Below are 57,671 nucleotides of genomic sequence, written 5' to 3' on the forward strand. Positions count from 1 at the left end.
AAACGGAAAACGGAAAACGGAAAACGGAAAACCCAAAACCCAAAACCGCACACTCCGGAAACTCAAATGCCCGCTTTTGCGTTACCCTAACACCTATACATTAGAAACTCCCAGCATTATGCTCCGACCGCAGGTACTTATTTATACGGAAACCACTCCGAACCCAAATTCAATGAAGTTTGTTATCAACTTCGAATTGGTACCCGAAGGTGTTTCATTTGATTTTGCTTCTCCTTCTGAGGCTATTTCACCGGAGAAAAATTCTCCATTGGCCGTTGAGCTGTTCGGATATGACTGGGTACAACGCGTGTTCATTTCCTACAATTTTGTTACCGTCACCAAGCACGACGAAACGGAATGGGAAGAAGTACTGTTCGATACCAAACAATTGATTAAACGGTACATGGATAGTGGTAAACCGGTGCTGACGAAGGCTGCTGCCGAGACGCAGCACGAAGCCATCAATGCTGAGCAGGACAGTGATACGATTATCAAGATTAAAGCGGTACTCGATCAATACGTGAAGCCTGCCGTAGAAATGGACGGTGGAGCCATTACGTTCTCTTCGTTTCAGGAAGATACCGGTATCGTTAAGCTTTTATTACAGGGCTCCTGTAGCGGATGTCCTTCTTCTACCATGACGCTGAAAGCAGGCATTGAAAATCTGCTGACCCGCATGGTTCCTGAAGTAAAACTGGTTGAAGCCGAAGGCGTATAATATCAATCAGTCTTTTCAGACTTTCCTTTTCCCCAAGAAAGCAAAAGCCCGAACGCTGTAAAGCATTCGGGCTTTTTATTGATTACACCGCTTACCAATTGATGGCGAGGGCTTCATTGCATTTTCGTACCGTAGCCGCGATTTCAGGTAATAAATCCGGATTCTTTTCGATTCCATTCCCCACCACAATCACATCGGCTCCGGCCTGTAAAGCCATTTTTGCTTTTTGCGTTGAATCAATACCGCCGCCTACAATAATCGGCGTATCTACGCTCTGGCGTACGGCGGCAATCATTTCGGGCGTGATACTTTTCAGTGCTCCACTACCCGCATCCAGATACGTCAGTCGCAAGCCCAGCATTTCTCCTGCCATCGCCGTACACGCCGCTACGGCTGGTTTATTGTTGGGAATAGGGGTGGTGTGCGACATGTACGAAGCCGTGGTTTGCTGCCCCGCATCGATCAGTAAATAGCCGGTCGGTAGAATTTCCAGACCTGATTTTTTCAGCATTGGAGCCGCGACTACCTGTTGTCCAATCAGATATTCTGGGTTTCTACCCGAAATCAGAGATAAAAACAGAACTGCATCCGCAGCCGGATGCACGTGCATATTGCTTCCTAAAAACAATACGACCGGAATCGTTGTGTATTCTCGAATGAGAGCAATGATGTCACCCATCTGAAATTGAGTGATCAGACTACCTCCGAGAAAGAAAAAATCCACTTGCTCCTGTTGAGCCCGCTGTAATAATAAAGGAAATTCATCCAAACGTACATCGTCCGGATCAATCAAAACCGCAAATGCCTTTCGACCTTGTTCCCGATACGTAATGAACTGATTAAGAATCGGTTTTATCATGAGAATTTTATTCGGTTAAAGCAGAAACGGCCCTTAAGATAGCCGGCTATTCCCCTTGCACATTCCATTGGTACGAACCACAAACATGGCAGTAGTGTTTGTTGATCCTATGCCAAAAGTACAAACTTTGAGTGGAAAAAGGGTTTTAGGTTTGAAAATGCTAGTATCCGGCCTTTCGTTCCAACAAAATACAGACCGAAGTAACCTATTTTTTCACCCGTTCGACGACTTGAGCTACGCGTGCCCAATCCGTATAGGCAATGTCGTATTCCGGTACGGCGGCTACGCCTCCCAAAGCAATCCCTTCTTTTCGGTACTCCATTCGGCTATCCCGGCTCACTTTGCCCGTCAGGTGCAACGCGTGTACGCCCGTTTCCAGTAAGGCATCGGCATTTGCCGCATTGACTCCACTACCCGCCATGATCTCGATCCGACGAGCAGCCTGCTGTACCATTCGCTTTAATTCTGCTGTACCGTCCGGAGCTTTATCGGCTCCGCCCGAGGTAAGAATAATCCGACAACCCGTCGCAATGACGTCTTCAACCGCCTCAGCAAGGTCCTGGGCAAAATCGATGGCCCGGTGAAACGTAACGGGCAGGGGGGCAGCCACTTGTACGAGTTCACGGGTACGCTCGACGTCTACGCGTCCATCAGGTAACAAAATACCCAGCACGATACCCTGTACGCCCGCTGCTTTGAATGTTTCAATTTCGGCTTTCATTACCTCAAACTCAAGATCATCGTAGCAAAAATCACCTCCTCGAGGCCGTACCATGACGTTAATCGGTAAGGAAACATGCTTCAAAGAAGCCTGTACTACGCCCAAAGATGGGGTCGTTCCGCCCTCAAAAGGGGAAGCACATAACTCAATTCGGTCAGCTCCGGCTTTTTCAGCCGCCAAACATGATTCCAGTGAATACGAACAAACTTCAACCTTTCTCAAAACACGTTCCATTCCACCTTCCAATACACTCATAGTCAGATTATTACGGGTAAAAATTAAAATCAGTTATATTTTTTTTCGAAAGAACGATCTTTTTTGGAACGTTTTTTATTTTATTCAAGCGAAAAATAGCGGTAAGTCTCCAAGCAATGCAAAAAAGACTTACTTTTGCAGTCATTTTTCTGAACCCATTATTCCATAGGAGGGAAAACGCATGTACTGGACCCTTGAACTTGCTTCCTATCTGGAGGATGCTCCGTGGCCTGCAACGAAAGACGAGCTTATTGACTATGCCATTCGGACGGGTGCTCCGCTGGAAGTAGTTGAGAACCTTCAAGAACTCGAAGACGACGGTCAACCTTACGAAAGCATTGAAGAAATCTGGCCGGATTATCCGACAAAAGATGATTTCTTCTTCAACGAAGACGAATATTGATGCTTTGTTGAACCATAGGTATTACTAGGCCCGATTGATTCGGGCCTTTTTTATTGCAATAACCGCTCGACCAATGGGTACACGCGTTGGGTAGCTTCCGCATCGATTAAACCAAGGCCCAGGCGACGGTACAACAGGTCTTCGGGCGTACAGGCCATTTCCTGTCTGCGGGCGAAGATTACCTCGGCCTGAATAAACGGGTGCGGAGCCGCCAGCGGTTGTTTCCAATCCGGATTTTCCTGCGTTAAGGCCAGTACATCCATTGCTTCCGTTCCGTAGGTACGGGCCAGATGCCGGGACACTTCTTCCGTTAAACCATACGTTTGCTGGAGTTTCAGAAATAAATCGGGTGTATAGGCTTCACCACCCGCCAGCCGGTACTGTTCGGTGGAACACTCCTTCTTCACCTTCAATTGCTCACAAACCGCGTCGATTGTATCGCTGGCCATAAGGCGATAGGTCGTCCATTTGCCGCCCAAAATACTGATGAGCTTGGTTTTATCATCTACCTCTACCTCATGATCGCGTACCAGCGATTTCGTATCCTTGGCAAAAATGGCTTCAATCAAGGGGCGTTGTCCCGTGAATCCCGCCCGAATATCCGCTTCCGTAATGGGTGTCTTCAGATACCGATTCACGTAACTCATCAGGTATTTCTCCTCCGCCAGTGTTGGACGTGGTGTATCGCTCAGTTCATCTTCCAGATCGGTAGTACCTACCAAAACCTGATCCTTCCAGGGAATGAGAAATAGTACCCGCCCATCGTCGGTTTTAGGTACCAGAATAGCCGTATTCCCCGGCAGATGGCTTTTTTCCAGTACAATATGGGAACCCCGACTCACGCGGATACGCGGTCGTGACTTCGCATTGGCCATGGTACGGATCTGATCCGAAAAAGGGCCCGTTGCATTCACGAATACCTTCGCCTGAATGTCGTAGGTATGGCCATTAAGGGTATCCTTGACTTCCAGCTTCCGCACTTTACCGGATTTTGAATAGCCAAAGGCCAGAGCTTCCGTATGGTTAAGTACGACCGCTCCTTCTTTTGCCGCCGATTTGATGAGAGCCAGTGCAAAACGGGCATCGTCCAGCTGACCATCGTAGTACAAGACGGCACTGTGTAAACGTTCGGTTTGAAGTTGGGGCACGTGTTCGAGTACCTGTGTTTTGGATAACCAGCGGCTCGGCTGAATATTTCGCGAGCCCGCCATCCAATCGTATATTTTCAGCCCGATGCTGTAATACATGCCTTCCAGCCAGCTTCGGCAGGGCGTTAGTAACGGCAGAGATCGGGTCAGGTGTGGAGCATTCTGCAGGAGGGTACGCCGCTCGTGCAGGGCTTTACGAACCATTCGAAACTGATCCGGACTCAATTGCTTGACGGCCTGTTCGAGATACCGAACGCCGCCGTGAATCAGCTTTGTAGATTTGGAAGACGTTTGAGCCGCGAAATCTTCTTTTTCAATCAGACACACGCTGAGGCCCCGTAAAGCAGCGTCAAGAGCACAGCCCGCTCCGGTGGCTCCTCCGCCAATGATACAAACATCAAAGGTTTGCGTAGTTAACTGATTGAAAAATGCGGTACGATTCATAACGGGCTAGAGCAAAGGAACCATTGGCGATATAGAAGTTTTTCCGCAGTAAACCGATTCTACATCAAAGATTTTTTAATTGCTTAACGTTTGATTCTAAAAAGTCTTGTACATCCTATGTGGTTCGCCTGCCATCGTCGCCCTGATCGTTCCTTTTTCTGGAAAGGTCGTCCTTTTCCCGTATGTGCCCGTTGTACAGGATTATATGTGGGTTACGGAATAGGCCTCCTCTTGAGCCTCTGGCTGGGACCGCTCGCTTCCTTCTGGTCGGTAGTACTGATCATTCCCCTGCTCATCGATAGCTTCACGCAATACTGGCAGTGGCGAGAGAGTACTAATCCGCTCCGACTGATTACGGGCATGCTGGCGGGTACGGGCATCGTACTGCTCACCATTGGCTTTGCGTATACGGCGGCCCTGGCCTTAACCGTTGTGGATGGGTACTAGCTGGCTACGCGTGATTCGTCGTTAACTCCAGCATGACGGGACAATGGTCGGAGTGTTTAATGTCTGACCAGATGGCTGCGTCTTTCAATCGTTCGCGTAACGATTCCGTAGCCAGTTGGTAGTCAATCCGCCAGCCCAGATTTTTGCTACGGGCTCCGGCCCGAAAGCTCCACCAGGTATACTGATGCGGCTCGGGATGAAAGTGCCGGAAGGTATCAATGAATCCACTTTCCAGAAAACGACCCATCCAAGCCCGCTCTTCGGGCAGAAAGCCGGACGAATTGGCGTTGGACTTCGGGTTATGAATATCAATCGGCTGGTGGCAAATGTTGTAATCCCCCGAAATAATCAGGTTAGGTACCACCTTTTTCAGGTCATCAATGTAATCCTGAAAATCAGACAAGAACTCCATTTTGAACGCCTGCCGCATGTCTCCACTTGATCCCGAAGGCAGGTACAGACTCATAAACGAGAAATCATCAAAATCCGCCCGCAGGATGCGGCCTTCGTCGTCATAGATCGCGTTTCCACAACCGTATGCCACGTGTTTGGGCGTGTGCTTGGATAGAATGGCAACGCCGGAGTACCCTTTTTTCACCGCCGGATACCAGTACAGCTGATAACCCAGGTCTTCGAAGATGGTGCGGTCAAACTGATGAATCTCCGATTTTACTTCCTGCAGAGCTACCACATCGGCGTTAGTACTCTGTAGCCATTCCGCAAAACCTTTCGTCAGGGCTGAACGAATGCCGTTGACGTTGTACGTAAGTAATTTCATAGGGGGAAAAATGGAAAACGGAAGAGATTTCTCTCTTCCGTAGCTATATAATGCCTTCGCGTTCGAAGTATTCCAGTACGTGCTGTTTGAGCAGGGTTTCCTGATTAAGCAAGTCGACAAAGGGCAGGGGTTGTACCAGCTTCCAGTGCGGCCAGCCATCCGCATCCAGCCCTTCGAGTTCGTAATAGCCACTGTAGCTCAATACCTTACAAACCGCGATGTGCATCAAATCCTGTTTTTGTTCTTTCGTAAAGAACTGATGGCCTTTGCCCAGTTCCTGTACGCCAATCAAAAACAGGACGCCATTCAAATCCGCCGGACGCTTGCCGATCATGCCTTCCAGCTGATCCAGCAACTGTTCCCAATCCTGATCTTCTAATTCTTGTTTCATACCCTTGCTAACAGTAAAAACGGCTCGAAACGTTCGGAAAAACGTTACTCGGTACCTTTCTGCAATTCGTCCCAATATTCAACGGCTCGCCGCAGGTGCGGAATGACGATCGTACCACCAATGATTGTAGCGATGGAGAATACTTCCTGCATTTCGGCCTCGGTAACTCCTAGTTCGTGACACTTGCCCAGGTGGTACTTTACGCAATCATCGCAACGCAGTACCATCGAGCAGGCCAGGCCAATCAGTTCTTTGGTCTTACTGTTTAAAGCTCCTTCGGCGTAAGTATTCGTATCGAGGTTGAATAAGCGTTTGATAATCAGATTGTCCGAGCCCAAAATGCGTTCGTTCATCCGGCTGCGGTATTCGTCGAATTGTTCAACTAATGCCATGTCTGTTGATTGATTGTGAAGCGTGATGGTCAGAAGGTTACCCGTTTCATTTACTGAACGGTACGGCTTCTCCTGATTTTCCCGGCGAAGTTAGCCGAAAAACTCACCCCAATTATGAAAAGCTACTGGCAGGCGTTCTGGACGCTGTTATTTCCACGCATTTGTCTGGGTTGCCAGCAAACGCTGGCCGAAGGTGAAGACCTGCTCTGTACCACCTGCCGCTTTGATTTGCCCGTTACCCGTAGCTGGCAAACGGGCGATTCGGTCGTAGCTGACAAGTTCGCCGGAAGAATCCCCGTGGCTAGTGCTCATGCCTACCTCAAGTTTCGCAAGGGAGGGAAAGTCCAGCATCTATTACACCAGCTCAAGTACAACAACGAACCCGAAGTTGGGGCCTTGCTGGGACGTCTGTTCGGTGTGGAATTGAAAGCAGCGGGCCTGACTGCGGACTTGTTACTGCCTGTTCCACTGCACGAAAGTCGCCAGCGACAACGGGGCTACAACCAGAGCGACAGCATTGCCGAAGGACTTTCCCAGGTACTGGAAATTCCCTGGTCGAATCAACTGTTGAAGAAAGAAACGGCTACGGCCAGCCAAACCCGAAAAACCCGCTGGGAACGCGTTCAGAACGTGGCCAATGTCTTTACCGTCACGCAGCCTGAATTCATACAAAATCAGCGAATCGCCCTGATTGATGATGTCGTGACGACGGGATCTACGCTGGAAGCCTGTGCTCAGGTTCTGCTTGAAAAGGGTTGCCGGGAAGTACACATCTGGACGCTGGCGACTGCTCTTTGAAACGGATTCAATCTAAAAAATTCGTAATTTTAAAAGCTAAATCCTTTGAATACCAATACCTATGCTTCGCTTCCTAGCCATTTTGCTCGCTACAACGTTCCTACTGTTCAGCAGCTTTTCAAGTGATGCCCAGCGTACGTACTGTAATCCGATGGACATTGGTTATCGCTACAATTTCGAACAGCTCAACGAACAGATTTCGTACCGCTCGGGAGCCGACCCGGTGATTGTCAATCATAAAGGTGAGTACTATCTGTTCGTAACCATTTCGGGCGGATACTGGCATTCCAAAGATTTGTCACACTGGGACTTTGTAACGCCCGACAAGTGGCCTTTTGAGGATATGTGTGCTCCGGCGGCCCTGTCGGTCCGGGATACGCTTTTTCTCTTTCAGTCTACGTTTGAACAACGGCCTATTCTGTATTCCGTAGCCCCCGAAAAAGGGAAACTCCAATTCTATAACCGCTGGTTACCGCGTTTACCCAAAGACATTGGTCCCTGGGACCCGGCCCTTTTTCACGATGAAGATACCGACAAGTGGTTCATGTACTGGGGTTCGTCGAATGTGTATCCCATTTTCGGAGCCGAACTCGATCCCAAGCGGCGGTTGACTTACGCAGGTCCCTACCAATCCATGTTCTGGCTTGATCCCTGGAAGCACGGCTGGGAACGTTTCGGTCCGAATCACGCCGATCTAATGAAGCCTTTTGTGGAAGGAGCCTGGATGACCAAGTATAATAAAAAGTATTATTTACAGTACGGAGCACCCGGCACCGAGTACAACGTATATGCTACCGGTACTTACGTGGGCAACGATCCGCTAGGCCCCTGGGAGTACGCTCCCTACAATCCGATTTCGTACAAGCCCGGCGGTTTCATGAACGGAGCGGGTCACGGAAATACGTTTCAGGATAACTACGGCAATTACTGGAATACCGGAACACCCTGGATTGGCGTAAACTGGCCCATGGAACGCCGGCTGGCTATGTTTCCGGCGGGCTTTGATGCCGACGACCAGATGTACGCCAATACACGTTTCGGCGATTTCCCTCACTATTTGCCTACCAGGAAATGGCAGCGTAAAGACGAGCTATTTACGGGCTGGATGCTGCTTTCGTACCGCAAACCCGTAACAGCCTCTTCGGTAAAGGATACGCTACGAGCCGAATACGTTACGGATGAAAACCCGCGTACCTACTGGGTGGCTCGCCAGAACCGGGCCGGTGAGTGGCTAACGATTGACTTACAGCAACCCTCGGAAGTACAGGCGGTACAGATCAATTATACTGACTATAAAAATAACGTCTATAACAGCGATTCGACCGTTTATACGCAGTTTAAATTGCTCCATTCACTCGACGGAAAGAACTGGCAGTTGCTCACGGATTTAGCAAAAGAAAAGAAACGGGATCGGGCTTGTGCGTACGTTGAATTGCCCCAGGCCATTCGCACACGGCACATTCGGTACGAACACGGCTATACGGCTGGCCCCAATCTGGCCATTAGCGATATGCGGGTGTTTGGAAAAGGAAGCGGAAAACAACCGGCTACTCCGGGAAACTTGCGGGTTGTACGGCAAAAAGATGAGCGAAATGCCGATATCCGCTGGGAAAAAGTACCCGGAGCCGTGGGATACAACATTCGCTGGGGCATTACACCAGACAAATTATACCAAACGTACCAGATCTGGCATGACCAACCGAATGCCCTGGAACTACGAGCTTTAAACGTGGGCGTATCGTATAGTTTTGCCATTGAGGCTTTTAATGAAACTGGAGTATCTTCCTTAAGTTCAGTAGTTTTAATTAAGTAGAATTTTATATCTTGCAGAGGCTTTCCTTCTATTTACTGGCCGCCACTCAGTTGTAGCATTCAGGGCCTTCAACGGGACGATCTTCGCCTCGTTCATCACATTGGTATCTTCATTTGGGGTTCGACGTTTCACGTAGCTTTTCCATTGGAAGGCGTTTTCTTACGTTTTCCGTGGAAAAATGGTGATTCATCGAAAGCAATTTTCGGTACCTGAAAAACGCTGTAACATTGATCTACGAAGCTGGTTTTCTCACGTTTTAACTTTGCTCTGCCATGGTAACGGCACCTACCTACATCGACCTTAAAAACAATCAATCGGTTAGTATTCCAATGAAAAAAGCAAGAAAAAAGCCTCGCCCGTACAATTGGCTTAATGTTGTTGTTTGGATCGTTGGTGTACCGCTGGTTACTTTCTTGTGGCTGGCCCTGATGACCTACCTGATTTACATTATTTTCTAATTTTCTGGATTAAAAAATCCTTTTTACATACGTTCTTTGAGGCTCAACTACACGGTGGTTATGAGCCTCTTTGCCTTTACAAACGTCCGTATCTTCACGGGCTCTGCCTTTATTGAGCATCAACATCTGCTGGTCGAAGACCAGACCATTCTTGGTTTAAGCGATTCCATTCCTGAAACGGCTACCGTAATCGACGGTCAGCAGGCTGTACTCGCTCCGGGTTTTGTCGAACTTCAGGTGTACGGCGGGCAAGGCACTTTATTCACAACCGAACCTACGCCTGAAGCCATTCAAAAGAACTATGAAGAACATCTGGCTGGCGGAACCACTCATTTCCAGATTACTTACCATACCGGCCCTTTAACGGGCATGCTGGCCGCCATTGCCGCCTGTCGTACGTATCGGCAACAGGGTGGTCAGGGCTTGATAGGGCTTCATCTCGAAGGCCCTTACTTCAATCCAGTCAAACGCGGGGCCCATTTACTTTCCTACATCCGGAAAGCGACCATTGCTGAACTCGAACAACTCGTCGAAGCGGCGGGTGATCTACCTCTCTTTCTGACGCTGGCTCCCGAAGAAGCAGACCCGGAAGTACTGGACTGGCTCTTGCAAAGTCCAATCATACTTTCCGCAGGGCATTCCAATGCTACGTATCCACAGGCAATGCAGGCTTTTCAACAGGGGATAGGACTTGTAACGCACCTGTTCAATGCGATGTCGCCCTTCAACAGTCGCGAACCCGGTCTACTCGGAGCGGCTTTCGATTCATCCGTACGGGCTAGTATCATTGTCGACGGTATTCACGTCGATTTTGCCAGCGTACGCATTGCTCATAAGCTCATGGGCGATCGGCTGTTTTTCATTACGGACGCGGTTACGGAAGATACACGGGGTGAGTACAAGTTTAGTTTCAACCCGGTTACGCAACGATTTGAGGATGAAAGCGGCACCCTTTCAGGCTCATCCCTTACCCTGATGCAGGCCGTTGCCAACGCCGTTGAACACGTGGGTATTCCGCTGGAGGAAGCCTTACGGATGGCCTCGCTGTATCCCGCCCAGATTATTGGGAAGGATCATCAGTTGGGGCGTATTGCGGCCGGGTACGAGGCCAGTTTTGTCTTGTTTGATCCGCATTTTGTTTTGCAGGGCGTATACACCCAAGGAGCATACCGGTCCTTCGTATAGCCTTATCCCTGGCTGAACGGACACGCACGAAAAAGATATTTTTACGTTTATGGAAAGAAACGGCAATAGTAATTCCCACACCCTTTGGGCCTTGCGAAAAGGTTCCCGAAAATGCATTTTTCTTCTTAAAAAAAAACCTTGTATCCCCCGCTGAAAGCCCTAATTTTGTTGACAGTTCAGCACCGGTGCTGAACCCTGACGGCCTCATTCAGGCCGTTTTTAATGGCTACAGTCCAACTCTGATTATCAGCGTTTTACTTGCCGCCATAATGTAATACGTCTGATAAAAACTTCTTAAACATTTAATTGAACTGCTATGGCTCAGGAGCATATTGGTAATGAACCGCTACTGGTAGAAGATCCCATGCGATTTGTACTGTTTCCCATCAAACATCATGACATCTGGGAGATGTACAAAAAGCACGAAGCCTCTTTCTGGACAGCCGAGGAAATTGACCTGGGCCAGGACCTGAAGGACTGGGAAAACCTGAACGACGGTGAACGTCACTTCATCTCACACGTGCTGGCCTTCTTCGCGGCTTCCGACGGGATTGTCAACGAAAACCTGGCCGTTAACTTCCTTAGCGAAGTGCAATACGCAGAAGCCAAGTGCTTCTACGGTTTTCAGGTCATGATGGAAAACATCCACTCAGAAACCTATTCGTTACTGATTGATACCTACATCAAGAACCCCACTGAAAAAGATAAGATGCTGCGGGCGATCGATACGATTGAATGCGTGCAGAAAAAAGCGGAATGGGCACTCAAGTGGATCAACAGTGACAATTTTACGGAACGTCTGATTGCCTTTGCGGCCGTAGAAGGGATTTTCTTCTCGGGTTCGTTCTGTTCCATTTTCTGGTTGAAGAAACGGGGCTTGATGCCGGGTCTTTCGTTCTCCAACGAGCTGATTTCCCGGGATGAGGGATTACATTGTGATTTCGCCTGTATGCTTTACACGAATCACATTATTAACAAGCTGCCGAAAGAACGCGTTTACGACATCATTCTGGACGCCGTAGCGATTGAAAAAGAGTTCGTAACCGACGCTCTGCCCGTATCGCTGATCGGTATGAACGCAGTCTTGATGAATCAATACATTGAGTTCGTAGCGGATCGTTTGCTGTTAGCCTTAGGACTTGAGAAGCAGTTTAACGCAACGAATCCCTTTGATTTCATGGAAATGATTTCACTGCAGGGAAAAACCAACTTCTTCGAAAAACGCGTAGGTGAGTACCAGAAGGCTGGCGTCATGGCCAACCAGCAGGAAAAAGATGCGAACAAATTCGCTCTGGACGAAGATTTCTAAGCGTATATCCTGTTTGATTGTATATAAAGACCCGCAGCCCAGCGTTGCGGGTTTTTTATGTCTGACCTTTGAAGCTTCGCTTCAAGAAATTTTTTTTGAAATGGACTTAGATTTTTATCAGGACGAAATTTTTGAAAAACGCAGCTTTTCGGGGCAGGAGATACGCAATAAAGAATTTGAAAATTGTGTTTTTCAGCAATGTGATTTCGCGGAAAGTAATTTTTCGGGTAATCGCTTTACGGATTGTACCTTTACAGGTTGTAATATGGCCTTAGTACCGCTGAATCGTTCGGTATTAAATGGGGTTACGTTTCGGGATTGTAAGCTGATTGGTATAAACTTTAGTGCCTGCGAAAGTAGTATGTTTAATGTAAGCTTTCAAGCGTGTAAACTAGACTTCGCTTTGTTCAGTAACAAAAAGATAATCAAGACGTTATTCAGCAGATGTTCTTTAAAAGGTGTTGATTTTTCGGGGAGTGTACTAACCGGTAGTCATTTTCAGGATTGCGATCTGGAGAATGCTATTTTTTCACAAACTAAACTCGATCAGGTCAATTTTGTAACGGCGTATAACTTCACGATTGATCCCGAACAGAACGTGGTTAAAAAAGCTAGATTTTCATCCGAAAGTTTAGCCGGATTGCTGCGTAAATATGACTTAAAGATTGAGTAAAATTCTTACGCTAAATCTCAAATTACTAGCGATCCGAACATCAATACTTTTAGTATATATAACACTTGTTATATAGCTAGTTTATTTCTTTTGCAATACCTGATTTTGCCGTTTGAATTTGGCTTATTTCCTTTTTGTTTATCAGAAATTTACCGGCTGGGGGACTAATGCTGTATACGGTTCGGGTTGTTCTGTAGTTGACCTTCCTTGGCTCGTTCTATCATATGAGTAAGGTGAGGACTGAAAAAACCGGTCTTTGCTATAAACAGAAACTAAGTTATGGCTTTCATACAAACCATGCGGTGGTTCGGGCCGCAGGATCCCGTTTCGCTCATGGACATCCGGCAGGCGGGTTGCACGGGCATTGTCACCGCTCTGCATCAGATTCCGGTAGGTGAAGTCTGGCCGGTGGAGGCGATTCTGGAACGGAAACAACGCATTGAAGCGGATAATGACCGATATACCCCGCTGCATTGGGCCGTTGTCGAAAGTTTGCCCGTACACGAAGACATCAAGAAAGGCTTACCTTCCCGTCATGCGTATCTTGAAAACTACAAGACTTCGTTGCGAAACCTGGCTACTTGTGGGATTTCGACCGTTTGTTACAACTTCATGCCCGTACTTGACTGGTCTCGAACGGATGTTGATTACCAGATGCCCGACGGCTCGCGAGCTTTACGCTTTGTATGGGAAGATTTTGCCTTGTTCGATCTGTATATTCTTCAACGACCGGGAGCCGAAAATCACTACGAGCCTGACGTCCGGCAACGTGCTTACGAACGATTCCAGCGTTTGTCGGTCGAAGAACGCACCCGATTGACCAATACGGTTTTGCTCGGTTTACCCGGTTCTGAAGAAGCCTTCGAACTGGCGACTTTTCAAAGTAAACTCGACGAATACAAAAACATTGGTGACCCCGAACTGCGGGCGAATCTCTACGAATTCATTCGGGAAGTAGCTCCGGTTGCTGAAGAAGTAGGCATCAGGCTTTGTATTCATCCCGATGATCCACCAAAGCCCCTGCTGGGTCTGCCGCGGGTAGTGAGTACCGAAGACGACCTGGTACAGCTTTGCCAGGCCTACGATTCCGTAGCCAATGGCATTACTTTCTGTACGGGTTCGCTGGGCGTACGCCCCGATAATGACCTGGCGGGAATCGCTCAGCGGCTGGGCTCACGGATTCATTTCGTGCATTTACGGGCCACGAAACGCGAAGATAATCCTTTGAATTTTCACGAAGCCGATCATTTGTCGGGTGATGTCGACATGGTAGCGGTCATTCGGGCCTTAACGCTGGAACAAAAGCGGCGTCAGAAAACGGGACAGGGAGAAACCGCTCTGCCCATGCGACCGGATCACGGCCATCAGATGCTGGATGATCTCAATAAACGAACGTATCCGGGCTATTCGGCCATTGGCCGATTACGTGGACTGGCTGAATTACGCGGCGTTGAGTACGCCATTCTCCAGTCGCTGCCCGCGTAAATGACTTTTATTTTATCCTCTAATTTCTATTCGTTCTGAAGTATGCAGGTTTTCTCATTAAGCAATAAAATTGCCCTCATTACGGGCGGCGGCAGTGGCATCGGACTGGAAATTACGCGTTGTCTGAAAGAAGCCGGGGCCACGGTAGTCATCACCGGACGGCGGGAAGAAGTACTCCGCCAGACCGTACAGGAGCTGGGCGAAGGAGCGTATTACTTCGTGAATGATGTAACCGACTTGAGCAACCTTCCCCAATTAGTAGAGAACATTGAGGCCCAGGTGGGTCCGATTGATATTCTGGTCAATAACGCGGGTATCAACATGAAAAAACCGGCGTTGGAGGTTACGGATGAGGAATTTCAGCGAATCATTCAAACCAACCTGAATGCCGTTTTTTCGCTTACCCGCGAATGTGCCCGCCGAATGATTGCCCGCGAAAGCGGTAGCATCATCATGATCACGTCGATGGCCGCGTATTACGGCATTGACCGTGTGGCGGCCTATGGAGCTTCCAAGACGGCCGTATCGGGACTGATTAAAATTCTGGCTTCGGAGTTTTCGCCGCATAACGTACGGATCAACGCCATTGCTCCCGGTTTCATTGAAACGGCCATGATGAAAACGGCCATGAGTGGCGATCCGGATCGGATGAACCGGGCTTTACGTCGTACCCCTATGAATCGTTTCGGTAAGCCCAGTGATATTGGTTACGCCGCCGTTTTTCTGGCCTCCGAAGCGGCTGCGTACATCACAGGTGTATCGCTCCCGGTAGATGGGGGAAATTCGATTGGGTTCTAAGTAGGTTGCGGGTGTTGTGATGCCTGTGGGATGGTAGATACAGGTTCGATTCTCCGTATTGCATACGGGGCTAAGTAGGTTGAACTCCTTCGGAGTTAGGATATACAATTAAACCCATGCATTACTGGTGCAGGTTTGGAAACCTGTACCAGTAATGCATGGGTTTAATTTTCTAATCCGGACGTGATCCTTTGCGTCCGGATCCGTTACGAAATGCTACTGATACACCCGCACGTAATCCACTTCAAAACGGGCGGGGAAGGGCGTTTGGGAAGGATCGCCGCCGTTTTGTCCTCCAATAGCTAAATTTAGCAGCAAGTAATGCGGTTGATCAAAGGGGTGAGAACCGTCAGGGTTAACGGTTTTCTGCGAATCGGACGTCAGTAGCAAGCGATCGTCTACGTACAGTTTGATCGTTTTCTCATCCCAGTCCATTCGCCAGATGTGAAACTGATTGGCCCAGTTTTTCTTGAAATCACTAAGCGGCACTTTCGTTGAATTCCAGTTGGCCTTGTACCGCGTCGGCGTAGCCCAGGCAACATTCGCCAGCAGCGTATTGCGGTAGTATTCCATAATATCGATTTCGCCGTTGGAGGGCCACTCGCCCTTGACGCCCAGTGTCCAGAACGCAGGCCACATCCCCGGCTCCACGTTAATTTTTCCCCGCATTTCAAAACGTCCGTACTGCCATTGATGCAGACCTTTAGTAATCAGGCAGGCGGCGGAATAGTCAATCGTCTTCCGACTTTTTCGCCAGTCGGTACTGCCTTCTTCGTAGTTCGGATTGGGCTTATTTTCTTTCCGGGCTTCAATAATCAGTAATCCTTTTTTGCAATAAGCATTATCGGGTTGATACCACTGCAACTCTTCATTCCGAACAAAGCCCTGTTCAAACGTCCAGTTTTTAGGGTTCGGGGCTCCGTCGGTATTAAATTCATCAGCCCATACCAGTTTTCGGGACGGCATAAAAGAGGTACTGATGATAACCAGTAGCAGAAAAGAAAGAATACGCTTCATCGGTTTAGCAGGAGTAAATGATCCACTCAAAAATAAAAACGGCCAGCGAAAAAGCTGACCGTTTCTAAAAGACTTTCTAACTTATTTAGCCAATAGCACCGCTCCCCGCTGGGTACTGATGCCTCGCTCGGGGTAGTAGGTACTGCGATATTGCACTACCCATGCATAACTCTGCGGCGGATAGGTGCGGCCTTTGTAGGTTCCGTCCCAGGTTTCATTCCGATCAGTCGTGCGGAATATCATCTCGCCCCATCGATCATAGACCCGGAATTCGTAATCCTGATCCGAAATATGATTGGTAATGACTTGCAGGCGATCATTCTGCCCATCGCCATTGGGAGAGAAGGCATCCGGTACCAGAATCTGCGGGTCGCACAGGTCGATGACTTCAATGTTATGTGCTTCACTACAGCCGTCCTGCGTACTCACTTCCACGGTATAAACTCCGATTCGATTAACGGAAATCACCCGCGTCGTTTCGTTACCCGGCGTCCATAGATAGCGGAACTGGTCGTTAGGTCCACCGGTAAGCGTAATGGTCTGGTTATTGGGCTGACATAACGACGTTTTGGGAATCACGCTCACATTCGGTAAGGGTAACAGGTCTACCCGCACGGTATCCGATACTTCACAACTAATCGCATTCGTTCGCGGGATCGTGACCACTACCGAATAATTGCCTGCCTGGTCAACTGTAATCTGCTGCGTATTGGCTCCGGTATTCCACAGGTACGACGTACCGCCCGGCAGAGCATCCAGTTGAAGCGTATTTCCGGTACAGAGCTTCTGATCCGGCCCCAGGCTGTAGTTGGGCGGCGTTTCCAGGGTTACCTGAATAGTATCGGAGCTAAAACAATCGCCCACGAGCACGATCACTACATACTGTCCTGAAGAATCCACCCGAATGCTGGAAGCAGTGCTATCTACGGTTAGAATCCGGCCATTGCGTTGCCAGATGTACTGACTGTTGGGGAAATTGTTTTTGGAATCCAGTACGACACTTTTAGCACACACATTCAAATCCTGTCCCAGATTAGCAATGGGCGTTGGATTTACCGTTACCTGCTGACTCATCGTCGTGTCTTTACAGGCGTTGTATTGCCGTAGCGTAATCGTATAAGTCCCCGCTGCGGCGTAGGTATACTGACCTGATTGCTGCGTCGATTTTCCTTTTCCATCGCCAAAATCCCATTCGTATTTATCTTCGAGCGGGTCGCAAATGGGACTGGTACCAAACTCAATAGGTTCGCCAAAGCAGACATCTGCCACGTTGATACCCGGCCCCGAAGGTGGTTCAATGATACTTTGCACGAAGTTGGGTAAACCCAGCTGACTTAATTTTCCACCCAGATTGAAGCCGTCCAATTCAAACTCCACTTCCGTTGAATCGGCCCCGGGCGGCGTGATTACCCCGAGGTATTCGCTGCCTTTGATGGCCATGTAAATTTTGCCGTCGGGGGCATATTGCAGGGCCCCGAATTCTTTTTCGGAACGTGCTACCTCAATACGGGTCGAAGCGATGATGGTTGAATCCGTATTGCTGATGTCGTATTGATACAGAATGGATTCGGTACTATCATTTCCCCGCAGGGAAATATAGACCTGTTTGCCATCGGGCGAAAATTCAATACCGTACGCGGAAGGTGGAGCAGGACCAAGGTCCAGCGTAATCGGCGGTGGCGTAATCGCTCCCGTAGAATCATTGAAAGTATAGATTTCAGCGTAGTTGCGGTGCTTTTCACCCCCTGGAATGACTACGCCCATTTTGCCGCCCGAGCTGGCAAATTTGATTTGGCCTTCTCCCTGATACTTTGATTCATGCGGAATACCAATTTCAGGTGAATCCGCATCTTCCAGACCGCTCTTGGTCAGACGTTTTAAAATGAATTTACTATTGCCCACCCCGTGGGAGAGTACCCAATACGTGGAATCCTTCGGATTTTCGATGGAGGTTAGGCGTTCACTTACGTTACAATCTCCCGTCTGTATATTCTTGTCCAGAATCACCCCTTTTCCACCATTGCCCCGCATATCGACTCGCGTGTATTCCAGACATCGGGTTGAATCGTTTACATCCCGGGTGGTGAAGACATAGTAGATCGTCTCGCAACCTCGACAACTCGGCTGCGGCACAATCAGTGCTGCCTGGGTCGAATTAGGGCTACCGCTTAAACTCGTGGTATCGCTGGCATTTCGGGACGTCATCACATTACCATCCTTATCGTAAATTTTTCGTCCGTCAGTATAAAACAGCAGATTACCTTTCCGGTCCGAAATCGATGAACTTCCCTCGGGCGTATTAATCTTTCCGTCCGTAATGACTGTCGGTTGTCCGCCTTCGAAGCTAATCCCGGCGTTCGAGCCAAAGTACCATTTGGAAGCCTGCTGGTCAGCTTCCCCACAAATCTTGACGTTAATGCGGTCGGTTACCGTACAGCTATCGCCATTCATTACTTCTACGGAGTAACAGCCCTTGTCAGTCACCGTTATTGTCCGGGTCGTATCACCGGTAGGATACCATAAATACTTGACGGTCCCTTCGGCCGGGGGTGTACCCTGAAAAAATCGTGAATCGTAAGGATCGAGTACTAACTCGCTGCCTTTACAAATGGTCGTATCTTCTTTGCCCTGAAAAAATTCAAATGCGGGGGGAAGGGTAGAGATTTTGATGGTTGTATCCGTTGCGTAGTCGGCTCCGGAAGCTAGTTTACCACTTACGGAAACCCGGTACGAACCTGGCTGTAAATACAGGTGGGCGGGTTTGGCTTTCGTTGAGCTCTTCGCCTGCGGATCGGAAGTGTTGGGATCTTCGAAAGTCCACTGCCAGCTGGTAGCCGTTACGCCCGTTATTTCAAAGCGAGTAGAGTCCCCGCCGCAGCCCTGTTCGGGCTCGCACTTGCGACCGGTTACCCGAATCGACGGCCTGACCGTCTGAGCCTGGGCGACCAGAAAGCAGGTAATCCATAGAAGCACCGTAAAATATATCTTTCGAATCATACCCGATGTGGCTTTATTTACGTTTTAAACGACGTAGATCGGGAAAAGTCTTTGCGGTGGCGGTAGCAAGAGACGAATCACGAGATGAGTACGTTGAAATTTTCGACGTTGGTTTCTTAACCTCCGATGAAGAAGACACGCTCGGTGAGAGGTTGGTTCGAACGGCTACTTTTTCGTGGATCAATTCCCTGGAAATTAACGGAAACTTCTGCTACAAATTTTGTGAAGGTTTATGCAACTTGCTGAACTTTTGAAATTTTTTCGCTAGATCGGATTTTTTAGGAAACCGATTTCCCGCACGCTCCAACTTTCTACCGAACCTGAATGACCCCTTAATCTGAGTGAGTCTGGTTTTTGGTTGTACGCCATGATAAAACATCTCCTTATAGTCGCCGTTGTGCTGTTGAGTATACTGCAAACGCAGGCCCAGGATCCGCAGCTGTCGCAGTTCTACGCGGCTCCGCTGTATCTGAATCCGGCATTTGCGGGCTCGGCCCTAGCTCCGCGTGCTACCCTCAATTACCGTAATCAGTGGCCTGCCCTCAACGCCAACTACGTAACGACCATTGCCAGTGTGGATACATATCTGGACAAGATCAATTCCGGCGTAGGTCTGATGGTCATGAACGACGCTCAGTTTAGTAACCTGCGTACCCTGGATGTAGGCTTACAATACGCGTACCAGGCTCGCCTGAGTGAATTTGTACGGTTACGGGCGGGTATTCAGGCTTCGTACGTGAACCGGAGCGTCAATTATTACAACCTGGTTTTTAACTACGATCTGAATGGTACCGGCGGTGTTACGCCCATCTACAATGATCCCGTAGCCGATACGGGTCCCCGGATCAACTACCTGGATTTTTCGGGTGGTTTACTAACCTATTCCGATCAGTTCTGGGCGGGTATATCGGTTCACCATCTTAACCGTCCGAATCAGTCCTTCTCGGCTTCACCCGAGCGGTTACCCATGAAAATCAGTTTGCAGGGTGGCTTTAAAATTCCGCTGATGGGCTGGGAGCTGGGTAATGGACTCGGAGCCGACATGGGACGTGAACGCAGCCTTTCCCCCGCCATTTTGTACAAAAAACAGGGTAAATTCGATCAGCTGGATTTAGGGTTGTATATGACCTACGATCCGCTGACGCTGGGTGTCTGGTACCGGGGTATTCCCATCAAGCAGTATGATCGCGGCCTGAACAATCACGATGCCCTGGTCTTTCTGGTAGGTTACCGACAAGACAATTTTTCCATTGGCTACAGTTACGACGCCACCATTTCTACTCTCAGTATGGCTTCGGGTGGAGCTCACGAGTTGTCCATTTCGTATACGCTCGACGCCTTCTTCGATCCCAAACCCTATCCGCGTAAACGCAAGCGGGAACTGGCCTGTCCCAAGTTCTAACGATTCTCCTAAGTCGATGGTTTTCAGCACGGATCGCCCTACCTTGTACGGGTGAGTGAAGGAAACCTTTTTACCTACTTTTGCTGTTAAAAGGAAAGGTATTTTCTAGGGGTTTATCTCCCAGAAAACGCCTTTATACCATATCTCTGATTTTCCTCTTCTGGGAAACTTCCAACAGGAAGTCTCTTTCCAGCGGGTTTTCTTCTATTTTTGTGTGGCTTCGGCCCAAACCTTTTAAAAAGATTTCGCAACAATGGCTCAACAGTATGATTTGATCGTAGTAGGAAGTGGCCCTGGCGGTTATCCTACTGCCATACGTGCTTCCCAACTGGGCATGAAAGTCGCAATTGTAGAGAAAGAAAGCCTCGGAGGGATCTGCCTCAACTGGGGTTGTATTCCGACAAAAGCTCTTTTAAAGTCTGCTCAGGTTTTTGAATATATTAAACACGCCAAAGATTACGGCATTACGATTCAGGACGGATCTTACAACGCTGATTTCAGTGCTGTTATTAGCCGTTCACGGGGTGTTGCTACTTCCATGAGCAAAGGCGTAGCTTTCCTGATGAAGAAGAATAAAATCGACGTCATCATGGGTTACGGCAAAGTAAAAGCCAACAAAACGGTTGAAGTAACGGCCGCTGACGGAGCAAAAACGGACTATACGGCTACGAAAGGCGTGGTAATCGCTACGGGTGGCCGGGCTCGTGAATTGCCTAACATCAAAATTGACGGCGAAAAGGTAATTGAATACCGCAAGGCCATGTCCCTCGAAAAGCAACCTAAATCAATGCTGGTTATTGGTTCAGGGGCTATCGGTGTGGAGTTTGCTTACGTATACGCCAGCATGGGTACGAAAGTAACCATCGTAGAGTTTCTGCCGAGCGTTGTTCCCGTGGAGGACGAAGACGTATCGAAAGAACTGGCCAAGCAATACAAAAAACTTGGTATCGACATTTACACCAACTCTGCCGTTGAATCAGTGGATACGAGCGGTGAAGGTTGCAAAGTGAAAGTAAAAACGCCGGACGGAGAGAAATCCTTCGACGTAGACGTGGTACTTTCTGCAGCTGGTGTCGTAGCTAATATTGAAAACATTGGTCTGGAAGACGTAGGTATCGCTACGGATAAAGGTAAAATCACGGTTAATCAGTGGTATGAAACCAACGTTCCGGGTTTCTTCGCGATTGGCGACTGTGTACCCGGTCAGGCTTTGGCTCACGTAGCTACTGCTGAAGGCATCATCTGTGCCGAGCACATTGCCGGTCACCATACCGAAGCGTTGGACTATGGTAACATTCCGGGCTGTACCTACTGCTCACCCGAGATTGCTTCCGTTGGTTTAACCGAGAAGAAAGCCCGTGAACTGGGTTACGACGTGAAAGTGGGTAAATTCCCCTTCGCAGCTTCTGGTAAGGCAACCGCAGCGGGTGCCCGCGATGGTTTCGTAAAAGTTATTTACGATGCCAAATACGGCGAGTGGCTGGGTGCTCACATGATCGGTACCAACGTTACGGAAATGATCGCTGAAGTAGTAGCGGCTCGTAAACTTGAAACAACGGCTCACGAAATCCTGCGTACGGTTCACCCGCACCCGACGATGTCAGAAGCGGTGAAAGGTGCTACCGAAGCAGCCTACGGCGAAGCCATCGACTTATAAGATTGGTTTTGCATTCCATACTGAACTCCCTTTCAAAGCGATTTGGAAGGGAGTTTTTTGTTTCAGGTTTAAATTCACCCTTGATCCCCGCATTGCATACGGGGCTAATCCTATTGAACCCCTTCGGGGTTGGGTAATACGATACAACTGAGCATGCTAACCCCAAAGGGGTTCAATATGATTAGCCATGGGTTACACCCATGGTACAATCGGTAAGCTCTGAACTAACCACTCAAACTCCTCTTTTTTTCCAGGGTTTCCCGGAACTTTCAACGTCTACAATTTGTGATAATCAGGTGCTTGTGGGTAAAGATCCTCGGGTACCAACAGGAAGCTGGTATGTATTTATTAGCGTTTTCGAAAACTCTTCCTTATCAAGGAAAGTTGAATACTTGGTTTTTCTTTTGACGCGTGTATACGTCTAATTTAAACCGTATTCAAGAAGGTCTACAAGCCTTTTTTCAGGAGAAACTATAACAAAATACCAACATCCTGCGGTAAAAGGATTAAAATTTTGTGGATAACCGATATTTTTGAAAGCCCATTTTAAGTGCTTTCTGCCGGAGGAGTAATTAGCAAGGATAAAACCTGGCACGAACTTCTTTACTTGATTGATTACAAACTTGTTAGCATAACGGAAAGGCTCCGATTCATTCCATTGAAAGTAACCGTATTTCCCTATGAATACCAGTAAAAAATCTGTAAATAATGACCCTGACGTCGTATTGATTGGTGCCGGGATTATGAGTGCCACCCTGGGGATGATGCTCAAAGAATTGCAACCCGACCTGACGATTGAAATCTTTGAACGCCTGGATGTAGTGACTGCGGAGAGTTCCGATGCCTGGAACAACGCGGGTACGGGTCACTCGGCCTTCTGCGAATTGAACTATACGCCGCAAAAACCCGACGGCTCCGTTGAAATTAATAAAGCCATTAAAATTGCCGAGTCGTTTGAATTATCACGCGAATTCTGGGCGTATTTGGTGGAAAAAAATATTGTCACTTCACCGCAGGACTTCATTGTCAACACACCGCACATGAGCTTTGTATGGGGCAATGACAATGTGGATTACCTGAAGAAACGGTATCAGGCCCTGACGAAGAATCACCTCTTCAAAGGCATGCTCTACTCCGAAGATCCAGCGGAGATCGGCGAGTGGGCCCCGCTCATCACTGAAGGGCGTGACCCGAATGAAAAAATCGCCGCTACCCGAATGGACATTGGTACCGATGTCAATTTCGGTGAACTTACCCGCCGTATCTTTAACTATTTGAAGGGTTTGCCCGGCGTATCGCTTTCACTCAATCATGAAGTTCGGGATATTGATCGCCAACGCGACGGTCGCTGGAAAATTGAAGTAAAAAATCGTAAGGGCGGTAAAAAGCGTGACTTACTAACGCCTTTCGTATTCATCGGAGCGGGTGGCGGTTCGCTGCATCTACTCGAAAAATCAGGAATCAAGGAGGGAAAAGGCTTCGGTGGATTCCCCGTAAGCGGTCAGTGGCTGGTTTGTACGGATCCGGCTATCATCGAACGTCACCAGGCTAAAGTATACGGCAAAGCAGCCGTAGGTTCGCCTCCGATGTCGGTGCCTCACCTGGATACGCGGGTAATTGATGGGAAGAAAGCACTGCTTTTCGGACCTTACGCCGGTTTCTCGACGAAGTTTTTGAAAAACGGGTCGTACCTCGATTTACCCAAATCAATCAAGCTGAATAACATTGGTCCTATGATGGCGGCAGGTATTCAGAATATTCCGCTGACCAAATATCTGATTGATCAGGTACGTCAGTCACCGGAAGATCGTCTGAACGCTCTCAAAGATTATATGCCCTCGGCCCGTCTGGAAGACTGGAAACTCGAAGTGGCTGGTCAACGGGTACAGGTGATCAAAAAAGACCCCAAGAAAGGCGGAATTCTGGAATTCGGCACGGAGGTCGTTAGTGCCGCTGATGGCTCCATTGCGGCCCTTTTGGGAGCTTCTCCGGGGGCTTCTACTTCCGTAGCCATTATGCTCGACTTGCTCAAGCGTTGTTTTGCGGAAAAATCAAACTCCGAAGCTTGGCAGAACAAGCTACAGGAAATGATTCCTTCTTACGGAAAATCACTAGCTAAAGATGCAGCTCTATTGGAAAAATCCCGCGATCGGACGGCTCGTGCTTTGGGATTAAATGGGGTAGAAGTATAGAAAGACGCTTCTAATGCAGTACATATACCAGGCTGTCAGCGAGAAGCTGACAGCTTTTTTATTGCACCCAGGAGAGGGGCCTAACAAACAAAAAGCCCGCTTGGAGCGGGCTTCTCGTAAAGTGGTACCGAAGGCGGGACTCGAACCCGCATGTCCGTAAAGACACACGCCCCTGAAACGTGCGTGTCTACCAATTCCACCACTTCGGTATCTTTGGCTTTGGGATTGCAAAAGTAGCACAAAGAGGTCCCCTCGTCAAGGTTTTGCTTACTTTTTTTGAAAATTTATTTTTGAGAATCCCGTTCAATCCTCTGTATAAGCTAGTTGTAATGTTTATTTTTGTTCATCCATGGAAGCAAACGAGCGAACTTTCCTATCCGCAAGCACGGTTTTTGTCACAAGCTTAATCTTATTCTTTAACGATTGAACGGTATACCCACAATGAAATCCCCTTTCTACCGCTACGCTTGGGTCGCAGTGGTGCTGGTTTGTCTGACATCAACCCTTATTCCTGATGAGCTTGGTAGTGTATTTAGTCGAATTAACACGGAAGTAGAAACCCGTTCTCAAGCGTACGAAAAACTAGGTGAGGCGACTCGCCTGATTGGACATCGTCTTACGGGTAGTTCCAACGGGCAAAAAGCGGAAACTTATGCGTACGATCTGCTCAGAAGTTACGGCTTTCGTGACGTATCGTACCAGCCTTTTGATCTCGAAGCCTGGAGTCGTGATACCGTAACCCTGGCCATTGCCCCCCGCAAAAGCGACAATTTTCAGGACATTCCCGTCGTAGCTCTGGCTCATTCACCCCTGGAGGCGAATGTAAGTGCGGATCTGGTTGACGTTGGCAATGGTCTGGAAGCCGATTTTGAAGCTCAGAAAGCCCGCATCTCGGGTCGGGTGGTACTGGCTAACCTTGGATTACTGGGAGCTGCTCCAGGAACGAAAAATCTGCACCGCTCGGAAAAAACGGCTCTGGCCAGCCGGTATGGGGCCGCGGGCATTGTAATGGTAAACACGGTTCCGGGAAATGTACTGCTAACGGGTACTGCTTCCGTAACCGGTTCGCTGATTACCATTCCTGCTGTTTGTATTTCACTGGAAAGCGGACAACGAATTCGGGAATGGATGGCGGAAGAAAAGCTTATGGCTCTGGTTGATATGCGAAACAACAGCCGGAAAGTACAGGCCCGAAACATTGTCGCGACGCTCAAGGGAAGAAGTAAAGATAAAATTGTGATCGGAGCCCACCTCGACAGCTGGGATCTGGCTACGGGAGCTATTGACAACGGCCTGGGATCGTTTGCGATTATGGACATTGCCCGTACGCTGAAAAAACTCAACCTGAAGCCTCGTCGAACGATTGAATTCGTCTTATTTATGGGTGAAGAACAGGGATTACTGGGTTCAAAAGCGTACGTGAAAGCTGCCAAACAGGCCAACACGCTGGACCGTATTCAGTACATGATTAATCTGGATATGACCAATCAGCCTTCCGGAATGAATATTTCTGGCTGGGATGCCATGGAAGCTTTTTGTAACCAGGTTGGCAGTCAGATTCAGGCTGTAGAGCCCAATTACAAAAATGAAATCATGAACCGGGCCGGTTTGCATTCCGATCATCAGCCCTTTATGCTGGAAGGTATTCCCACGCTAACACCGCTGGGTCATTTACCGCCAACGGTAGGTCGTACGTACCATACCAATCTGGATACGTTTGATAAAGTGGATAAAGAAGGCTTGCGGAATACGGTTCGCTACACGGCCATGATGTTGTACGCCCTGGCGAATGCTCCCGAACTTCCGACTCGTAAACTCACTTCCGAACAAACGAAAGCGTTTCTGGAAAAACAGGGTTTGAAGGACGAACTTATGCTCGGCAAAGAATGGCGTTGGTAAGCAATACAAAACCCGGAGCAAAGACTCCGGGCTTGTTCGCCTTAACACCAAATAAAAAGTCAACAGGAGCCGGTTTATGCCGGCTCTTTTTTATTCAAAAGCTCATCCCCATTCGCATCGAAAAGCGATTATAAGCATAGTCGTAATATACTCCTTCGCCGTAGCCGTTTTCAATACCGCTGGATAACAACTGACGTTTGTACCCTACACTCCAGCTCAAACTCGAACCGCCTCCGGTAGCAAAGCGTAAGCCCAGAGCCGGATTCAGGTGAAGACCGCCTCGCTTGTACGAAAGCGTATTGTTTTTGATCAGCCCGGTCATGCCTTTTCCCACGTCGAGTGCATAAAAAGGCGTTACTTTTTGATTTTTCAGGAAATCGCCCCGTAAGCCGAGCGATAGCGGCACAATCATTTGCGTTCGATACGCGTCAACGCCCACGGTAAGTCCTACGGCCAAAGCGGGAATAAATCGGTATCCGTTAAAAGTCAGTGCTGAAAAACTGGCCTTGCTTATGGCCGGCTGGTTGTTGAACGCTACCCGACCCAGCAATATACCCATCTCCGTATGGTTCGTATACCCTCGGCGTTGGTTCACCTGAGCATACACGGAGCTACTCAGCAGGATAAAGAATAGAATTTGCTTCATAAGGGTAGGTAGTAAAGGACAGAGGCCTGAAAGGATTCCATACGACCCCGTTGCTTTCCGGTCATGTTGGGACTAACCACGTTTAACAAACCAGTCTGGTACCGAATTTCCAAGCCCACCTGCTGACCAAACCATTCGCCCTGCGTACCCAGGCCCAGAAGGCCGCCAAAATCCGTCTGTCGGTAGGTTTCATTCCGGTTATACACGTATTCGTAAAATGTAGGCAGACTGGACCTCCAGGGTTCGTCAATTCTTCCTTTTTCCAAAGCCTTTAATTGATACGCTATTTGTAGTCCTGCGAATCCATACAGCCGCCAGCGGGAACTCAGGGGCTGATTGTATTCGGCCATTAGGGGTAGGCTGATGAGATCCCGCATGAAACGGATCGGTGGGCCGTAGGCGATCTGTTTCGTTGGCGTATTCCGCAATTGATCAATTCTTCCTCCGGCTTGTTCGTAATTCAGCTCCGTACGAAAGGCCCAGTGCGTACTCAACCGATGCCGCCAGCCCAGGCCGCCCGTAAATCCGGATTTAAACCTATTCCCTAAAAAGTTGCTTGCACGGGTCATTTGAGCAGGCCAAATACCGGGGTAATTTATTTCATTACTCGTCCAGAGTTGCGTTTTTGAAGAAGCACTTTCTCCCGTAAAGTGCGATCGGCTCAATCCGCCGCGTAGGTACAACTGATTCGTCTGCCCCTGAGCAAACCCAGTAGTTAGCAGTACTAGCCACACTAAATGTTTCATAAGGCTAATTAGAGGTCTTTACGTCGTACGGGAATTTTGCTTAACAGCCTGGGATTGTTTCGATTACTGTAATCGTACTGATAGAAACCATCCTTTCCAATCAGCATCAGCACTTTGGTATTGAGCGGAATCACATCGTACGCATCCATGCCCTTGAAGTGGTTGAGCAATTTTTTATCCAGTTGTAAAGGATCGCTCACATCATAGCTTTTCAGGCCGTACTTGCCTTCGCAAACGAACAGGGTTGGGTGATCCACGCCCAGCCCGTAAGGCTCCTGCATGGGAAAGCTTTTCAGTAGTTTCGGGCTATACATGTTCGAGACGTCGATCACATCCAGTTGGTTATTCTGGGCCGGTCCACACGTCGCACTGCCCTGTTGAGCCCGTAGAGTCACAAAAGCATACGTATCGTGTACTACCACCGGATCGCAGGCTCGTACGTGGCTTAGCGTAGATACGCGAACGGGATTATTCGGATCGGCATTGGAAAGAATGTGCATACCCGTCGTAGAACCTACGTACAGGCGGTCTTTATACGGATAAATGGTTTCAATGCCCCAGCCTAGCGTAACGACATTGCCTTTTTGCGGATTTTTAGGTTGCGTAATGTCGAAAAGCTGCATATTCTGGTTCGTAACGGCGTACAGAATATTATTCACAATGGCAAAACGAGCCATCGAGCCACCCGTACCGCTTCCCTGACCTCCTCCGGAACTTTTACTATCGGAATACATGGAAGACGAAGCGAAATTCATCCAGCCGCCCCAACCCCCTGGATTCGTTGTATTGCCTTCGCAGTCCGTTTCCGTCACCTGAGTGATGAGGTTAGGGGTGTAATCGATAATCGTCGTAGCCTCCTGCTGGCTATTTCCCCAATTCACTGCGTTTGTAGACCAGCTAATTCCTTCTACCATACCGCTCTGAAAAGCATTCGTAATCCGTTGCAATTGAAGCGGTTGCCGGGGGTTGGAAATATCAAAAACCAGGAAATCCGTATAACTATCGGCGTACAGCGTATTCCCTTTCACTGCCATATCGGCATTACCCAAAATACGAATAAAGGATACATTGACGGGGTTGGCCGGGTCCGTATTGTCAATGATGTGAATTCCCTTTTTTACTTCATTGATGAAGAGGAAGTTATCCTTGGCGTAAATTTTGCCAGGATTTTCTAAACCCGTAGCTTCCTGAATGGCTACCCCATTCTGGCGTAATTCACTCAAAGAAACCTGAAACGGGGAAAGCTGGCGGTATACACGGGTTTGCTGGCACTGGTCTTCACAGGAACTGAGTCCAAACGTAGCCAGAATGAATACGAGTAGAGGCTTTTTCATCGAGTGATCGTAGGATATAAGGTGAATGAAGGGTAAAAGACGCGACGATCTGGGTTGCTCCAGCAGGAACAGCCGATTACTACTTCTTTGTTGATGATTTCCGGTTTACCTTACCTACCTGTCAATCAGTCCTTTACTGTATATGGCAGGCATTGCCCATCGATGCAGTCTACCGTTACCGGAGTTACCTGTACGCAATCCGAGATTTTGCCTTCCCGGGTATTGACTTCCTTTTCTAACTGATTATAGCTCTGTACTTTCTCTTCCAGTCTGGCCACGTCGGCGGTTTTCAGGGAATACACCAGATATTTCCAGGGGCCACCGCAGGGTTTGCTACCAAAGGCAATACTACCGCACACTCGCTCGCTCTGACAGGCTTTGTCCTGAATGAAGGCCAGAATCTCCTGCTCCATTCCGCGAAGTCGCTCGCTGTCATCCCGGTAAATTTTCTCTTTTTCACAGGATACTAAAACCAGCAAGAGCCCTCCCAGAGCGAGTATGCGTTTCATAAACATTCATTTTAAAAATTGGCTTTTACAGGAAAGGTGTGGTAAAGACCCTCTTGAAGACCAGAAAGTTGGAAAGGCAAAAAAGTTTTTTCAAAAAAGTTTACTTAAAAAACGTTAAGGCTCCGGCTTTTCATGAGTACGCACAAAAAAAGAGCAGCTTAAGGCTGCTCTTTGAAAGAATATATGGAAAGCGAAGCTAGGCTAGCTCGGCAATTACCGTTTGACCAGACACGGGCTTATCACCCAGTTTAACCAGAATTTTGGCGTCCAGGGGGAGAAAAATATCCACCCGGCTCCCAAACTTGATGAAGCCAAATTCTTCGCCTTGTGTGACCGCGTCGCCTTCTTTCACGTACCAGCAAATGCGGCGGGCCAGAGCTCCGGCAATTTGACGAAACATGACTTCCACGCCGGATTCATGCCGTACCACGATGGTTGTACGTTCGTTTTCCGTAGAGGATTTCGGATGCCAGGCTACCAGATATTTGCCGGGATGATACTTGAAAAAGGATACAATACCCGAAAGCGGGCTGCGGTTTACGTGTACATTGACCGGCGACATGAAAATGCTAACCTGCCGACGAGGACCATTGAAGTACTCCGTTTCAACCGTTTCCTCAATCACTACCACTTTTCCGTCCGCTGGAGCGATGATATGCTTGGAATCCTGAACCGTTTTGCGGCGAGGATTTCTGAAAAACTGGAGAACGATCAGGTAAATGATGATACTCACCACAATCACCACCTGACGGGTCAGGGTCTGGGTAGGAAATAGGTAGGCAATCGTAGCATTAATGGCCAACAAGATGGCCAGAGCCAGGGACAACGTAGCAATACCTTCTCGGTGGATGGTCATAAGGCTAAATCTTGAGAAACTTTGACTGTCCGGGCTTTCGTACGCCCTTTAACAGCGAATCAGCTTTTTTTCTTAGGTGTACCCGAGCCAAAGCGGCTCGGTTGGGGCCGCAAGGTACGAAAAATAGCACGATTCCTTAGTGTACGGTAATCAGATAATGAACCGTACGGGCAGGCTTTTGCGTAGGATCGGGAGGAACGTAGGTGAGGATCCACAGGGTAGTTCCTTTTCGTAAGCCCTTGACCGTATAGATCTGTTCACCGCCAGCACCGGGGCGAGGCGGCTTATTGGCCTGATACTTACTGGTAATCTTCACTATGCTTGAGTCGCTCAACGCGTAGGTCCATTGATGGCCCATCTCAGGATTACTTCCCAGACGAATTTCACGGCTGTTTCCTACCCCCAACGTCAATCTACCCGGACCCTGAGCCCAGGCTCCTACACTCAGGAGCAGTAAGGCTCCCATCAGGCTCCATTGTTTCATCAGCTATAGCGGTCGTTACGCCAGGGATAAGCCGTATTGGAATACCCCCGCTCTTCCCAAAAACCTAATTTATTCTGCGGTAAAAACTGAATCCGTTTGATCCATTTCGATCCTTTCCAGGCGTACAGCTGGGGCGTAATCATCCGGACCGGACCGCCATGTTCGAGGGCGAGCGGTTCGTCGTATACGGTATGTGCCAGCAATACGTCGGGTTTCAGGGCTTCCTCCAACGAAACGTTCGTGGTGTAGGTGTCGTAGCCGTAGCACAACAGATGCGTAGCCGTTTCCCTGGGTTGTACCAGAGCCGCCAAATCCATGAGCCGAACGCCTTTCCAGACCATGTCCAGCTTCGACCAGGTCGTTACGCAGTGAAAATCGGAGGTATCTTCCGTTTGTGGCAACGCCATGAAATCATCCCATTTCAGTACGACGGGATGTTCCACTTCACCGTCGATGGTCAATCGCCAGCGATCCAGTGAAATATCGGGGTGGTAACCTAAATCCAGTACGGGCCACTTTTGCGTAATGGTTTGTCCAACAGGGACTTGCGGCATTCCGTGGCGATTCGTCGGGCCCTTTCCCTGCGGCCGTTCGTCAGCGATGGACGGTGTATTGTTCATGCGTTCTTCGAACCGGGTTTTAAGCTTCATCCGGGCTTCGATGATACGCTCCAGTTTTTCGTCGGGTGACTGTTCCATGGCAATTGAGCTTCTTCTACTTCAAATGTATTAAATACCAAGTAAAAAGCCCATTCCTAAGGAACGGGCTTTCACAGCATTCTACTAATTTCTTATCGATTAGATTAGACTAAAGTCAAAACCGCCAGTTCGCGTACGGCCCGGGCAATTCCTTCGGGATCAAAACCACATTCCCGGTGCAATTCAAGCTGCTCGCCGTGTTCAACGATGCGATCCGGAATACCCAGTCGTTTTACTTTAGCCGTATACCCATGTTCAGTCATAAATTCCACTACGGCTGAACCCATACCTCCCATCAGACAGCCATCTTCTACCGTAATGACTTTATCAAACTTCTGGAACACTTCGTGTAACAGAGCTTCGTCTAACGGCTTCACAAAACGCAGATCGTAATGAGCGGGGGTCAATCCCTCTTTTTCGAGCAGTTGGCAGGCATTAGGTACGTAATTACCAATCGGCCCGATGGTCAGAATCGCAACTTCTTCGCCATCCTGTACCTTACGACCTTTACCGATTTCGATCAGTTCGAAGGGCGTACGCCAGTCGGGCATCACACCTTCGCCCCGGGGATACCGGATTGTGATGGATTGAGTACCGGATTGTACGCTGTCACTTTGAGCGGTATACATCAGGTTCCGTAGCTCCTGTTCGTTCATCGGAGAGGCTACGATCATATTGGGAATGCAACGCATAAAAGCGATGTCGTACGCTCCGTGGTGCGTCGGTCCGTCGGCTCCGGCAAAACCAGCCCGGTCCAGACAGAAAACGACGGGTAACTCCTGAATACAAACGTCGTGTACGACCTGATCGTAGGCCCGTTGCATGAAGGTACTGTAGATGTTACAGAATACCGTTAGGCCCTGCGTGGCCATACCCGCTGAAAACGTAACCGCATGCTGTTCCGCAATGCCCACATCGAACGCCCGTTCCGGCATGGCCTTCATCATGATATTCATGGAAGAACCACTCGGCATGGCGGGGGTTACGCCTACGATTTTAGCATTCTGTTCCGCCAGTTCCACCAAAGTATTACCAAAGACTTCCTGATATTTCGGTGGTTGAGGTTTCTCGTATACTTTCTTGAAAATCTCTCCGGTAATCTTGTCGAATTTTCCGGGAGCGTGCCACTTGGTCTGATCCTTCTCCGCCGGACCGTATCCTTTGCCCTTGACAGTTACGCAGTGCAGAATTTTGGGCCCCGGAATGGCTTTCAGGTCCGAGAAGATTTCGGTCAGATGATCGACATCATGCCCGTCTACGGGACCAAAATACCGCAAATTCAGCGATTCAAACAGATTACTCTGATGCAGTAGCGTCGCTTTAAGACCATTTTCGATTTTCGAAACGATCTCCTGGGCTGTCCGTCCGAAGTTACTCATTTTACCGAGCAGGTTCCAGACTTCATCTTTGACCCGATTGTAGGTATGAGACGTAGTAATATCAGTCAGATAATCCTTTAAAGCTCCTACATTCGGATCGATACTCATGCAATTGTCATTAAGAACAATCAGCAAATTTGTATCCTTCAGCGAACCTGCGTGGTTCATGGCCTCGAAGGCCATACCTCCCGTCAGGGCTCCATCACCAATAATGGCTACATGCTGCTGTTGGGTATTGCCGTTGTGCAAGGCTCCTACCGACATGCCCAAGGCCGCTGAAATCGACGTAGAAGAGTGTCCCACACCAAAGGCATCATAGGGGCTTTCCTTGCGTTTGGGAAAACCCGAAAGCCCCCCGTAGAAACGGTTGGTATGAAAGCGATTGCGGCGACCGGTAAGAATTTTATGGCCGTAAGCCTGGTGCCCCACGTCAAAAACAATCTGATCTTCGGGCGTATGCAGGGCGTAGTGCAGGGCTACCGTGAGCTCTACGACTCCTAAGCTAGCTCCAAAGTGTCCGCCGTAGACGGAGACATTATCAACAATGAATTGACGTAACTCCTGGCAGACCTGAACCAACTGCGATTTATCCAACTTCCGCAATTCCTCAGGGGTGTCAATTTGAGCTAGCAAAGGACCAGGCGTAATAAGCATTGCATAAGGGGATTCAGGAACTGAATGAGTTACTCGTTAGCACTCGCTCATTCCATGATTCATAGATGAACTGTGAGTCTTAAACCCTTGAAAGTCACGAAATGTTTCGTAGGCTAACGTGGGTTTTGGTAAAAACGAGGACAAAGGTACGGTAAAAACCGGTTAGGTACCGTATAATCCTTCGTATCCCGCATTGAAAAACCCCTCGGTAGGCGAGGGGTGCTTCCTTTAATTCTTCTGACTGGCTTTGTAAAGCTTCTGCTTTTCTTCCCGCGTAAGACTTTCGTAGCCGGATTTCGAAATCTTGTCCAGAATCGCGTCTATTTCTTCATCGCCGGGATAATCCTCCGTAGTGGTGCTATACGTTGTGAAGCTCGTCCGCGTTTGTGATCGGTACTTGACCTGCATCGTGGGGCGAGGTTCGCGGGCAAACAGGCGTTTGAAAAAATCCAGTACGGCTTCGACAGGCTGGCCCAGATCAATGCCCCGACGTAGCATTCGGATGTACAAATAACCAAATAAAGCTCCGCTCAGGTGAGCAATGTTTCCGCCCGCATTCGTACCCGGAATCTGGGCAAACGAAACAATGACGCAGAAAGCTGCAATGTATTTGATCCGAACGGGACCAATAATCAATACGTGAAAGGTATAGTTTGGTAACAGTGTGGCCGCTCCGAGCATTACGGCGTATACCGCTCCCGAAGCTCCAATGTTCAGTTCTTCCAGATTGGCCTGAAAATAAGGAACTACATTGTATAAGGTCAGATAGATCAAGCCACCAAAAATGCCGCCCAGCAGGTAAATACTCACCAGCCGACGGCTTCCCAGATACTCCTGCACCAGTTGACCAAACCAGAAGAGAAACAGCATATTGAATAAAATATGCAGTACCTGCTGATGGACGAAGCAGTACGTCAGTAGGGTCCAGGGTTTATAGAGAATGTGGCCTAGATTAGGTTTCATCGCTATCTGGTCGAGAATCATCCCGTAGATACCCGGTTTTCCGGCCAGACTAAAGCTTACCTGAATTACTAACAAAACCAAGAATACAAAAACGTTGATCAGAATCAACTGAATCAACCCATTGTCTCTTCTGGAAAAAGCCTCCTTGATATCGTCGACAAAGCCGCTCATAGCTAAAAAATAGCGTTAATAGTTCCCATGGTTACCCTATACTTAGTTATGAAAGCTAACGCATACGGCTCCTGTAAATCTTGAAAAAAATAATGCCTGATCAATAGAAATTTTTCCGTTGCCCGGCCCAGTACCGAATTAAAATAAAAGCAAAAAGCATTCCGCCGATGTGAGCAAAGTGTGCCACGTTATCGCCGGGAGTGCGGTGTAAACCAGAGTATAACTCAAATATTCCATATAAAGCTACAAAATATTTAGCCTTGATTGGAAAGGGAATGAATAACAAAAACAACGTAGTATTTGGGAACAACATCCCAAAGGCCATTAGTAATCCGAAAATAGCTCCGGAAGCCCCCACCATTGGAGCATTTAACGCTAAGCTCACGTACTGCTTCGTCAAATAAATACACTGATTTTGGTACAGAGCTACGTCCGGATTTTCCAGGTACCGTCGTACTTCAGGTATTGAATTGAGCTGAGGAGCGTAATCGTTCACAAAACCTACGAAGTTTGTGGGATCGGGGTCTTGAATGAACAACAGAGCCGCTTCTTTCAACTGGCTTATCTCATAGTAGTTGATTCCCGAATACAGTAGGCCTGCTCCAATTCCCGTAAACAGATAAAAAAAGGTAAATCGTTTGGTACCCCACAATTGCTCCAGTCCTGGACCAAACATAATCAGGGCGAACATATTACTGAAAATATGCCCTAGATTGCCATGCAGGAACATGTGCGAAACCATCTGAATCGGATTGAAAAGCGGAGAACTGAAATTGTGCAGTCCCAGCAATTCATCCAGATTGGGTACTAACAGGTTCTGAGCAGCAAATACCGCTACATTAAGAATCAGGATAATTCGTACGGCCGGTGTAAGATTAAACATAGGATGTATGCGTACGCTTGTAGATAAATCGGACTTCGGCAAAAGTGCACAAAAAACCGTTCTCCTTCAGCAATTATTCGTTTAACTTCCTTCCGCCAGGTACCAGGAGATTTTTCTGAAAGTACTGACAAAATTCCGTCAGCGGGCATTCCAGGCACTTGGGCGAACGGGCTACGCAAACGTATCGCCCGTGCAAAATCAGCCAGTGATGAGCCCTCGGGACCAGCTCCTTGGCAATGTACTTCATCAGCTCTTTTTCAACGGCTAAAGGCGTCGTAGCCGTTTTGCTAACCAACCCTATCCGGTGCGATACCCGAAACACGTGGGTGTCGACCGCCATGGTTGGCTGGTTATAAATAACCGAGGCAATCACATTTGCTGTCTTCCGACCCACGCCCGGCATTTTCTGTAAATCTTCAATCCGGACGGGCACTTCCGCTCCAAACTCTTCGACCAGTATCCTTGCCATTCCAACCAAATGTTTGGCCTTATTGTTTGGATACGAAATGGATCGAATGTACGTAAAGACCTCATCGGCCGAAGCCAGAGCCAGCAATTCGGGCGTTGGAAACTGCTCGAACAGAGCAGGCGTCACCAAATTGACGCGTTTGTCGGTACACTGGGCTGACAAGATTACGGATACGAGCAGCTCGTAAGGATTTCGGTAATTCAGCTCGGTTTCGGGCTGGGGAAAATGTTCGGTAAAGTACGCCAGTACACCAGCGTAACGTTCTTTCTTGGTCATAAGCAAAAAAACCCCGACTCCCGAAGAGAGAGGGGGTACGCGAAGATAATAAAAAACCAATCCCGCTGAATCAGTACGATTGCTGACGGGATTGGTTCTTCTGGCGACTCACTCGCGAGTATTCCAGAATAGTATCAGTAACGCGGGTGGATGGCTGCAGCTCTACTTTATTTAAGCCGGCTTTCAGATCCATGATATCCAGATAGAAGAGCAGTAACTCATGGTCGTGCATGAGCAGTTCTTCGATCTGCTGGTTTTCTTCCGTGCTGGTTTCTTCGTATGCGTACCGAAGAATGTCATTTTGTGTAAAGGTTTGTATCATACGTCCGAACGTGTTTACTCATCATTTTCCGTAAGTTAATGAGAGCATAACGCATACGGCCTAAGGCGGTGTTAATACTAACGCCCGTGGCGTCAGCAATTTCCTGAAAACTCATGTCTTCGTAATGCCGCATCACCAGCACTTCACGTTGCGGCTCGGGAAGCCGCGTAATGAGTTCTTTCAGGTGTTCATACGTTTCTTTTCGAATCGTGGCCGACTCGATTGAATCGTCCGCAAATTCCAGCGTATTGAACACATTGCTGCCGTCCTCGAACACCACTTCAGGGTAGCGTTTCTCCCGGCGGAAGTAATCAATAGCGAGGTTATGGGCGATTCGGACGATCCAGGGAAGAAATTTACCTTCTTCGTTGTATTTACCCGATTGCAGCGTATCCACAGCCTTAATAAAGGTATCCTGTGTCAGATCTTCTGCAACGAATGAATCCTTAACGATGAGGTAAATAGTCGTGTAAACCTTCGATTTATAGCGATTGACTAAATGCTCAAAGGCACGCTCATTTCCACGGATGTACAGCGAAACCAGCTCACTGTCGCTAAATTGGACTTTTGCCATTTACTTTCCAGTTTAGTTAACGTAAAGCTGTGCTTCATGTAGTATCTCCTATCCGTGTTTTTTTTATTGTAGCATTCAAAATTAATCTCTTCCAGCAAAATACCAAAAACGTTAAGCCGTGCCGGAGCCCTTCTGACGCGGTTTTAACAGATTTTAACAATACTTTCAAAAAATAGAGCTGAAAACCCCTCCTTCACCAAATCTAATTTGGAAGATAAGCCTTAAATCTTTGTATTATTTTTTTGTGAAGAATCACAAAAATAGTACAATAAATCCATTATTTAGACTTTTACCCATTTTTAGCGGGTAAAAACTTTAATTTTTTCCGGATGGTGGGTGGTAACGCATTTTGCTCGACAACCAGTATACCCACCAGAAAGCCTACCACTAACAGGCCATGCACCAGGGCAGAAACGAAGAGATTAGAGAACGTATATAAGGAAGAGAGTCCAATTAATAATCCACCTGCCCCGATATACCCCACGGCTGAAGCGACGTGATACGGAATGGGATAATATTTGTCGCCCAACACATAACAGGTTACCATCATCACCAGGCAGGAAAGAGCAAAAGCAATCGCACAACCTAAATAGCCAAGCCAGGGAATCAGCACAAAGTTCGCAACCAGGGTAACCGCCGCTCCAATGAACGTTAGTAGGGTACCGTATTGCGTTTTATCCGAAAGTTTGAACCAGACCGTTAAGTTGTAGTACACGCCCAGAAACAGGTTCGCCAGCAATAAAACGGGTACGACGGGCAAACCTTCCCAGTATTCTTTCCGCCGCAGGAACAAATGAGCCACCAGATCCAGATTCAGCGAAACAACTACCCAGATTACTACCGAGACGATCACAAACCATTTCATGACATCCGCAAATACACTCGGAGCATTTTTATCTTCCGCTTTGGAAAAAAAGAAGGGTTCAGCCGCGTAACGGAATGACTGAATCACCAGACTCATAAAAATGGAAAGCTTGTATACATTGCCGTAAATTCCTAAAGCTTCCTTCGAAGTGCGACCCGGATAGAATCCTGAGGGCAACCAGCGTTCGAGCACCAGTCGGTCAAAAAGCTGATTGAAATTACCCGCCAGGCCCAGAATAAGGATAGGGTACGCGTAGATCCACATGGGCTTGAAGGCATTCCAGTCCCAGCGAAATCGAAAATCCCGAAGCTCTCCCCATAACATGGGAATCGTGGCCAGATTGGCAATAAGATTCGCGAAAACGATATAACCTACCCCTAACGCAGGATTGTAATTAAACAACCAGGTGCCTTTCAGAAAAGGCAGAAAATTACCTTCGTGAATGTTTCGACAAAACCAGAGAAAATAGAAATTCAGCCCCACGTTGAGGACGATATTGGAAACGCGAATGGCGACGAACTTCCGGGGACGTTTTTCGAGTCGGATCCGGGCGTAGGGGATGGCGACCAGAGCATCGATGACCATAATAATGGCTAGCCAGGAAACCAGCTGCCCCCGGCCCGGATACCCAAATTCATTGGCAATGGATGAAGAAAGCAGAATGATCATCCCCGAGCCAATGCAGCTGATCGTCAGAATGGCCGTAATCGACAGGTTGTAGAATTCCTGAAAACGATCCTTCTCCCGGGAAGCAAAACGGAAAAAGGTAGTCTCCATCCCGAAAACGTAAATGACATTGAGTAAGGCCACCCAAAGAAAGTACGTTACCTGTTCAGCCAAAGGTCCGGGACCAAATACAGCCGTGTGCAGAGGTACCAGCAGATAGCCAATCACCCGACCCAGAATACTGCTGACACCATACAGAGCCGTGTCACTGGCTAGTTTCTTCAAAACACCCATACAAGTCTTTCCGTACCTGGCAGAATATTCTCGTGTACGTTCCGCAAAGGTAGGCAAGGCAAGAGCCAAATTCCCAAATCCCTAGCTAATGAGGACCAGAGAATCGTACTTTTGATAAAACGTTCACGTATGAAATTTCTTTACCTGGTGAGTGGACTGCTGCTGACGTCGGCTTTTCAGTCGCTGTGTGCTCAGGTCGTAGTCGGCTATTATCCCTTTAACAGTGTATTGACGGTCAGTAGTAATCCCCGTCATCGGATCTGGGGGGAAGCTCGTTTTCAGACAAATTCCATTTTTTCTTCCCTCAACACCGAGCTGGCTCCAATGGTAACGTTTGTTCGTAAGCCCCAGCATTTGTTTTATGCCGGTGTAGGGGCAAATATGGGAATTGTAGGCAAGCTGGTCGATTCCAAAACGCGGTTGGTGCAGGGTTATTTTCTCAGCGTTGGTACGCGGGTTACGCCACTGGTTAAAGTCCCGCAGCTGGGTATCTCCTTTGAGCTGACGCCGTATTCACGTCAGGATTTCAAAACGGGTAATTTCCGTAGCTGGCTGGGGGTAACCTGGCAACTACGGAAAACAGAACCCGTAGTTACGGAATAACACAAAAAAGGAGGAGCGTCCTGCTCCTCCTTTTTTGTAAAATGCACCTGAGAAAATTGCGTTCCCCGTTACTGCTTGGCCGCCATTTGATCTGCCTGCGGGAAATACATTAACGCTTTTTTATACAAGGCATCGTTCGCATTCAGAACCTGATACAATTCATTCCGCAGCCCCGCCGTACTCGAACGCTTTTCCCAGATATAACTCGCTACCAAAGCTTTCACCTGATCCTGAATGTAGCGTTTAGAACGGCTCAGGTCGGCCTCGTTTCGCTTGATTCCTGAGGCGGCAGCATCGTGGCTACTTCGTTGATCATCGCATCGCTTACCGTAAATTTCTGTAAGTAGTCCTTAAACGTTTGTTCGCTCAATTTGGCCCGATTGTCCAGAGCATACCGGAAGGCGTACTCCGCAATAACGTTACGAGCGGCTAGCTGATACAGATATTTGGTACGATAACTCGTATCCACCGAAACAAAAATATCGGGAATAATACCGCCACCGCCGTAGACTGCCCGACCGTTATCCGTTTTAAACGCCTGATTTTTGTCGAATTTGATACTATCTGCTACGAATAGCTCGCCGTCTTTGTACCGATCATCTGACTCGTAAATGGCGTAAGGTTTCTGAATGCAACGGCCACTGGGCGTGTAATACCGCGAAACCGTGATTCGAATCTGTGAACCATCCGACAAATCGATGGGCGTCTGTACCAGTCCTTTTCCAAACGTACGACGGCCTACGAGTAATGCCCGATCATGATCCTGCAAGGCTCCGGCTACGATTTCAGATGCCGACGCCGAGTTTTCGTCAATCAATAAGACAACGGCTCCTTTTTCAAAGAGACCTTCCTTGCGGGCGTACGTTTCATCGTCAAACTGCGTACCCTTGCCGTCCGTCTTGACAATAAGCTTATTACCACCCAGTAATTCGTCCACAATATCCGTCGCCCGATCCTTGAAGCCGCCCCCGTTGCCGCGTAAGTCCAGTACCAGCCGACTCATTCCCTGCTTTTTAAGCGAAGCCAGCTGACTACGGAATTCATTGTAAGTCGATTCCGCGAAACGATCAATTTTGATATAGCCCGTATTGCCGTCAATGAGGTAGCTGGCCGAAACGGAATAAGAAGGGATCCGGCCGCGGGTTACGTTAAAATTCAGCAGGTTTTTTTCGCCCCGCCGCTGAATCTCCAGCTTCACCGCCGAACCACCCGGCCCCCGGAGTTTACTAAAGATCAGCTGGTTATCCACTTTTTTACCGGTCAACGGCGTACCATCCGCCCGAATCAACCGATCCCCCGAACGCATGCCTGCCGTAGCCGCCGGTCCGCCGGGAATGGCATTGATCACAAAAACTGTATCGTTAAAAATATTGAATTCTACGCCAATGCCGTCAAAACCTGATTCGAGCTGAGCTTTGGCCGCCGCTACTTCCTTTTTGGGAATATAGACGCTGTGGGGATCCAGGTGCGTCATCATTTTTTCCAGGGAGTAGTCTACCAGCGTATCCGTATTTACGGAATCGACGTAGGCATTATCAATGTAAGTCAGTACTTCCCGAAACTTATTGAGGTTGCGTACCAGATCGCCCGAATAGCGGGTACGGCCTCCAAAAAAGGTCGCTCCAATTAGGATACCTCCGGCCAGCGTAGCCGCCAGTAACATCGGTAAACGAATCATCGACGTACTGTTGCGGATGTTTTTATCAGAATGATTTTCCATGAAGGATAAGCTAAATAATGCCGTTATGGTATTAAAAAAACGTTTCCAGCATTAGAAACGTTTTTTCAGGTAGAGGCGATGCAAGGTCTTACAATTTACCTTTTTCCAGCGTTTTTGGATCGATCCGACGTACAATTTCTTTCCGACTTAAATGAACCGCCCACAAACCCAGCAATTCCTTTTCTCTTTGCGGTTGAAGACCAGGAAGCTGCTTTTGGTTAAATGCTGTTGTCAATTCCGGCGTCATAACTACTGGAATCGTATACAGCCATTCGCTGCCATCGCCAATTTTCTGGATGTTATTTTCCTGCGGCAATTGTTTTTCGGCATTGTACTGATACGCCGCGAAGACTTCTTTCGTCTTGGCATCAAAGCGGGGCTGATTCCATTGAGAAACCGGTACAAATTCAATACGGGCTCCGTACGCCTGAGCGAGCGAATCCACCAAAGCTTTGGTCATTAAAGCCCGTACAGGTTGACGCTCCATGACCCGGCCTATGGCATCCCCCTGCTCAGTAGCCAGGGTAGAAACCTGAGCACTGGTCACGTGCTTAATCTTCTGATTTTGTATTTCCTGCTGCATTTTAGCAGTATCCAGGCGTTTGAATTCGCAGGACGTAATCAGGAGCGTACTTACTACAAGTACACTTGCTACTCGTTTCATAATCGGTGTGCTTCGTTAACGGGCAGCCAGCTGGGGGAATTTCTTTGAAAGAGCCGGCGTGGAAAAAGAGGTAAAGTCGGGGACTTCGTTCGGGGCCGGAGTGAGCACTCGAAGATACGAGGGAGGGGCAAAGACCCGATCCGCCCGTAAGAAGGGTAAATTCACAAATTCGCTCAGCTTGTCAAATTGCCGACGACCCCAGGGTGTATTAAAAGCAGTGATCCGTACGTCCGGACTCACTTTCAAAATGACGTTTGCTCGCCGTACCCGCACCACCTGTCCATTGATGACAACTTTTCGGGTTTTTCCGAACAAAGGAATATCGATGGCCCAAGCGGAATGCACGCTCAGTACCAGCAAACAAAAAACTCCTATGCTTTTGAAGAATTTCACGCAGTAAATGTAAGAAGTTCTCAAAAAAGAATTAGAAATCAGCGGTACTTATCTTACTCAACACGAAGCCTTTGCTTTAGGTTCTGTCGTTGGTACATCTTATTATAGTTATCTTTGTGGAAAATTTGTCCTTGTTTAAAAGCAACGTTTTCCGTTAGTAGGGAAAACCTATTCATAGTATCCTTATGCTTGAGCAATTAGAAGCCATACGCGAACGCTTCCACGAAGTATCCCAGCAGATCGTTCAGCCCGAAGTGGCCAGCGATGTGAAACGATATAAAACCCTGAGTAAAGAGTACAAAGACCTGGAAAAAATCGTCAAGAAATACGAAGAGTACCAATTGCTGCTGGGACAAATCGCCTCGGCTAAAGAAGTACTGACGACAGAAAAAGACGAAGAGTTTCGGGAAATGGCCAAAATGGAACTCGACGAACTCGAGCCCAATCAGGACGTACTCGAACAGGAATTGAAAGAACTACTGATTCCGAAAGATCCCAACGACAGCCGCAACATCATCCTCGAAGTTCGCGGCGGTACGGGTGGTGACGAAGCGGCCATTTTTGCCGGAGACATTTTCCGGATGTACCAGCGTTTTGCCCAGAATCAGGGCTGGCAGTTCCAGATCATGGACCAGACCGAAGGTAGCTCGGGTGGTTTCAAGGAAATCATCGTTTCGGTACAGGGGGAAGACGTATACGGAAAACTCAAATTCGAGTCGGGCGTACACCGCGTTCAACGCGTACCCGCGACCGAAACGCAGGGCCGTATTCACACCTCAGCCGCATCCGTAGCGGTACTGCCCGAAGCGGAAGAAGTGGACGTACAGATCAACATGAACGATATTCGGAAGGATACCTTCTGTTCGTCGGGTGCGGGTGGACAGTCTGTAAACACCACGTACTCGGCCGTTCGGGTGACACACTTGCCTACGGGTTTGGTCGTACAATGTCAGGACGAACGTTCGCAGATCAAGAACTTTGAGAAAGCCATGACCGTACTGCGGTCACGCCTCTACGAAATGGAACTGGCCAAGCAACAGGCCGAGATTTCGGGTGCCCGTAAGAGCATGGTAGGCTCCGGCGACCGTTCCGACAAAATCCGGACGTATAATTATCCACAATCCCGCGTGACGGATCACCGCATTGGCTATACCGTGTATAACCTTCCGGCCGTTATGGACGGAGAGATTGGTGATTTCATCGAACAATTGCGAATCGCCGAAAACGCCGAACGTTTGAAAGAAGGAGCGGTGTAAAGGTTGGTTGATGGGTTTGAGAAAGTTTGAGGGTTTAAAGTACAAGGTTTGAAAGTTTAAAGTTTGAGTTTTTGTGAACTGATTCGTAAGGGTTTAAGGTTTCATACGTTTGAAATGGGTTGGTCACCATCAAACTTCAAACGAATTCAAACCTTAAACTCAGCTTAAACCTGAATGATTGTCGAATATTAGTTGAAGTGCGATCAAACCTCAAACCCATCAAACGTTAAACGAGAAGCGTGAAGTCATGAAAATTACAATTGATATCCCCGAAGATCAGGCTGTTTTTATGAAGCAGTTACTGGATCATTTCCCTTTTGTTACGATTACAGAAACCGTTGAATATCGCCAGCCGGCGGGTCCGACGGAATTGGTTAAGGCGTTTCCTCTACTACAGCAGGAAGCCCATGTTCGCGTGTCGAACATACTGAAACCCCATTTGAATTAAGTTTTTAATCGGCTGATTCTTGAGCGATTTTCTCTTTCTTTTTCTCGGGCTGGTTATTGGAGCCGTGGCCGCGTGGCTGGTTGCCAAAGGGCAGAGCAGTTCGCAGGTACGGGTGGCGGAAGCTTCGTTGAAAACCGCCCGTGACGAGAACGCTCAGCTCCGGACGGCTCTGGACAAAGAACGCGGTAGTACGCTGGATCTGAACCGTCAGCTGGCGGCTCTGGAAGCCGATTACCGCAATCTGGAGGATAAACTTCACTTCCAGCAGGAAGAACTCTCCGCCCAGTTCCGGCTCTTGGCCAACGATTTACTCGAAGAAAAATCGCGTCGCTTCACGGAACAGAATCAAGTCAATCTGCACCAGATTCTGCATCCACTGGGCGAGAAGATTCAGGCGTTCGAACGTAAAATCGAGGAAAACTACAAGGAAGAATTGCGGGATAAAATCAGTTTGCTCGCCGAAGTACGCAAATTACACGACTTAAGCCAGCGGCTCAGTCAGGATGCCGATAACCTTGCCAAAGCTCTTAAGGGTGATACCAAACAGCAGGGGAACTGGGGCGAAATAATTCTGGAGAAAGTACTGGAACGTTCCGGCCTGGTGAAAGGCAAGGAGTACCTGACGCAGGTACTGACCCAAAATGTGGATAACAGCGTCATTCGGCCCGATGTAGTGATTTGTCTGCCCGACAACAAGCACCTGATCGTGGATGCTAAGGTTTCGCTGGTGGCCTACGAACGCTGCATTGGCTGTGATGACGAAACCGAGCGGCATAAGTACCTCTCGGCTCACTTGACTTCCGTTCGCAGTCACATCCGGATTCTGGCTGAAAAACGTTACGAAACGGCTCAGGGCCTGATTTCCCCCGATTTTGTATTACTCTTCATGCCGATTGAGCCAGCCTTCAGTCTGGCCATTCAGTCGGATGCCGAGTTGTTTAACTTTGCCTGGGAACGGCGGATTGTACTCGTCAGTCCTACTACCTTGCTGGCTACGTTGCGTACAGTATCAAGCCTCTGGAAATTCGAAAAACAGAGTAAGAATTCACTGGAAATTGCCCGCTTGAGTGGTGAACTGTACGACAAATTTGAAGGCTTTATCCGCGACTTACAGAAGGTAGGTGATACGCTAAAATCTTCTCAATCCGCTTACGACGAGGCCGTCAAGAAACTCTACGAAGGCAAGGGCAATCTGATTCGCACAGCCGAAAAAATCCGTACACTCGGAGCCCGGGCTACCAAGGAGTTACCGAAATCGTGGCTGGATCAGGCAGAAGAGTAAGAGATTGGTTGTAAGTTTTTAGTTGTTGGTTGTTGATAATTTGCTCAGTAACGAACAACTAAAAACCCATAACGATCAACTAAAAACTAATAACAACATGAACATTGGTCTCTTTTTCGGTTCGTTTAATCCCATTCATATCGGCCATTTGATTGTAGCGAATGTTATGGCCGAGACGACCGATCTGGATCAGGTTTGGTTTGTGGTTTCTCCCCAGAATCCCTTCAAAAAAATAAGCAACTCCTGCACGAGGAAGATCGGTACAAACTGGTTTCGCTGGCCATTCAGAACAATTCCAAGTTCAAAGTCAGTGATGTGGAGTTTACCATGCCGCGTCCGAGTTATACCATCGATACGCTGCTGAAGCTACAGGAGAAGTTTCCCCAGCATACCTTTCGACTCATCATCGGTGGCGATAACCTGGGCCAGTTTCCAAACTGGAAAGAACACGAGCGGATTCTAAGTGAATTTGGTTTGTACGTCTATCCCCGGCCCAATGCCGAGCCGAGCGATCTGGTGGATCATCCCAACGTCCGGCTGGTGGAATCGCCCCTGCTGGATATTTCGGCTACCTTTATCCGGGCACAAATCAAGGCCGAACGAACCATTCGGTATATGGTCCCCGAAGAAGTAGAAGCCTATATTCGCTGGAAAAAATTTTACGTCTAAAGGAATGAACGTTAGTATTCTGGGTTGCGGCTGGCTGGGCTTACCGCTGGGCAAAGCACTGGCCGAACAAGGGCATACGGTGATCGGAACGACCACTTCGGAAGCAAAACTACCCGTGTTAAGGCAGGCAGGCATTCAGCCCGTGCTTCTGAATTTCAATCCCGAACCAACAGGCAATTTAGCTGCTTTGCTAAATGCAGAGGTACTGATCATTAGTATTCCACCCCGGGCCAGCTCGCAGGGCGACGATTTTCATCCGCAACAGATTCGCCAGTTGCTGCACCAGATGACCGATTTCCGGGGAAAACTGATCTACATTTCCTCGACTTCCGTGTATCCCGAAACCAGTACGGAACTCGATGAATACGGACCAACCCTAGAGAATCATCCTTTGATTACCGTTGAACATTTGCTACAGGAAAGCACGTTTCCGCTGACCGTACTCCGCTGCGGCGGCCTAATGGGCTATGACCGGATTGCCGGGAAGTACTTCATCGGGAAAACGGTAGATACCGGAGATGTACCCGTCAACTTTGTGCACCGTGACGACGTTATTGGCATTATTGAGGCCGTTTTACAGCAGGACGTCTGGAATGAAACCTTTAACGTAGTAGCTCCCGAGCATCCGGTACGGCGGGCCATTTACGAACGAAACGCGGAACAACACGGCTGGGCTCCGCCCATATTCAAGACACCGGAAGCACCCGTCCCGTTTAAGGTAATTTCTTCGGAAAAACTGATTACTCAACTGGCGTACACGTTCCAGTACCCCGATCCGCTGGCGTTTCCTTAGGGCTTACCAGCCGTTCGACTGGCTGATCAGTTCGGCCAGATCCAGGACTTTGATCTGGTCTTCTTTTTCTTTGTTTTTAACGCCATCCGTCATCATCACCATGCAGAAGGGACAGGCGACGGCAATGGTTTTCGCTCCAGTACCCAGGGCTTCTTCCGTTCGTTCGATGTTGATGTCTTTTCTACCGGGTTCGGATTCCTTGAACATCTGGGCACCACCCGCTCCGCAGCAGAGGCCATTTTTCCGGGAACGCTTCATTTCCACTAAATCAGCATCCAGAGCCTGAATAAGGGTTCGTGGAGCTTCGTATACGCCATTCGCCCGCCCCAGGTAACAGGAATCGTGATACGTGATTCGCTGGCCACGAAAGGCTCCGCCCTGTACGGTCAGGCGGCCTTCATCGAGCAACTGCTGGAGAAAGGTAGAATGATGAATGACTTCGTATGTGCCGCCCAGAGCCGGATATTCGTTTTTCAGCGTATTGAAGCAGTGGGGACAGGCGGTCACGATTTTCTGTACGCCATAGCCGTTTAGCACTTCAATATTGGTTAAGGCCTGCATCTGAAACAGAAACTCATTTCCGGCCCGACGAGCCGGGTCGCCCGTACAGCTTTCTTCCGTACCCAGCACCGCAAATTTGATTCCCGCCTGATTGAGAATCTTGGCAAAAGCAACGGTTACGCGTTTGTAGCGATCGTCGAAACTGCCCGCACAACCCACCCAGAACAATACCTCGGGCGTATCTCCATGAGCCATCAGTTCGGCCATGGTAGGTACTTTATAGTCCATACTCATACACGAATTGCTTTGAAATGGTTACAACTGCTCGGCCCAGTTAAAGCGGTCGCCGGGCGAGAATTTCCACGGAGCCTGATTGTTTTCCACATTCTGGAACATGGCATTCCAGGCGGCCGGAGCGTTGGATTCCTCCATGGCCTGATACCGACGCAATTGCAGAATAATGTCAAGCGGATTGATCAGAATAGGGCAGGCCTGTACGCAAGCCTGACAGGTTGTACAGGCTCGTAATTCCTCCGTTTGAATGTAGTCGCCCAGTAGTGATTTTCCGTCGTCCTTTAGCTCACCGCCATTCGTTTGCAGATTTTTTCCCAGGTCTTCCAGCCGATCCCGGGTATCCATCATGATTTTCCGGGGCGAAAGTTTCTTACCCGTCAGGTTTGCCGGACAGGCTGCCGTACACCGTCCGCATTCGGTACAGGAATAGGCGTCCATGAGATTTTTCCAGGAAAGATCCATGACGTCTTTAGCTCCAAATCTGCCCGCTTCCGGCGGCGTTCCCGTATCCGTTTCGGTACCGAGCATTAGTTTTACTTCCCGCGTGACGGCAGGCATAGCATCCATGGTTCCCTGCGGCTGAATTCGGGTAAAATAGGTATTGGGAAAAGCCAGAAAGATGTGCAGGTGTTTAGAATAGGTAACGTATACGGCAAAGGCAAAAATGCCCAGAATATGAAACCACCAGGAGACCCGTTCGATGACGAGCAAAGCTTCCGTACTAAAACCCGCAAAAATAGGCTTCAAAAACTGGCTGATGACAAAATCACCCACAAGCGGATAATGGGCCTGTCCGCGTTCCTGTAACAAGCTATCAGCAGCATTCATACTCAGAATGGCCACCATCAGTACGATCTCGGTAATCAGAATAACGTTGGCATCCAGCACGGGCCAGCCCTTCAATTCCCGGTGCTGACGGGCTTGCAGACGGGGAATCAGCCGGGCATCCCGGCGAATCAGAAAAAGGATACAGGCTACGAGTACGCCCAGTGCCAATACCTCAAAAAAATCAATCAGGAACGGATAAAAACCGCCCAGTACCGGAGCAAAAATTCGGTGCGTGCCGAGTAAGCCATCCAGTACAATCTCCAGCACTTCAATGTTGATCAACAGAAACCCGCGTACACCAGCAGGTGCAGTATACCCACCAGCGGTCGATCGAACATGCGTTGCTGCCCAAACGCGATCCGGAGCATGGTACGCCAGCGAAGACCCGGCTGATCCGTCAAATCCTCGGCCCGGCCAAGTTGAATCGTTTGCTGAATGTTTCGAATCCGTCGAACCATCATCCAGCCAACCAATCCTACTACTAATGCAAAGACTACTTGCGGTAGGAGTTGCATATCTTCTTTGTTTTGCTCGAAAAAATCAATTTACTCTAGCAAAGATACCATTATCAAAATAGTATGCAAGCATAATAACTAGTTTCCTGAACAGGGTTGAAATCAGAAAAACAAGGGAATATTTTCTACATCAAAGGGCTTTAGATTCGGGGGAAATTCATGAAGGCACTCTTTTTTATCCTATTTCATGCTCAAACTAATAGCCAACAGCCATGAATACCGAACCGAAAGAAAACAGTGGACTGAGAGAAAACACGGAGAAGCAGGAGCCGGAAAAGTTATATCTGGGCCTGAACCCCTCTGAACTGAAGGCTCTGGAAAGTGAAGGGGTTGAGAATTACGAACAATCCTTTGAGAACGAAAAGGGCGAGTTTGATCCAACTGATATGGAAACAGAAGTAAATATTCGCGAACGGGGAAGTGTTGACCGGGCCGACCGCCACCAGCAGGACGCCGATCGCCATAGCCAGCATGACGAAGCTCCGATTAAGGAAGACGATCCGCTGCTGTAATTGATATTTGTTGGGAAGGTGATACCTTCTCTGAAACCCACAACCCTTTAACTTTATGAGTGCTGTTGCACTACCTCCTTCGAAAGCCACCCGTCGCCGCCGTACCCGTCTTTGGTCAAAAGATCCAAAGCGGTCGGCCAAGGTGGCAGGGTTGGTCTACACGACCGACGATCAACCGGGTATTCATCGCTTACGCCATAATAAATCGTTTCGGTATGTCGACGCTGATAAAAAGCCGATACGCGATCTGGATACGCTACGGCGAATCCGTTCACTGGTTATACCGCCGGCTTGGGAAAAAGTGTGGATAAGTCCGTTATCTAATGGTCACTTACAGGCTACAGGTTTCGATACGAAGGGTCGTAAGCAGTATCGGTATCATCCGGACTGGAATGCCATTCGCAATGAAACCAAGTTTTACCGGCTGGTAGAGTTCGCTGAAGTACTACCTAAGATTCGGGAGCAGGTTGAAAAAGACTTACGTCGCCCGGGACTACCGTACGAGAAAGTACTGGCACTCATTGTTCGGCTTATGGAAAAGACTAGCATTCGGGTGGGTAACGAAGAGTATAAGAAGCAAAATGGCTCGTATGGTCTTACCACCATGCAGGACGAACACGCTGACATCGAAGGATCAAAAGTCACCTTTCGTTTCAAAGGGAAAAAGGGCGTCTTTCATGAAATTAGCCTGAAAGACAAACGACTGGCTAAACTGATTCAGCGGTGTAAGGATGTACCCGGCGAGGAGCTTTTCCAGTATGTAGACAACGAAGGTAACCACCGTAGTGTCGGCTCTGGTGACGTCAATACGTATCTACGTGAGATTACGGGTGAAGAATTTACGGCTAAGGACTTTCGTACCTGGCGAGGTACACTGGGAGCTTTCGAGGCTTTCCAGTCTCTGGGGTTATTCGATACGCCTACGGCCTGTAAACGTAATATCAACCGCTGTTATGATCTGGTAGCTGAGGCTTTGGGTAATACTCGGGCCGTCAGCAAGAAATACTACGTTCATCCCAAAGTAATTACGGCCTACGAGTCAGAGAAACTTTGGGGCTATTGTGAAGGATTGGATACAGCTCCCAGTGAAACTGCAGATTCTTCAGCTTTGTCTCCACTGGAAGTAAAAGTAAAGCAATTACTGGAAGCAACGGTTTAATACCGTTCCCTAAATATGTCCGGAACACCTGTTAGTAGACACAATAAAAATCCATTGGTAATCAATTCATTACTAATGGATTTTTGCTTTTATACTGCTTCCCTACGGAGTAAACATTGAACAATATCCACGAAAGCAGCCAAACTCCTTAAGTTTGCTACCTGATTTTAGGTAAGAAAACTATGTTGGCAAAGACTTACGGAGCGGCCATTTTCGGCGTGAATGCAACCCTCGTTACCGTTGAAGTAACGGTAGGACAGGGTACAGGTACTTTTTTAGTGGGATTACCCGACAGTGCAGTAAAAGAGAGCGTGCAACGCGTGGAAGCCGCCATCAAATATCACGATTACTTTTACCCCCGAACGAAGACCGTAATCAACCTGGCTCCGGCAGATGTACGTAAAGAAGGCTCCGCGTATGATTTGCCCATTGCCTTGTGCGTATTACACGCTTCGGAACAGGCGAACCTGAAAAAGCTGGAAGAATACCTAATCATGGGTGAGCTTTCACTTGACGGCAAATTGCGACCCATCAAAGGAGTACTGCCCATTGCCATCGAAGCTCGCAAAAACCAGTTCAAAGGATTCATTCTACCGAAAGAAAATGCTTCGGAGGCTTCCATTGTCAATAATATCGACGTGATTGGCGTCGATACGCTCAGCGAGGCAGTGGATTTTCTGAGGGGGACGCTAGATATTGAACCTACCACATCCGACACGCGGGACATTTTTCTGACCACCCTCAACGAATACGAAACCGATTTTGCTGACGTACAGGGCCAGGAAAATATCAAACGCTCGCTGGAAATTGCCGCCGCCGGTGGGCATAACGTGATCATGATCGGACCGCCGGGGGCGGGAAAGACCATGCTGGCCAAACGCCTCCCGAGTATACTTCCGCCCTTGTCTTTACACGAGGCTCTTGAAACAACGAAGATTCATTCTGTGGCGGGCAAGCTGGGCAGTCGGGCGACACTCATTGCCCGTCGTCCCTTCCGGAATCCGCACCATACGATTTCGGATGCCGCCCTGGTGGGGGGCGGTGGTATGCCGCAACCCGGCGAGATTTCACTGGCTCACAATGGTGTCCTGTTTCTGGACGAACTCCCTGAGTTTAAGCGGTCGGCTCTGGAAGTCATGCGGCAACCGCTGGAAGAGCGGACCGTCAGTATTTCGAGGGCTCGGTGGGCGGTGGAATTTCCGGCTAATTTCATGCTCATTGCCAGTATGAACCCTTGTCCATGTGGATACTACAATCATCCCGAGAAGGAGTGCACCTGCCCGCCCGGTAGTGTCAGCAAGTACCTGAGCCGCATATCCGGCCCTTTACTGGATCGGATTGATTTACACGTGGAAGTGACCCCGGTCAATTTTGAGCAATTATCTTCTACCCGCAAGTCGGAAGCGAGTGCCGCCATTCGTGAGCGGGTGATTAAGGCTCGGGAAATACAGACGGAACGGTTCACTGAACATGCGGGCGTTTATTGCAATGCGATGATGCCGTCAGAGTTGGTACGGAAAGTGTGTGACCTCAGTGAAGCGGGTAAGATGTTACTGAAGACAGCCATGAATAAATTGCAACTTTCGGCCCGAGCGTACGACCGGATTCTGCGGGTAGCTCGTACCATCGCCGATTTGGCAGGCTCTCCCGAAATCAAAATTGAGCATTTGGCTGAGGCTATTCAGTACCGAAGTCTGGACCGGGAGAGCTGGGGAACGTAGATTTGGGTACCCTTCTTTCCGGTTACTGGTGTTTCCCGGTACTCTATTTTTACATTTGTACGCATACGACGACCATTCAATCTGTATTTTGAACGTATTCTTACTTTTAGGAGCCAACTTAGGCGATCGGCTAGCCACGTTTCAACAGGCCCGGAAACGTATTGAAAACACGATCGGACCCATTCGTGTCCAGTCGAGTCTGTGGGAAACGGCCGCCTGGGGCCTGACGGATCAACCCGCCTTTTTAAATCAGGTAATCGAAGTAGATACCGAATGGGAGCCTTTAGAGCTGCTCCGGCGTACGCAGGCCATTGAAATGGAATTGGGCCGGGTACGAAAAGAAAAATGGGGAGCCCGTCTGATCGATATTGATTTGTTGTACTACGGTACGGAAGTCATTAACGAACCAGAACTGAGTATTCCTCACCCTTATCTGGCGGAACGACGTTTTACGCTGGTACCGCTGGCCGAGATTGCCCCCGATTTCATCCATCCCGTGTTACAGCTAACCCAGCAACGATTACTGGACGTATGCACCGATAATTCAAGCGTGTTACGCCTGGAAGTGTAAATATTGTTCCCGGTTTCTTTCGTATCTATAGTAATTTAAAAATTCATCTCAATTGTAAACCATTCATTATCAACCTTTTTTATTCACCTTATCATTTCCAATTTATCTTTAACTTTCATTAACACCTTCTCCGTATGGAATTTTTGGATCGATCGCATCTACTGAGTGTAAACGATTCAAAAACTAATTCTTACAAAGCCATGAAAAACATTCTTTTGCTTGCCGCTTCTTTCATTTTCAGCACTGCCGCATTCGCTCAAACCGTGGAAAAAGAACCCGTTCGTAAAATTGAAGTAACCGGAACTTCCGAAGTAGAAGTCGATCCGGATGAATTTTACCTGACCATTAGCCTAAAAGAGTTTTATAAAGACGAGAAAAACCAGAAAGATAAAGTCACCATTGATATTCTGGAGAAACAATTGATTCAGTCGGTACAGGGAGCCGGTTTGCCCAAAGACGCCCTGACCATTCAGGGAATCACGGGTTACCAGAACAGCATTGGCAAAAAGAAAAACCCGGCTCAGTTTCTGGAAAGCAAACAATACCAGCTCAAATTAGCCAAGTTGTACGATGTGGATAACTTGCTTTCAAAAGTGGATTCCCGTGGCGTTGCCAATACCCACATTAGCCGGGTGGATTATTCCAAAAAAGAGCAGTTACGCAAAGAGGTAAAAATTAAGGCTTTGCAAAATGCGAAGGAAAAAGCCGGGTATTTGGTCGAATCGCTGGGTAACAAATTAGGAGAAGTGCTGGAAATCAGTGAAACTGAAGACAGTTATAATACGCCAACGTATCAAATGATGCAAATGCCAATGGCTCGTATGGTAAAAGCTGATACAGAGGAGGTAGGTCAAAGTGATCTGGAATTCCAGAAAGTAAAGTTCACCTCCCGCATTCAGGTTACTTTCCGAATCAAATAATCGCTATTTCTTTTCAGTCATTCGCTGCCAGCCCCAAGCTGGCAGCTTTGTTTTGTACCTAAGTCAACCGTATTTTTGTCGGAAAGCCTACTCTGTGAACGGCGACAAAAGACTGAAAATTAAGAAGAATGATTGGTACGGATATACAGCAAGCAAAGGCCTTTTTGGAACAGGGAGAACTCGTCGCCATTCCCACCGAAACGGTGTACGGTCTAGCGGGTAATGCCCTCGACCCGGCGGCTGTACTATCTATTTTTCGGGTAAAAACCGTCCAGCCTTCGATCCGCTCATTGTGCATACCAACGCTTTTGAACGTTTGCGGGAGTTTGTGCGGGAAATCCCCGAGAAGGCTTTGGTACTGGCGGAACACTTAACGCCGGGTCCGATTACATTTTTGTTACCCAAAGCCGAATCCGTGCCTGATCTGGTGACCAGCGGTCTGGATACCGTCGCCGTACGCATTCCCCGACACGAGCTAAGCCTTTCGCTGTTGAGTCAGCTCGCCTTTCCGCTGGCGGCTCCGAGTGCAAATCCGTTTGGATACATCAGTCCTACCACCGCCCAGCACGTTGAACAACAATTGGGCGAGCAGATTGCCTACATTCTGGATGGCGGAGCCTGCGAGGTAGGCGTGGAGTCAACCATTGTGGGTTTTGAAGACGATCAGGTCATTGTGTACCGCAAGGGAGGTACGCCGATCGAACGCATTGAACAACTGGTAGGCTCCGTAGAGGTACGGGCTCATTCCAGCTCGAATCCACAGGCTCCGGGTATGTTGAAAAGTCATTACGCCCCCCGTACGCCACTGACCTTGATGAACGATTCTGCCTCGGTACCAAACTCAGATCGAGTAGGAGTGCTTAGTTTCCAGAACGATTACGGCCGGTTGCATCAGGAAATTCTTTCCGTAACGGGCGATTTTGCCGAGGCGGCTCATAATCTTTTTGCCGCCATGCGACGATTAGATGCTTTGGGCCTCGACCGGATCTACGCCGAATTAGTACCCGAACGGGATTTGGGAACTGCAATCAACGACCGGATCAGAAGAGCCGCGGCCGAGTAAAAATACTCGCTTTTTACTTTCTACCGACTGCATGAAAACGCTTTTGAGTACACTCGCTTGCCTGTGGATTTTTCTTCAGCCAACCACCGCTCAGGCTCGTTCGGGGAAGCCTGCCTAGGTACGTGGACGGGCCGTATGGAAATCTATGCTCGGGGAAAACTACGCGATACGGTTACCGTTCGGCTGACGGTGGGGAAAACTGATGAGCCCGAAAGCTGGTCCTGGAAAACCGAGTACCTTTCCGCAAAACAGCCAGCCGTCAAAGATTACCGGTTACGATTGAAAGATGCCGCTACGGGCCTGTACCTCGTGGACGAACGCGACGGAACGGAGTTAACGAGCTATCGCTTTGGAAATAAGCTGTATAGCGTATTTGAAACAGAAGGAATTGTGCTCACCTCCACGTATGAACTGCGGGAAAATGAGTTAATTTTTGAGGTTACTTCCGGGAAAAAAGGTTCGCCGCAATCCGTCGTCAACTACTCCGTCGATCATCTGCAACGTGTCGTATTGCGGCGAAACTAAATTTCTTAATTCCAGATTTCGTTCATCGCCGTAAGGATCAGCGGCTGATCATCCGTAACGACAATGGTATGCTCGTGCTGAGCCACAAATCCGCCCCGGTTGCCAATCAGCGTCCAGCCATCGTTGGTTTCGTTAGCGTACATGGAGTCCGTGGCGATAAACGTTTCAATGGCTACCACCGAGTTTTTCTTGAAACGAGCCTTGTTAAAACGGTCGTAGCAATTCAGAATACTGCTCGGTTCCTCGTGTAATTTGCGGCCAATACCGTGACCAGCCAGGTTTTTAATCACCCGGTACCCCGCTTTTTTTGCTTCCGTTTCGATCAATAAACCAACATCCGCAATACGTACGCCCGTTTTGATGTGGTGAATCGCCTTATGTAATATCTGTTTCGACGTATTGACTAGCGGCTGGTGTTTCCGGGTATCCTGCCCTAATACAAACGAACCGCCATTGTCTGCCCAAAAGCCGTTCAGCTCGGCGGATACGTCGATATTAATCAGGTCGCCTTCGCGAAGTACTTTTTTAGCGGAAGGAATGCCGTGGGCTACTTCGTGATTCACGCTGATGCAGGTCCAGCCGGGAAAACCGTAACTCAGGCGAGGAGCCGAGCGGGCTCCCAGTTTCTTAAGAATCTTTCCACCAAAATTATCCAGGTCTTTCGTCGTGAGACCGGGGCGGGCGTACGCTCGCATTTCCTTGAGGGTCAGCCCGACGGCTTCGCTCACCTGTTGCATTCCCGCTAATTCGGCCTGTGAGGTAATCGACATATGTTTCCTAATTTGTGAATAAAGGTATTGCTTGTGGATAACTGTGGATAACTCGAATTAGTTTACCCGACAATTTCCATTTCACTGAATCCGCTGGCCTGTTTCCGAAGCCGGATTTGGGTAGTGATTCGTTCTTTCAGGGCTTCCACGTGGGAAATAATCCCGATCATGCGGTTAGATTCGGCCTGTAATTTTTCCAGCGTTCCCAGAGCAATTTCCAGCGTATCGGGATCAAGGGTACCGAAACCTTCATCGATGAACAGACTTTCAATCCGGACGTTTTTCGATACCATATCACTGAGACCCAAGGCCAAAGCCAAGCTTACCAGAAAGGTTTCTCCGCCCGAGAGCGTAGCTACCGCCCGGCGTTCGTCAAAATTCCGGTCAAGTACCCACAGGTTTTCCTCATCGCCTTCGGGTGGCAGGAGCAGGTACCGATCCGACAAATCCTTCAAACGACTATTCGCCGAACGGGCCAGATTCGCCAGGGTTAATTTCTGAGCAAACTGGTTGAATTTCTTTCCTTCGCGGTCACCCAGCCCTTCGGCCAGTAGTCGCCATTTTTTATAGCGTTGTTCGAGATCCGCGATTTCCGCAATCCGGCGGGCATTTTCGGCCCGGCTCGTTTCATTATCCTTCAATGATTGCTTCCAGCCACCAATTTTCTGTAGATACTCCCGTTCAGAATTGCGGTAATCCTCCATTCGACTTTTCAACACATCAATCGACAAATCCGAATCGTCGGCCTGAATCAGACTTTCTACTTCCTTCGTCAGGTTCTCCATCTGCGTTTCCAGTTGAGTTTTCCGACGAATGAGCTGGTCTTTACGCTCAACCAGGGTTCGGTATAAATCAGTTGATAGCAAGGCCGACCGAGCTTCTTCCACACTGGCAAAGCCCGATGTGGATAACTCTGTGGATAACTTATCCTGTAATTGGTGGAAAACTCCCTGCGTATTCAATAGGAGCTTTTTATTTTCCACAAGCTCTGGTTCATACTGCTGCGGCGAGAAGGTTTTTTGCACCAGTTTGCGAAGCAATTCGTCACATTCGGTATTTAGATATTTTGGGTCTTTTGGGTAGCGTTTCTGTAGCTCTGCGGTGAATTCCTGCTGTTTCTGGAAGAATTCGAGGCCATTTTTCAGGTGTTTCCCAAAATGAGCCAGACTATCGCTCCGTTCCTGTAGCTGAATAAGTTCTTCGAGTAACTGGAATCGTTCGACTTCTGCCTGTACCCAACCTTTTACTTCTTCCGATTTGCCAATCTTTTCAATAGCTAACTGAGTTTTCCACATTCCCACCGCTTCCGCAATGGGCTGGAGTTCCGTTTGAGCCTGGGCTTTCTCCCGCTCCAGGGTTTGAATTGTTGCTTCCGCGGCTTTGGTCACGAGTTCGACCTGCCGCAATTGCTGCTCCGTGGTACTCAGCGAGCGTTC

General features: G+C 48.5%; 55 protein-coding genes, 1 tRNA gene and 3 pseudogenes (1 of these 59 running past the window's edge). 28 read left to right on the top strand and 31 right to left on the bottom strand.

Going from position 1 to position 57,671, the window contains the following annotated elements:
• Positions 1-718: NifU family protein (locus BWI93_RS15880; RefSeq protein ID WP_369679170.1), on the top strand; the 718-nt coding region annotated here is incomplete at its 5' end.
• Between the two features lie 91 nt (positions 719-809).
• On the opposite strand, the gene BWI93_RS15885 is transcribed toward BWI93_RS15880, so the two are convergent.
• Both BWI93_RS15885 and BWI93_RS15890 read right to left on the bottom strand, forming a co-directional pair.
• Positions 810-1,577 (bottom strand): geranylgeranylglyceryl/heptaprenylglyceryl phosphate synthase, encoded by a 768-nt coding sequence (locus BWI93_RS15885; RefSeq protein WP_094813015.1) that lies wholly within the window; start codon positions 1,575-1,577, stop codon positions 810-812.
• Between the two features lie 205 nt (positions 1,578-1,782).
• Complete coding sequence (locus tag BWI93_RS15890) at positions 1,783-2,553, bottom strand: copper homeostasis protein CutC (protein ID WP_255157909.1); 771 nt, start codon at positions 2,551-2,553, stop codon at positions 1,783-1,785.
• A 181-nt stretch (positions 2,554-2,734) separates the two neighbouring features.
• Between BWI93_RS15890 and BWI93_RS15895 the strand changes: the two genes are divergently transcribed.
• Positions 2,735-2,956, top strand: a complete 222-nt coding sequence (locus tag BWI93_RS15895; RefSeq protein ID WP_093200032.1) for a DUF2795 domain-containing protein — start codon at positions 2,735-2,737, stop codon at positions 2,954-2,956.
• Positions 2,957-3,006: 50 nt separating this feature from the next.
• Here the strand turns inward: BWI93_RS15895 and BWI93_RS15900 are convergent, their stop codons facing one another.
• Entirely contained in the window at positions 3,007-4,548 is a 1,542-nt protein-coding gene (locus BWI93_RS15900) for a glycerol-3-phosphate dehydrogenase/oxidase (protein ID WP_094813017.1), read from the bottom strand.
• 117 nt (positions 4,549-4,665) lie between these two features.
• On the opposite strand from BWI93_RS15900, the gene BWI93_RS15905 reads away from it, so the two are divergent.
• Positions 4,666-4,995: a DUF2085 domain-containing protein gene (locus BWI93_RS15905; RefSeq protein ID WP_094813019.1), complete on the top strand. Its 330-nt coding sequence runs from the start codon at positions 4,666-4,668 to the stop codon at positions 4,993-4,995.
• Positions 4,996-4,999: 4 nt separating this feature from the next.
• Here the strand turns inward: BWI93_RS15905 and BWI93_RS15910 are convergent, their stop codons facing one another.
• From BWI93_RS15910 to BWI93_RS15920, 3 genes are read right to left on the bottom strand one after another with little or no spacing between them, the layout of a single operon-like run.
• Positions 5,000-5,773, bottom strand: a complete 774-nt coding sequence (locus BWI93_RS15910; protein WP_094813021.1) for an exodeoxyribonuclease III — start codon at positions 5,771-5,773, stop codon at positions 5,000-5,002.
• Between the two features lie 43 nt (positions 5,774-5,816).
• Positions 5,817-6,164 carry a hypothetical protein gene (locus BWI93_RS15915; RefSeq protein ID WP_094813023.1) on the bottom strand — a complete coding sequence of 116 codons (348 nt, stop codon included), beginning with the start codon at positions 6,162-6,164 and terminating at the stop codon, positions 5,817-5,819.
• A gap of 44 nt (positions 6,165-6,208) precedes the next feature.
• The gene (locus BWI93_RS15920) at positions 6,209-6,556 is read right to left on the bottom strand and encodes a carboxymuconolactone decarboxylase family protein (RefSeq protein WP_094813024.1); all 348 of its coding nucleotides are present in this window, start codon (positions 6,554-6,556) and stop codon (positions 6,209-6,211) included.
• Positions 6,557-6,670: 114 nt separating this feature from the next.
• On the opposite strand from BWI93_RS15920, the gene BWI93_RS15925 reads away from it, so the two are divergent.
• The 8 genes from BWI93_RS15925 to BWI93_RS15960 all read left to right on the top strand — a co-directional run bounded on the left by BWI93_RS15925 (position 6,671) and on the right by BWI93_RS15960 (position 15,075).
• Entirely contained in the window at positions 6,671-7,354 is a 684-nt protein-coding gene (locus BWI93_RS15925) for a ComF family protein (RefSeq protein WP_094813026.1), read from the top strand.
• A gap of 61 nt (positions 7,355-7,415) precedes the next feature.
• Positions 7,416-9,167, top strand: a complete 1,752-nt coding sequence (locus BWI93_RS15930; RefSeq protein ID WP_094813028.1) for a discoidin domain-containing protein — start codon at positions 7,416-7,418, stop codon at positions 9,165-9,167.
• Positions 9,168-9,439: 272 nt separating this feature from the next.
• Complete coding sequence (locus tag BWI93_RS15935; RefSeq protein ID WP_094813030.1) at positions 9,440-9,625, top strand: hypothetical protein; 186 nt, start codon at positions 9,440-9,442, stop codon at positions 9,623-9,625.
• Between the two features lie 60 nt (positions 9,626-9,685).
• Positions 9,686-10,810: an N-acetylglucosamine-6-phosphate deacetylase gene (gene nagA / locus BWI93_RS15940; RefSeq protein WP_094813032.1), complete on the top strand. Its 1,125-nt coding sequence runs from the start codon at positions 9,686-9,688 to the stop codon at positions 10,808-10,810.
• Positions 10,811-11,126: 316 nt separating this feature from the next.
• Entirely contained in the window at positions 11,127-12,119 is a 993-nt protein-coding gene (locus BWI93_RS15945; protein WP_094813034.1) for a ribonucleoside-diphosphate reductase small subunit, read from the top strand.
• A gap of 13 nt (positions 12,120-12,132) precedes the next feature.
• Positions 12,133-12,792, top strand: a complete 660-nt coding sequence (locus BWI93_RS15950; RefSeq protein ID WP_255157910.1) for a pentapeptide repeat-containing protein — start codon at positions 12,133-12,135, stop codon at positions 12,790-12,792.
• Positions 12,793-13,071: 279 nt separating this feature from the next.
• Positions 13,072-14,277: a mannonate dehydratase gene (uxuA, locus tag BWI93_RS15955; RefSeq protein ID WP_094813036.1), complete on the top strand. Its 1,206-nt coding sequence runs from the start codon at positions 13,072-13,074 to the stop codon at positions 14,275-14,277.
• 42 nt (positions 14,278-14,319) lie between these two features.
• On the top strand, positions 14,320-15,075 hold the full coding sequence (locus BWI93_RS15960; RefSeq protein ID WP_094813038.1) for an SDR family NAD(P)-dependent oxidoreductase: 756 nt from the start codon (positions 14,320-14,322) through the stop codon (positions 15,073-15,075).
• A gap of 216 nt (positions 15,076-15,291) precedes the next feature.
• Here the strand turns inward: BWI93_RS15960 and BWI93_RS15965 are convergent, their stop codons facing one another.
• Both BWI93_RS15965 and BWI93_RS15970 read right to left on the bottom strand, forming a co-directional pair.
• Positions 15,292-16,092, bottom strand: a complete 801-nt coding sequence (locus BWI93_RS15965) for a family 16 glycosylhydrolase (RefSeq protein WP_094813041.1) — start codon at positions 16,090-16,092, stop codon at positions 15,292-15,294.
• Positions 16,093-16,173: 81 nt separating this feature from the next.
• On the bottom strand, positions 16,174-19,089 hold the full coding sequence (locus BWI93_RS15970; protein ID WP_094813043.1) for a PKD domain-containing protein: 2,916 nt from the start codon (positions 19,087-19,089) through the stop codon (positions 16,174-16,176).
• Between the two features lie 367 nt (positions 19,090-19,456).
• Here BWI93_RS15970 and BWI93_RS15980 point away from each other — a divergent pair, with 367 nt between their 5' ends.
• The 3 genes from BWI93_RS15980 to BWI93_RS15990 all read left to right on the top strand — a co-directional run bounded on the left by BWI93_RS15980 (position 19,457) and on the right by BWI93_RS15990 (position 24,340).
• Positions 19,457-20,491, top strand: a complete 1,035-nt coding sequence (locus BWI93_RS15980; protein ID WP_094813047.1) for a type IX secretion system membrane protein PorP/SprF — start codon at positions 19,457-19,459, stop codon at positions 20,489-20,491.
• A 253-nt stretch (positions 20,492-20,744) separates the two neighbouring features.
• Complete coding sequence (gene lpdA, locus BWI93_RS15985) at positions 20,745-22,148, top strand: dihydrolipoyl dehydrogenase (protein WP_094813049.1); 1,404 nt, start codon at positions 20,745-20,747, stop codon at positions 22,146-22,148.
• Between the two features lie 680 nt (positions 22,149-22,828).
• On the top strand, positions 22,829-24,340 hold the full coding sequence (locus BWI93_RS15990) for a malate:quinone oxidoreductase (protein WP_094813051.1): 1,512 nt from the start codon (positions 22,829-22,831) through the stop codon (positions 24,338-24,340).
• 122 nt (positions 24,341-24,462) lie between these two features.
• On the opposite strand, the gene BWI93_RS15995 is transcribed toward BWI93_RS15990, so the two are convergent.
• A tRNA-Leu gene (locus tag BWI93_RS15995) sits at positions 24,463-24,549 on the bottom strand.
• A 232-nt stretch (positions 24,550-24,781) separates the two neighbouring features.
• Here BWI93_RS15995 and BWI93_RS16000 point away from each other — a divergent pair.
• Positions 24,782-26,239, top strand: coding sequence for a M20/M25/M40 family metallo-hydrolase (locus BWI93_RS16000; protein WP_094813054.1), 1,458 nt, complete (start codon positions 24,782-24,784; stop codon positions 26,237-26,239).
• 94 nt (positions 26,240-26,333) lie between these two features.
• On the opposite strand, the gene BWI93_RS16005 is transcribed toward BWI93_RS16000, so the two are convergent.
• The 14 genes from BWI93_RS16005 to BWI93_RS16070 form a co-directional block, all read right to left on the bottom strand.
• Positions 26,334-26,885: a hypothetical protein gene (locus BWI93_RS16005; RefSeq protein WP_094813056.1), complete on the bottom strand. Its 552-nt coding sequence runs from the start codon at positions 26,883-26,885 to the stop codon at positions 26,334-26,336.
• Entirely contained in the window at positions 26,882-27,631 is a 750-nt protein-coding gene (locus BWI93_RS16010) for a porin family protein (protein WP_094813058.1), read from the bottom strand. Before BWI93_RS16010 ends, BWI93_RS16005 begins: the two co-directional genes overlap by 4 nt.
• 8 nt (positions 27,632-27,639) lie before the next feature.
• Positions 27,640-28,965 (bottom strand): LVIVD repeat-containing protein, encoded by a 1,326-nt coding sequence (locus BWI93_RS16015; protein ID WP_094813060.1) that lies wholly within the window; start codon positions 28,963-28,965, stop codon positions 27,640-27,642.
• 125 nt (positions 28,966-29,090) lie between these two features.
• Positions 29,091-29,474 carry a hypothetical protein gene (locus BWI93_RS16020; protein WP_094813063.1) on the bottom strand — a complete coding sequence of 128 codons (384 nt, stop codon included), beginning with the start codon at positions 29,472-29,474 and terminating at the stop codon, positions 29,091-29,093.
• Between the two features lie 196 nt (positions 29,475-29,670).
• The gene (locus BWI93_RS16025) at positions 29,671-30,330 is read right to left on the bottom strand and encodes a phosphatidylserine decarboxylase family protein (RefSeq protein ID WP_094813065.1); all 660 of its coding nucleotides are present in this window, start codon (positions 30,328-30,330) and stop codon (positions 29,671-29,673) included.
• Between the two features lie 136 nt (positions 30,331-30,466).
• Positions 30,467-30,814: a protease inhibitor I42 family protein gene (locus BWI93_RS16030; RefSeq protein ID WP_094813067.1), complete on the bottom strand. Its 348-nt coding sequence runs from the start codon at positions 30,812-30,814 to the stop codon at positions 30,467-30,469.
• Positions 30,814-31,512 (bottom strand): molybdopterin-dependent oxidoreductase, encoded by a 699-nt coding sequence (locus BWI93_RS16035; RefSeq protein ID WP_094813069.1) that lies wholly within the window; start codon positions 31,510-31,512, stop codon positions 30,814-30,816. Before BWI93_RS16035 ends, BWI93_RS16030 begins: the two co-directional genes overlap by 1 nt.
• 104 nt (positions 31,513-31,616) lie before the next feature.
• Positions 31,617-33,545: a 1-deoxy-D-xylulose-5-phosphate synthase gene (gene dxs / locus BWI93_RS16040; protein ID WP_094813071.1), complete on the bottom strand. Its 1,929-nt coding sequence runs from the start codon at positions 33,543-33,545 to the stop codon at positions 31,617-31,619.
• Between the two features lie 228 nt (positions 33,546-33,773).
• Positions 33,774-34,679 carry a rhomboid family intramembrane serine protease gene (locus tag BWI93_RS16045; protein WP_094813073.1) on the bottom strand — a complete coding sequence of 302 codons (906 nt, stop codon included), beginning with the start codon at positions 34,677-34,679 and terminating at the stop codon, positions 33,774-33,776.
• Between the two features lie 100 nt (positions 34,680-34,779).
• Positions 34,780-35,562 carry a rhomboid family intramembrane serine protease gene (locus BWI93_RS16050; protein ID WP_094813075.1) on the bottom strand — a complete coding sequence of 261 codons (783 nt, stop codon included), beginning with the start codon at positions 35,560-35,562 and terminating at the stop codon, positions 34,780-34,782.
• A 73-nt stretch (positions 35,563-35,635) separates the two neighbouring features.
• On the bottom strand, positions 35,636-36,307 hold the full coding sequence (nth, locus tag BWI93_RS16055) for an endonuclease III (RefSeq protein ID WP_094813077.1): 672 nt from the start codon (positions 36,305-36,307) through the stop codon (positions 35,636-35,638).
• Between the two features lie 70 nt (positions 36,308-36,377).
• A complete protein-coding gene (locus BWI93_RS16060) occupies positions 36,378-36,629 on the bottom strand; it encodes a hypothetical protein (protein ID WP_094813079.1) in 252 nt (83 codons plus the stop codon).
• Positions 36,604-37,203: an RNA polymerase sigma factor gene (locus BWI93_RS16065; RefSeq protein ID WP_094813081.1), complete on the bottom strand. Its 600-nt coding sequence runs from the start codon at positions 37,201-37,203 to the stop codon at positions 36,604-36,606. The genes BWI93_RS16060 and BWI93_RS16065 overlap by 26 nt, the downstream gene beginning before the upstream one ends.
• A 289-nt stretch (positions 37,204-37,492) precedes the next feature.
• Positions 37,493-39,028, bottom strand: a complete 1,536-nt coding sequence (locus tag BWI93_RS16070; protein ID WP_094813083.1) for a lipopolysaccharide biosynthesis protein — start codon at positions 39,026-39,028, stop codon at positions 37,493-37,495.
• Between the two features lie 129 nt (positions 39,029-39,157).
• On the opposite strand from BWI93_RS16070, the gene BWI93_RS16075 reads away from it, so the two are divergent.
• Positions 39,158-39,631, top strand: coding sequence for a hypothetical protein (locus BWI93_RS16075; RefSeq protein WP_094813085.1), 474 nt, complete (start codon positions 39,158-39,160; stop codon positions 39,629-39,631).
• 68 nt (positions 39,632-39,699) lie between these two features.
• Here the strand turns inward: BWI93_RS16075 and BWI93_RS29650 are convergent, their stop codons facing one another.
• The 4 genes from BWI93_RS29650 to BWI93_RS16090 all read right to left on the bottom strand — a co-directional run bounded on the left by BWI93_RS29650 (position 39,700) and on the right by BWI93_RS16090 (position 42,408).
• Positions 39,700-39,855, bottom strand: a complete 156-nt coding sequence (locus tag BWI93_RS29650) for a hypothetical protein (protein ID WP_369679171.1) — start codon at positions 39,853-39,855, stop codon at positions 39,700-39,702.
• Between the two features lie 29 nt (positions 39,856-39,884).
• The gene (locus BWI93_RS16080) at positions 39,885-41,351 is read right to left on the bottom strand and encodes a S41 family peptidase (RefSeq protein ID WP_369679172.1); all 1,467 of its coding nucleotides are present in this window, start codon (positions 41,349-41,351) and stop codon (positions 39,885-39,887) included.
• Between the two features lie 88 nt (positions 41,352-41,439).
• Complete coding sequence (locus BWI93_RS16085) at positions 41,440-42,015, bottom strand: hypothetical protein (RefSeq protein ID WP_094813087.1); 576 nt, start codon at positions 42,013-42,015, stop codon at positions 41,440-41,442.
• A gap of 15 nt (positions 42,016-42,030) precedes the next feature.
• On the bottom strand, positions 42,031-42,408 hold the full coding sequence (locus BWI93_RS16090) for a hypothetical protein (RefSeq protein WP_176454240.1): 378 nt from the start codon (positions 42,406-42,408) through the stop codon (positions 42,031-42,033).
• Positions 42,409-42,593: 185 nt separating this feature from the next.
• Between BWI93_RS16090 and prfA the strand changes: the two genes are divergently transcribed.
• From prfA to BWI93_RS16115, 5 genes and pseudogenes are all read left to right on the top strand, one after another.
• The gene (gene prfA, locus BWI93_RS16095) at positions 42,594-43,664 is read left to right on the top strand and encodes a peptide chain release factor 1 (RefSeq protein WP_094813091.1); all 1,071 of its coding nucleotides are present in this window, start codon (positions 42,594-42,596) and stop codon (positions 43,662-43,664) included.
• 247 nt (positions 43,665-43,911) lie between these two features.
• The gene (locus BWI93_RS16100; RefSeq protein WP_094813093.1) at positions 43,912-44,112 is read left to right on the top strand and encodes a hypothetical protein; all 201 of its coding nucleotides are present in this window, start codon (positions 43,912-43,914) and stop codon (positions 44,110-44,112) included.
• Positions 44,113-44,131: 19 nt separating this feature from the next.
• Positions 44,132-45,394: a DNA recombination protein RmuC gene (locus BWI93_RS16105; RefSeq protein ID WP_094813095.1), complete on the top strand. Its 1,263-nt coding sequence runs from the start codon at positions 44,132-44,134 to the stop codon at positions 45,392-45,394.
• A 97-nt stretch (positions 45,395-45,491) separates the two neighbouring features.
• Positions 45,492-46,063, top strand: a pseudogene (nadD, locus tag BWI93_RS16110) (nicotinate (nicotinamide) nucleotide adenylyltransferase).
• Positions 46,064-46,067: 4 nt separating this feature from the next.
• Positions 46,068-46,856 carry an NAD(P)H-binding protein gene (locus BWI93_RS16115; protein ID WP_094813097.1) on the top strand — a complete coding sequence of 263 codons (789 nt, stop codon included), beginning with the start codon at positions 46,068-46,070 and terminating at the stop codon, positions 46,854-46,856.
• A 3-nt stretch (positions 46,857-46,859) separates the two neighbouring features.
• Here the strand turns inward: BWI93_RS16115 and BWI93_RS16120 are convergent, their stop codons facing one another.
• Both BWI93_RS16120 and BWI93_RS16125 read right to left on the bottom strand, forming a co-directional pair.
• Entirely contained in the window at positions 46,860-47,651 is a 792-nt protein-coding gene (locus tag BWI93_RS16120; RefSeq protein WP_094813099.1) for a (Fe-S)-binding protein, read from the bottom strand.
• Positions 47,652-47,672: 21 nt separating this feature from the next.
• Positions 47,673-48,994 (bottom strand): annotated as a pseudogene (locus tag BWI93_RS16125) (4Fe-4S dicluster domain-containing protein).
• 212 nt (positions 48,995-49,206) lie between these two features.
• Between BWI93_RS16125 and BWI93_RS16130 the strand changes: the two are divergent.
• The 7 genes and pseudogenes from BWI93_RS16130 to BWI93_RS16160 all read left to right on the top strand — a co-directional run bounded on the left by BWI93_RS16130 (position 49,207) and on the right by BWI93_RS16160 (position 55,465).
• The gene (locus tag BWI93_RS16130) at positions 49,207-49,506 is read left to right on the top strand and encodes a hypothetical protein (RefSeq protein WP_094813101.1); all 300 of its coding nucleotides are present in this window, start codon (positions 49,207-49,209) and stop codon (positions 49,504-49,506) included.
• Between the two features lie 55 nt (positions 49,507-49,561).
• On the top strand, positions 49,562-50,665 hold the full coding sequence (locus tag BWI93_RS16135; RefSeq protein WP_094813103.1) for a DNA topoisomerase IB: 1,104 nt from the start codon (positions 49,562-49,564) through the stop codon (positions 50,663-50,665).
• A gap of 182 nt (positions 50,666-50,847) precedes the next feature.
• Positions 50,848-52,386, top strand: a complete 1,539-nt coding sequence (locus BWI93_RS16140; protein ID WP_094813105.1) for a YifB family Mg chelatase-like AAA ATPase — start codon at positions 50,848-50,850, stop codon at positions 52,384-52,386.
• Between the two features lie 88 nt (positions 52,387-52,474).
• The gene (folK, locus tag BWI93_RS16145; protein WP_369679173.1) at positions 52,475-52,957 is read left to right on the top strand and encodes a 2-amino-4-hydroxy-6-hydroxymethyldihydropteridine diphosphokinase; all 483 of its coding nucleotides are present in this window, start codon (positions 52,475-52,477) and stop codon (positions 52,955-52,957) included.
• A 200-nt stretch (positions 52,958-53,157) separates the two neighbouring features.
• Entirely contained in the window at positions 53,158-53,877 is a 720-nt protein-coding gene (locus BWI93_RS16150; RefSeq protein WP_094813145.1) for an SIMPL domain-containing protein, read from the top strand.
• 128 nt (positions 53,878-54,005) lie between these two features.
• Positions 54,006-54,940: pseudogene (locus BWI93_RS16155) on the top strand (L-threonylcarbamoyladenylate synthase).
• A 135-nt stretch (positions 54,941-55,075) separates the two neighbouring features.
• Positions 55,076-55,465: a hypothetical protein gene (locus BWI93_RS16160; RefSeq protein WP_141217484.1), complete on the top strand. Its 390-nt coding sequence runs from the start codon at positions 55,076-55,078 to the stop codon at positions 55,463-55,465.
• 5 nt (positions 55,466-55,470) lie between these two features.
• On the opposite strand, the gene map is transcribed toward BWI93_RS16160, so the two are convergent.
• Positions 55,471-56,235, bottom strand: coding sequence for a type I methionyl aminopeptidase (gene map, locus BWI93_RS16165; RefSeq protein ID WP_094813109.1), 765 nt, complete (start codon positions 56,233-56,235; stop codon positions 55,471-55,473).
• Positions 56,236-56,297: 62 nt separating this feature from the next.
• On the bottom strand, positions 56,298-57,671 hold the 3' end of the coding sequence (locus BWI93_RS16170) for an AAA family ATPase (protein ID WP_094813111.1). The gene runs 1,734 nt beyond the window's last position; 1,374 of the gene's 3,108 nt are visible here — the last part of the coding sequence; the start codon falls outside the window, past its right edge; the stop codon is at positions 56,298-56,300.

This window comes from Siphonobacter sp. BAB-5385 (assembly GCF_002261125.1).
In the GTDB taxonomy this organism is placed as follows: domain Bacteria; phylum Bacteroidota; class Bacteroidia; order Cytophagales; family Spirosomataceae; genus Siphonobacter.

Bases quoted from the DNA above. Each gene is read 5' to 3' on its own strand.
- BWI93_RS15910 (WP_094813021.1), bottom strand. From the start codon at position 5,773: ATGAAATTACTTACGTACAACGTCAACGGCATTCGTTCAGCCCTGACG.
- BWI93_RS15895 (WP_093200032.1), top strand. From the start codon at position 2,735: ATGTACTGGACCCTTGAACTTGCTTCCTATCTGGAGGATGCTCCGTGG.
- BWI93_RS16050 (WP_094813075.1), bottom strand. From the start codon at position 35,562: ATGTTTAATCTTACACCGGCCGTACGAATTATCCTGATTCTTAATGTA.
- uxuA (WP_094813036.1), top strand. From the start codon at position 13,072: ATGGCTTTCATACAAACCATGCGGTGGTTCGGGCCGCAGGATCCCGTT.
- BWI93_RS16020 (WP_094813063.1), bottom strand. From the start codon at position 29,474: ATGAAACGCATACTCGCTCTGGGAGGGCTCTTGCTGGTTTTAGTATCC.
- BWI93_RS16025 (WP_094813065.1), bottom strand. From the start codon at position 30,330: ATGACCATCCACCGAGAAGGTATTGCTACGTTGTCCCTGGCTCTGGCC.
- prfA (WP_094813091.1), top strand. From the start codon at position 42,594: ATGCTTGAGCAATTAGAAGCCATACGCGAACGCTTCCACGAAGTATCC.
- BWI93_RS16060 (WP_094813079.1), bottom strand. From the start codon at position 36,629: ATGATACAAACCTTTACACAAAATGACATTCTTCGGTACGCATACGAA.
- BWI93_RS16070 (WP_094813083.1), bottom strand. From the start codon at position 39,028: ATGGGTGTTTTGAAGAAACTAGCCAGTGACACGGCTCTGTATGGTGTC.
- nth (WP_094813077.1), bottom strand. From the start codon at position 36,307: ATGACCAAGAAAGAACGTTACGCTGGTGTACTGGCGTACTTTACCGAA.
- BWI93_RS16000 (WP_094813054.1), top strand. From the start codon at position 24,782: ATGAAATCCCCTTTCTACCGCTACGCTTGGGTCGCAGTGGTGCTGGTT.
- BWI93_RS15920 (WP_094813024.1), bottom strand. From the start codon at position 6,556: ATGGCATTAGTTGAACAATTCGACGAATACCGCAGCCGGATGAACGAA.
- BWI93_RS16100 (WP_094813093.1), top strand. From the start codon at position 43,912: ATGAAAATTACAATTGATATCCCCGAAGATCAGGCTGTTTTTATGAAG.
- BWI93_RS16135 (WP_094813103.1), top strand. From the start codon at position 49,562: ATGAGTGCTGTTGCACTACCTCCTTCGAAAGCCACCCGTCGCCGCCGT.
- BWI93_RS15965 (WP_094813041.1), bottom strand. From the start codon at position 16,092: ATGAAGCGTATTCTTTCTTTTCTGCTACTGGTTATCATCAGTACCTCT.
- BWI93_RS15905 (WP_094813019.1), top strand. From the start codon at position 4,666: ATGTGGTTCGCCTGCCATCGTCGCCCTGATCGTTCCTTTTTCTGGAAA.
- BWI93_RS15970 (WP_094813043.1), bottom strand. From the start codon at position 19,089: ATGATTCGAAAGATATATTTTACGGTGCTTCTATGGATTACCTGCTTT.
- BWI93_RS15890 (WP_255157909.1), bottom strand. From the start codon at position 2,553: ATGAGTGTATTGGAAGGTGGAATGGAACGTGTTTTGAGAAAGGTTGAA.
- BWI93_RS16115 (WP_094813097.1), top strand. From the start codon at position 46,068: ATGAACGTTAGTATTCTGGGTTGCGGCTGGCTGGGCTTACCGCTGGGC.
- BWI93_RS15925 (WP_094813026.1), top strand. From the start codon at position 6,671: ATGAAAAGCTACTGGCAGGCGTTCTGGACGCTGTTATTTCCACGCATT.
- BWI93_RS16140 (WP_094813105.1), top strand. From the start codon at position 50,848: ATGTTGGCAAAGACTTACGGAGCGGCCATTTTCGGCGTGAATGCAACC.
- BWI93_RS15915 (WP_094813023.1), bottom strand. From the start codon at position 6,164: ATGAAACAAGAATTAGAAGATCAGGATTGGGAACAGTTGCTGGATCAG.
- BWI93_RS16035 (WP_094813069.1), bottom strand. From the start codon at position 31,512: ATGGAACAGTCACCCGACGAAAAACTGGAGCGTATCATCGAAGCCCGG.
- nagA (WP_094813032.1), top strand. From the start codon at position 9,686: ATGAGCCTCTTTGCCTTTACAAACGTCCGTATCTTCACGGGCTCTGCC.
- BWI93_RS16065 (WP_094813081.1), bottom strand. From the start codon at position 37,203: ATGGCAAAAGTCCAATTTAGCGACAGTGAGCTGGTTTCGCTGTACATC.
- BWI93_RS16030 (WP_094813067.1), bottom strand. From the start codon at position 30,814: ATGAAACAATGGAGCCTGATGGGAGCCTTACTGCTCCTGAGTGTAGGA.
- BWI93_RS16075 (WP_094813085.1), top strand. From the start codon at position 39,158: ATGAAATTTCTTTACCTGGTGAGTGGACTGCTGCTGACGTCGGCTTTT.
- BWI93_RS15930 (WP_094813028.1), top strand. From the start codon at position 7,416: ATGCTTCGCTTCCTAGCCATTTTGCTCGCTACAACGTTCCTACTGTTC.
- BWI93_RS15945 (WP_094813034.1), top strand. From the start codon at position 11,127: ATGGCTCAGGAGCATATTGGTAATGAACCGCTACTGGTAGAAGATCCC.
- BWI93_RS16160 (WP_141217484.1), top strand. From the start codon at position 55,076: ATGGAAATCTATGCTCGGGGAAAACTACGCGATACGGTTACCGTTCGG.
- dxs (WP_094813071.1), bottom strand. From the start codon at position 33,545: ATGCTTATTACGCCTGGTCCTTTGCTAGCTCAAATTGACACCCCTGAG.
- BWI93_RS15935 (WP_094813030.1), top strand. From the start codon at position 9,440: ATGGTAACGGCACCTACCTACATCGACCTTAAAAACAATCAATCGGTT.
- lpdA (WP_094813049.1), top strand. From the start codon at position 20,745: ATGGCTCAACAGTATGATTTGATCGTAGTAGGAAGTGGCCCTGGCGGT.
- BWI93_RS16080 (WP_369679172.1), bottom strand. From the start codon at position 41,351: ATGGAAAATCATTCTGATAAAAACATCCGCAACAGTACGTCGATGATT.
- BWI93_RS16005 (WP_094813056.1), bottom strand. From the start codon at position 26,885: ATGAAGCAAATTCTATTCTTTATCCTGCTGAGTAGCTCCGTGTATGCT.
- BWI93_RS15960 (WP_094813038.1), top strand. From the start codon at position 14,320: ATGCAGGTTTTCTCATTAAGCAATAAAATTGCCCTCATTACGGGCGGC.
- BWI93_RS16120 (WP_094813099.1), bottom strand. From the start codon at position 47,651: ATGAGTATGGACTATAAAGTACCTACCATGGCCGAACTGATGGCTCAT.
- BWI93_RS16150 (WP_094813145.1), top strand. From the start codon at position 53,158: ATGAAAAACATTCTTTTGCTTGCCGCTTCTTTCATTTTCAGCACTGCC.
- BWI93_RS15980 (WP_094813047.1), top strand. From the start codon at position 19,457: ATGATAAAACATCTCCTTATAGTCGCCGTTGTGCTGTTGAGTATACTG.
- map (WP_094813109.1), bottom strand. From the start codon at position 56,235: ATGTCGATTACCTCACAGGCCGAATTAGCGGGAATGCAACAGGTGAGC.
- BWI93_RS16010 (WP_094813058.1), bottom strand. From the start codon at position 27,631: ATGAAACATTTAGTGTGGCTAGTACTGCTAACTACTGGGTTTGCTCAG.
- BWI93_RS16130 (WP_094813101.1), top strand. From the start codon at position 49,207: ATGAATACCGAACCGAAAGAAAACAGTGGACTGAGAGAAAACACGGAG.
- BWI93_RS16015 (WP_094813060.1), bottom strand. From the start codon at position 28,965: ATGAAAAAGCCTCTACTCGTATTCATTCTGGCTACGTTTGGACTCAGT.
- BWI93_RS15900 (WP_094813017.1), bottom strand. From the start codon at position 4,548: ATGAATCGTACCGCATTTTTCAATCAGTTAACTACGCAAACCTTTGAT.
- BWI93_RS15990 (WP_094813051.1), top strand. From the start codon at position 22,829: ATGAATACCAGTAAAAAATCTGTAAATAATGACCCTGACGTCGTATTG.
- BWI93_RS15885 (WP_094813015.1), bottom strand. From the start codon at position 1,577: ATGATAAAACCGATTCTTAATCAGTTCATTACGTATCGGGAACAAGGT.
- BWI93_RS16085 (WP_094813087.1), bottom strand. From the start codon at position 42,015: ATGAAACGAGTAGCAAGTGTACTTGTAGTAAGTACGCTCCTGATTACG.
- BWI93_RS16045 (WP_094813073.1), bottom strand. From the start codon at position 34,679: ATGAGCGGCTTTGTCGACGATATCAAGGAGGCTTTTTCCAGAAGAGAC.